Raw genomic sequence first — 57,671 nt, 5'->3', positions numbered from 1 at the left:
GATAGCCCGCCAATCCGCGGTCGAGCGGAATACCGGGGGCCGCGACGTCTTCCATGTCCGCCAGGTTATGTGCGGGCACGGCAATCGGTCGACCGCGGGAATCAGATCACCGGGAGTGGCGCCGGGGCGGGATGGTCACGTCACCGGAGAAACGGACGCCGGGCATGTGCCGGGCCGGGTCGCGGCGAACTGGTCGGGCGGTGGATTCCTCCGCGGCCGGGTGGCTGAAAACGAGTGCGGCGACGGTGGTGCCGCGGGTCGGATAACAGGTGATGGTGATGAAAACTCCTTGGAAAGTGATGGGCCGCGCCGCGCCGATCTCCGGGAAACCCTTGAGGCAAGGGGGAAAGGCGTCGTGTCGCGGTCGGAGCAGGGGATCCGGGTGCCGGTCTTCGGCATCGTCCGCGCTGCTCGTCGCCGCCCACTGTACGCCACCCGGACCCGGTCCGTGGTTTTCGCCTCGCTTGACGGAATTTTCGGGACGTGCTCTACTGGTTTTGGTTGAAGGTTTTTGTGTCGTCATTCCCTGGCGCTCGCAAGGATTTTTGAGCGAGCGTGTCAGGATGTCTTGGGTTCACCGAATTCCTGGTCTGCGCGCTTGCCGCCCGGCCCGCTCGATCGAGCGCCGCCGCAAGTTTGACGCGATGGGATTTACCAGCATGGCTGAAGGCACCGTGAAGTGGTTCAACGCCGACAAGGGTTTCGGGTTCATCACCCCGGACGACGGCGGCGCTGACGTGTTCGTCCACTTCTCCGAGATCAACGCCGGTGGCTACCGCAGCCTCGACGAGAACGCCCGGGTGAAGTTCGACATCACCCAGGGCAACCGCGGCCCGCAGGCCGCCGCGGTCAACCTGATCTGACGGCGCGCCCTTCCGAGGGCGCGGCACTTTCGAGGGCACAGCCCCTCGAAGGACACAGCACTTCCGCGAAGGGCGCCCGCCACCGGTGGGCGCCCTTCGCCGTGCCCGAGGTACGCCGGTCTTCAAGTACCGCGAACCCCGGCCCCAGCGACCGCTAACCGCAGCAAACCCCCGGCGCAACCGGCCGGTGTCCGGGGTGGTTGGTGACTCCGGGGAGGCGGGTTCGCTGTGCTTGAAGACCGCCCGACCACCTCAGCCCAGGGATTGCTGCGCGATCACTGGCGTGTGGCGGCTGGTGAAGGGGTCAGGTAGGCCATGGCCATCTCGGTGGTCTCGTCGGCCCATTCGGCCCAGCTCAACCCATCCGGCCAGGACCGGCAGGTGGCGGCCCGGTGCACGCACGAGCTGATGATGGTGCGGGCGGCCATCCGCAGGGCACGCCCGCGGTCCGCCCCGCGGATGTCGTCCCCGTACGGCTCGGCGGCTTCGACGAGTGCCTCCTGGATGACCGCGAGTGCCCGCAGGCCGCGCTCGACCCCCTCCGCGCGCTGACCGCTGAGCAGGTCGGGGAAGACCCGGTCGTGCTGGGAGAACGTGTGCGCCATCGCGTGGGTGAACGCGCCGACCACGCCGTCCAGGCCGGGTTCCGCTGAACCGAGTGCCTCCGCGACACCGGTTTCCAGCTGGCCGAGCAGCTGGTCCTTGACCGCGTGGAGCAGCTGTTCCTTGCCGGTGAACCGCCGGTAGATCGCGCCGACGGACACGCCGGCCCGCTCGGCGACCGCCGCGACCGTGAACTCCTCGATGCCGCCGGTGGCGAGCACGCGCTCGGCCGCGGTCAGCACCTTGTGCAGGGACTTCCGGCTGCGCGCCTGCTGCGGGGGGCGGAAGGCGGGATCGGCGTGCTGCTGCTGGCTCACCGGTCTGACGGTACTGCTCGCCGGGCGAGGGCGGACCGGCCCCCAGATGCGAATGGTAATCTGCGTTCGCATCTGTCGACACGAAGGGACACCCATGCGAATCGACCGCGACGTGACCGTCACGGCCAGGGACGGCACCTCGATCGTCATCGACGTCTTCCGGCCGGACGGCGAGCAGCCGGTTCCGGTGATCGCGTCGATGAGCCCCTACGGCAAGGACGTGCACTGGCCCGAGCGCTTCCCCATGTACGAGCTGGTCGACCAGGGCGAGCACATGGTGTGGGAGACGCCGAACCCGGAGTGGTGGACCGAACGCGGCTACGCCGTCGTCCGTGCCGACGCGCGCGGCACCGGCAAGTCCACCGGTCGTCTCGACGTGTTCAGCCGCAAGGACGCCGAAGACTTCTACGACGTCATCGAATGGTGCGGTGTGCAGCCGTGGTCCACCGGCAAGGTCGCCAGCAGCGGCATCTCCTGGTACGCGATGATGGGCTGGCACGTCGCCGCGCTCCGGCCGCCGCACCTGGCCGCGGTCGTCGCCTGGGAGGGCTGCACCGACTTCTACCGTGACTGGGGCCGTCAGGGCGGCATCCACACCAACGCCACCGAGACCTGGTGGCAGCGGCAGATCATCCCGCAGCTCAACGGCGAGGGTCACGCGAGCATGCCCGACGACCTCCGATCACGTGAGCTGCTCGACGACTGGTATCGCGAGCGGACCGTCGACCTCGCCCAGGTGCGGGTGCCCGTGCTGTCGGCGGGGAACTGGGGCTCGATCCACCTGCACCTGCGCGGCAACATCGAAGGGTGGCTCGGCGCGGCCTCCGAGCACAAATGGCTCGTGGTCCACGTCGGCTCCCACATCGACCCGTACTACGCGGACTGGGCCAAGGACCTCCAGTTGCGGTTCTTGCGACGGTTCCTGTGCGGCGACCAGACCGCGATGGACGGCGTCCCACCCGTCCGGCTCGCGATCCGCCGCGGCCACGACGTCGAATGGCGCGACGAACGGGACTGGCCGCTTCCCCGCACCGAATGGCGTCGGCTCTACTTAGGACAGACGGAACTCGTTTGGCACCAACCGGCCGAGGACCGGACGTCGTACCCGGCCACCTTCGACCTCACGGCGACCGAGCGGCTGGAGATCACCGGCCCGCTCGCCCTTCGGCTGTGGGTCTCGCACAGCGCCGAAGATCTCGACGTCTTCGTCCAGCTCGAACAGTACGACGTCGACGGTCAGCGCATCCCCGCGATCGGTCCCGGCGGGGTGGCCACGCCCGTGCCGATGGGCATCGGCTGGTTGCGCGCCTCCCATCGCGAGCTCGACCCCGAGCGGACCCTTCCGCACCGCCCGTGGCACAGCCACGACGAGATCCAGCCCCTCGAACCCGGCGTGCCGACCCTGCTCGAAGTGGAGATCTGGCCCACCTCCATCACGCTCGAACCCGGGCAGCGCCTCGAACTCCGCGTCCAAGCCGACGACGACGACATGGGGCAGCTCGCCCACAACGATCCGGCCGACCGCAAGAGCGGCGACGGGGCCACCATCCACCTCGGCGGCGCCCACGCCTCGCACCTCTTCGTCCCGGTCATCCCGGCTTAGGCCCTGTCCTGTAAGTCCTCAAGCACTCCGCACGCCACGTAAACTGAACCCATGCACCCCACGCGCCCGGCCACCCCATCCCCCGCGCGCGCCGTCTAGAGAACCCCGTTTCGTACTCATAACGGGAAAAAGAGCGCTCCCATAGCCCGTTTTGAGTACGAAACGGGAATTTGGGCTGCGGTGGTGATGTTTGGGACGGCGAGCACGGGGGCGTCACGGTTGCTGGGGACCACTTGCAGGACACGGCCTAGCCGAGGGGTTTGCTGCGGTTAGCGACTTCTGGGAGGGGGGTTCGTTGTACTTGAAGACCGCCCGACCACCTCAGCCGAGGGGGGTGCTGCGCCAGGTCCACGAGGTGCGGCGGGGGTGGCCGGGGAGGTCGCCGCGGCCGGTGGCCCAGAGGAGGGTGGGCCAGGGGATGGTCGTGGTGGGGGCTTCGGGGAAGAGGCGGGCCAGGGCGCGCGTGCACAGGCCGCTGGGCGGACTCCAGCGCAGGCCAAGACCTTCGGCCAGGTCGTGGGTGTGCACGAGGGTCTCGACGATGCCCATCGCGGTGAAGCCCTCGGGGTCGGAGACGCCGTTGCTGTGGTAGGCGCGGGTCCCGGACGCGGCGGTGCGGACCATCGCGACGAGCAGCGCGCCGCTCGCTTCCAGGACCTGCAACAACCCCGAAGGTCCTGCCGAGCGGTCGGCGTGCACGGCGTTGCGCGGGCCGCCGGTCCTGCGCGCCTCCCACACGAACGGCACGTTGCCGGTGAGCGGCGGAGACTTCGGTCCCAGTTGGACGGCGTAGGCGAAGAGGTCGTCGCTGAGGTGCTCAACGGTCTCCCAGCAGTCCCACTCCAGCGCACCCGCCTTGGCGTCCCACGCGTCGGCGGGTGCCTCGCGCAGCGTCCGGACGGCGAGGTCGACGGCCTGGGCCAGGTGCTCGGGCAGCACGGGAGGCCGTTCGCTGACGGTGTTCAGGTACGTGGTGATCGCGTCGCGGTTCCTGGCGAGGCAGGCGACGCGGGCGTCCAGCTGGTCGCGCTCGTGGCGCAGGGTCGTGAGCAGCTCGGCGGAGGCGTCGGTGACCTGGATGGAACAGGGCGTGTCCAGGCACGGCAGGATGTCTTTGATGATCTTCGTGGGCACTCCGGCGTCGAGCAGCCCGCGGATCTGGATGACGCGTTCGACCAACGCCTCGGGGTAGTCGCGGTAGCCGTTGGCCTCGCGCTGCGGGGCGAGCAGTCCCTGCTCCTCGTAGTAGCGCAGCAGGCGCGCGGGCACGTGGGTGCGGTCGGCGAGCTCTCCGATGCGCACGGCACACCACCTCTCGATCAGGGCTTTCCTTCACACTAGTGTGAGGGTTCGAGCATGGGCGGCATGACCCTCGCACTGCTGTCCCTGGCCCAGTTCCTCATCGCGCTGGACTACTCGATCATCTTCATCGCGCTGCCCAGCATCGCGGGCGAACTGGCACTGGCTCCCGCGACCGCGCAGTGGATCGTCAGCGCCTACGCGGTGCTGTTCGCGGGCTTCCTCGTGGTCGGCGGGCGGCTCACCGACCGGGTCGGCGCCAAGCCCTTGTTCGTCCTCGCCATCGCCGGGTTCGGCCTGGCGAGCCTCGCGGGCGGGCTCGCGGAGGACGGCGCGGTGCTGCTCGCCGCGCGCGCCGCGCAGGGGCTCGGCGCGGCGCTGCTGCAACCCGCGGTGCTCGGCCTGATCGGGACGACGTTCCCGGCCGGGCCCGCGCGGAGCCGGGCGCTGGTGGTGTGGGGCTCGGTCGGCGCGTCCGGCCTGGCCGCGGGCGCGATCCTGGGCGGCCTGCTCACCGTCGTGTCGTGGCGGCTCACCTTCATGATCAACGTGCCGCTGACGCTGCTGTGCGCGCTGGGTGCGCTGGTGTGGTTCGCCCCGGCGACAGCGCGCAGCGCCCAGCGCATCCCGGTCGGCGCCTCGATCCTGGGCACCGGAGCGGTGCTGTCCCTGGTGCTCGGGCTGACGCTCGCCGCGGAGCAGGGCTGGAGCTCCACGCCCACGGTGATCAGCCTCGGACTCGGCGCGGTGCTCCTGGCAGCCTTCATCCGCAACGAGCGGACGTCGAGCGCCGTGCTGATCGAGCCGCTGCTGCGCCGCACGTCCTCGCTGAGGGCCGGCGCGCTGGCGACCGCGCTCTACATGGCCAGCGTCGGCGCCGAGTTCTACCTGCTGACCTTGTTGCTGCAGAAGATGAAGGGCTACACGCCGTTGGAGGCGGGCCTCGCGTTCCTCCCGTTGGCGATCATGGTGACGGCGGGCAACGCCGCCGCCGGACGCGCGGCTCAGCGGTTTGGGGCGCGTGCGGTGCTGGGTGCCGGGTTCGCCTTCGCCACGATCGGTCTTCTGTGGATTTCCCTTGCACTGCAAGGAGATTCCTATGTCATCCACTTGTTGCCGGGCATTCTGCTGAGCGGCTTCGGGCACGGCGTCATCTACACGGCGATGTTCACGATCGGCACCGGTGACGTGCCCGCGGCGCACCAGGGCACGGCGGGCGCGTTGCTGACCACGTCGCAGTACCTGTCGGGGGCGATGACCGTCGCGGTGCTGACCCTCGCGCTCGGCGCGTCGCCGGGGCACGGGAACTTCCAGGTCGCGTTCCTGATCACCACCGCGGCCGCCGCCGGAGGGATCGGGCTGAGCCTGCGCCCATTGACAAAACGAGTTTTTACGTAAAAACTCAGTTTTGCGATGAGAGACGTCCAGTACCTCGACGAGATCGAGCAGGCCGAGACCCTGCTCAAGCCGCAGCGCGTGGACGTGCTGCGGCAGCTGGCCGAGCCCCGGTCCTGCACCGAGGTCGCCCAGGCGCTGGGGCAGACCCCGCAGCGGGTCTACTACCACGTGAAACGCCTGGTGGAAGCGGGTTTGGTGGCCCAGGTGGGGGTGCGGCGGATTCGCGGCATCACCGAGGGGCACTACCAGGCGACCGCCCGCTCCTACTGGCTCTCGCCGCGGCTCGTCGGGCGCATCGGCCCCCGCGCGGCGCGCGACGAGCTGGGCCTGGGCCACCTCCTGGACCTGATGGAGGAGGTCCAGGCGGACGTGGCCGCGCTCGACCCGGACCGCGAGCGGCCCTCGATCGGGGTCTCCGGCGAGATCCGGGTCCCGCCCGAGCGGCGCCAGGAGTTCTTCGAGGACCTCAAGACCACGTTGCAGGAGCTGTTCGCCCGCTACGGCGGGTCCGAGGGGGATGCGTTCAAGCTGGCCCTCGCCTGCTATCCGAAGGGAAGAACCGATGAGTGATCCGATGGTGCACCGGGCCCGGCTGGAGGCCGGAATCGCGGAGGTGCGGCGCGCGCTGACCGAGCCGGAGGCGCTGCGCGTCTGGCTGGCCGAGCACGTCGAGGTGGACCTCCCGCACCGCTTCCAGTTCTGGGGGCGCCACACGCCCGAGGGCGAGGAGCCGCGCCAGCGCCTGCTGCACGCCGACGACTCCGGGATCGGCTTCGTCTGGCCGTTGGCGGGCAAGGACACCACGGTCACGATCGCGCTTGCTGAGGACGAGGACGGCTCGACGATCCTGACGTTGTCGCAGACCGAGCTGCCCGGTTTCCCGGAGATGCTGACCGACGGCACCTCGCTCGGCTTGATGCACACGTTCTGGGCGCTGGCCGTGGCGAACCTGGGCGAGTACCTGGAGGGGCGCGAGCTGACCCCGAAGTGCGACTTCAGCACTCCCGTGATGCGCGAGCAGGTCACCGTCGCGGCGTCACCGCGGACGGTCTACGAGTCGTTGATGGACCCGGCCACCTTCGCGCGCTGGTTCGGGGCGAACATCGAGGTCGAGCCGCACGTGGGCGGCCGGTGGGCGATGGGCAGCTTCGAGATGGACACCGATCCGGCGCGGATCATCGCGTTGGAGCCCGGTGCGCGGATGGCGATGCGCTGGCCGAACGGCATGGTCGCGGACTGGGAGCTGGAAGGCTCCGAGGGGCGCACGCGGCTGACGTTCGTGCAGAGCGGGTTCGACGAGAGCAACCCGCCGTACGACGCGTGGATGGGCTGGCTCAGCGGTGTCGCCGAGCTGCGCCGCTTCCACGAGGTGCCGGACTGGCGGCCGTGCGCGCTCACCGTCGAGGTGGAGGGCATGCCGGAGGGGTTGCTCAGCTCAAGGTGAAACACCCTTGCCGCTCAAGGGTTTCCAGCACGTCGGTGGACTCCACCCCGGTCCACCGCAGGTCCAGCTTCTCCAGCGACGGCAACCGCGTGACCCACTCCGGCAGTGCGCGCACGCGGTTGCCGCGCAGGTCGACGTGACGGAGCCGGGGAAGCCCTTCGAGCTGGCCGGGGAACTCGCTCAGCCCGTTGTCGCGCAGTTCGAGCACCCGGAGCTGGCCGAGGTCCGCGAAGGACTCGGGCAGGCGCGTGATGTTGTTGCCGCCCAACCACAATTCGCGCAGTTCGCGGAGCACTCCGATGTCCTCGGGCAGCGAGGTGAGGCGGTTGTGCTGGGCGCGGAGTTCGAGCAGCCCCGATGGCGCGCTGAGCGTGGTGAGCTGGTTCTCGCCGACGTTGAGGTAGCGGAGATCTTCCATGTGCGCCAACGACTTCGGCAGCTCGGTGAGCCGGTTGTCGTGCAGGTAGAGGAAACCGGTGACCTCCGGGAGATCGGGCACCGCCGTCAACAGGTTGTGCCCGAGGTCCAACGTCCGCAAGCGCCCCAGTTCCGCGATGCGCGGCGACAGTTCCGTGAGGGCGTTGTCGGCGAGGATCACCACGTCCAGATCGCGGTGCTCCCACACCGGCTCCGGCACCGCACCGAGCCGTTGCCGCCACAGGTTCAGTTCAGCCACCGGGGCAACCTACGCCCATAATCACCGGGTGGTGATCGCTGCGGAGATCGTGGCGCTGGTGGTGACCGTTCTCCTGGTCACCTCGGCGGCCCGCAAGTTCGACTGGCCCGCGCCGTTGTGCCTGATCGGCGTGGGGGTGCTGGCCTCCTTCGTGCCCGGGGTGCCCGAGGTGCACCTGCCGCCGGAGGTGGTGCTGGTCGGGCTGCTGCCGCCGTTGCTCTACGCCACGGCGATCTCCACCTCGGTGAGCGACTTCCGGGCCAACCGCGGTCCGATCGCGTTGCTGTCGGTGGGCCTGGTCGTGTTCACCACGTTCGGCGTCGGCCTGGTCGCGTGGCTGGTGGTGCCGGGGTTGCCGCTGGCGGCGGCCATCGCGCTCGGCGCCGTGGTGGCCCCGCCGGACGCGGTCGCGGCGACCGCCGTCGCGCGGCGCGTCGGCCTGCCGCGCGCGATCGTGCGCATCCTGGAGGGCGAGAGCCTGGTCAACGACGCGGCGGCCCTGGTGGCGCTGCGCACGGCCATCGCGGCGATCGCCGGATCGGTGAGCGTGTGGCAGGTCGGGGCGGACTTCCTGCTCGCCGCGGGGGCGGGCGTGCTCGTCGGGCTGCTGGTCGGCCTCGCGGCTTCGATGATCCGGGCCCGGCTGACCGACTCGGTGACCGACACCGCGCTGTCCTTCTCGCTGCCGTTCATCGCCTACCTGCCCGCCGAGGCGGTCCACGGCTCGGGTGTGCTGGCCGTGGTGCTCTGCGGGTTGATCATGGGGCACCGCGGGCCCGCGCTGCTGTCCGGGCCGTCCCGGCTGGCCAGCAGGCTGAACTGGCAGACCGTGCAGTTCCTGCTGGAGAACGTGGTCTTCCTGCTGATCGGGTTGCAGATCCGGCCGATCCTGCGCGATGTGGCCGAGAGCGGGCTGAGCGCGCCCACGCTGACGGTGATCTGCGCGGCCGTGTTCGCCGCGACGATCGTGACGCGCGTGGTGTGGATGGTGGTGATCGCCACCGTGCGGCGGGTGCTGCGGCTGAAGGCGTGGCGGTGGGGCTACACGGCCGTCGTCGCCTGGGCCGGGATGCGCGGCGTGGTCACGCTGGCCGCCGCGTTCGTGCTGCCGCCGGACACCCCGCACCGCCCGGTGCTGCTGCTCGCCGCGTTCGTCGTGGTGGCCGGAACCCTTGTCCTGCAAGGAACAACGCTGCCCGCACTGGTGCGATGGCTGAAGCTGCCCGCTCCCGATCCGGCCGAGGACGCGTTGCAGCGGGCCGCGTTGCTCCAGTCCATGACCGACGCCGCGCTGACCCGGCTCGACGAGGTCACCGGCCCCGACGACCCGCCGGAGATCGTCGAGCGGCTGCGCGATCGCGTGCGGCACCGCGCCGACTCCGCGTGGGAGCGGCTGGGCAGGCAGGGCGCGCTGGCCGAGACGCCGAGCGAGGCGTACCTGCGGCTGCGACTGGAGATGCTCATCGCCGAGCGCGAGGTGTTCCTCGAAGCGCGGGACGCCGGACGGGTCGACGACACGGTGCTGCGCTCGGTGCTGGAGACCCTGGACATCGAGGAGTCGATGCTCGACCAGGCGGCCGACGAGCAGGAGGCCGTCGAGGGCGAGCTGAGAACGCCCACCGCGACCGCGGGCACCTGCAAACACCTCGTGAAGCAACGAAAGCCGGTCCTGCCGAACGCGGACGGCTGCGCCGAGTGCATCGCGGAGGGGCACACCTGGGTGCACCTGCGGATCTGCCTGTCGTGCGGTCACGTCGGCTGCTGCGACTCGTCGGTGGGCAAGCACGCGGCGGCGCACTTCAAGGAGACGCTGCACCCCGTGATGCGCAGCCAGGAACCCGGCGAGACGTGGCGCTGGTGCTTCGTCGACCAACAACTGGGGTAGGAGGTAGGCATGGACCCGGTGTGGGCTCTGCGCCAGATCGCTTTCCACCTGGAACGCGCCGCCGAACCGACCTATCGCGTGCGCGCGTTCCGCCGAGCCGCCGAGGTGGTGGCCGACCTCGCGCCGGATGAGCTGCGCACCAGGGTGCAACGGGGGCGCCTGAAGGATCTGCCCGGCATCGGGGCCACCACCGCGTCGGTGATCAGCGAGGCGGTGAACGGCAAGGAGCCGGAGTACCTGACCAAGCTCCTCGGCCGCGCCGCGCCCGTGGTCGAGGGCGGCGAAGCGCTGCTGGCCGCGCTGCGCGGGGACTGCCACACCCACTCCGACTGGTCCGACGGCGGCAGCCCGCCGCGCGAGATGGCCGAGGCCGCGCGGGACCTCGGGCGGGAGTGGATCGCGCTGACCGACCACTCGCCGCGGCTCAAGATCGCCAACGGGCTGAGCGCGGAGCGGTTGCGGCAGCAGCTGGACGTGGTCGCGGAGATCAACGCGGAGCTGGCGCCGTTCCGGGTGCTGACCGGGATCGAGGTGGACATCCTCGACGACGGCTCCCTCGATCAGGACGAGGAGTTGCTGGCGCGCCTGGACGTGGTGGTCGCCAGTGTCCACTCAGGACTCCGCATGCCGCGTGCCGCGATGACCCGGCGGATGCTCGCGGCGGTGGCCAATCCGCACGTGGACGTGCTCGGGCACTGCACCGGCAGGCTGCGGGTGGGCAAGAAGCGGCCGGAGTCGGAGTTCGACGCCGAGGCCGTCTTCGCCGCGTGCGCGGAGCACGGGACCGCGGTGGAGATCAACTCGCGGCCGGAGCGGCTGGACCCGCCGATGCGGTTGCTGCGGCTGGCGGTGGAGGCGGGCTGCGAGTTCGCCATCGACAGCGACGCGCACGCGCCCGGTCAGCTGGACTGGCTGGGCTACGGCTGCGCCCGCGCGGAGGCCGCAGGAGTCACCGTCGACCGCGTGATCAATGCCCGGGAACACCCCTGAGAAAGCGAAGAGGAGGGGCCACCGGCTCCCTCCATATACAACTTATAGCGCACAGGGGGGCTTGCGGCAAGACCCCGGTCGTGCCGCACACTCACCGTCCTAAACGCATCTACCTGCGGAAATGGGAGTGGCTGAGTGCGCGTGTTGTTGTCGACCTTCGGGTCGCGGGGGGATGTCCAGCCGATGGCGGCGCTGGCGGTGCGGCTGCGGGAGCTCGGCGTGGAGGCCGTGGTGTGCGCGCCGCCCGACGAGGAGTTCGAGGCGCTGCTGGCCGGGCACGGCGTGCGGATGGTGCCCGCCGCCTGGTCGGTGCGCGGGATGGTGACCGGGAAGCCACCGGAGCAGCACGACTTCAACCAGGTCGCGACCAACCTGGTCAACGCCCAGTACGAGGCGGTCGCCACGGCGGCGCGCGAGGGCTGTGACGCGGTGGCGGCGACCGGGCTGTTCCCGGCGGCGGCGGCCGCGCGGGCGGTCGCGGACGAGCTGGGCGTCGGCTACGTGCTGGTGGCTTTCTTCCCGTCCCTGTTCCCCTCGCCGCACCACCGGCCGCACGACTACCCGGGCCAGCCGCTGCCCGCGGACGTGACCGACAACCGGGTGCTGTGGGAGCTGGACGCGCAGCGCATGAACAAGACGTTCGGCGCGGTGGTCAACACCCACCGGGAGTCGGTCGGCCTGGCGCCGGTGGACAACGTCCGGGACCACGTCTTCACGAACAGCCCCTGGGTGGCGGCGGATCCGCTCCTGGCGCCGTGGAAGGAGCCCGCCGACCTCGACGTCGTGCAGACGGGCGCCTGGATCCTGCCCGACGAGCGCCCGCTGCCCGCCGACCTGGAGGAGTTCCTGGACGCGGGTGAACCGCCGGTGTACGTGGGCTTCGGCAGCATGCCCATGCGCGCCGCGGCGGACGCCGCCCAGGTGGCGATCGAGGCGGTCCGCGCGCAGGGCCGTCGCGTGCTGATCGGTCGCGGCTGGGCCGATCTGGCGCTGATCGACGGCCAGGACGACTGCTTCGCCGTCGGCGAGGTCAACCAGCAGGCGCTGTTCCCGAGGGTGGCCGCGGTCGTGCACCACGGTGGCGCGGGCACGACGACGGCGGCCGCCCGCGCCGGAGCGCCCCAGGTGATCGTCCCCCAGTTGGTGGACCAGCCGCTCTGGGCCGCGCGCGTGGCCGAACTGGGCATCGGCGTCGCGCACGACGGTCCGACGCCGACGTACGACTCCTTGACGGCAGCAGTCAAGGAGGTGCTGGAGCCCGAGGTCCGGGTGCGGGCGGTCGAGGTGGCCAGCAAGGTTCGTACCGATGGGGCCGCGGTGGCCGCGAAGCTGCTGATCGAGAAGTTCGCTTGAACCGTAGAGGGGCGCTTGTGGCAGAACAGGGCTATGACGAGGAACTGCGGTCCGAGCGGGGTTACGTGGCCGGGCTGTACTCGCGGCTGGACGCCGAGCGCGCGCGGGTGAAGGGCGCGCTCAAGGAGGCGTTGGGCGGTGAGGGCCGCACCGCGATGGAGCGCGACGACGAGGTGCGCGCCCTGGGCAAGGAGCTGAAGCGGCTGCACGTCGCGGACGGCGGGCTGTGCTTCGGCAGGCTGGACAGCGTCGACGACGAGACCTCCTACATCGGCCGGATCGGCCTGTTCGACGAGAAGGACGACTACCGGCCGGTGCTGCTCGACTGGCGGGCTCCGGCGGCCCGCCCGTTCTACGTCGCGACGGCCGTGACCCCGGAGAACATGCGCCGTCGCCGCCAGTTCCACACGCGCGGGCGGCAGCTGGCCGACTTCACCGACGAGGTGTTCGGCCGCCCGGGCGGGGGAGAGCGCGGGGACGCGGCCCTGCTCGCGGCGGTCAACGCGCCGCGCGGCGAGGGGATGCGCGACATCGTCTCGACGATCCAGGCCGAGCAGGACGAGATCATCCGGCTCGACCACCCCGGCGTGCTGGTGATCGAGGGCGGTCCGGGTACCGGGAAGACCGTGGTGGCGCTGCACCGCGTCGCGTACCTGCTCTACACCCACCGGGAGCGGATGGAGCGGCACGGCGTGCTCGTGGTCGGGCCGAACCCGGCGTTCCTGAACCACATCGGCCGCGTCCTGCCGTCGCTGGGCGAGTCCGACGTGGTGTTCATGACCCCGGGCGACCTGTTGCCCGGCCTGCGCGTCACCGCCGAGGACGCCCCGGAAACCGCGCGGCTCAAGGGATCGCTGAAGATCCTGGACGTGCTCAAGGCGGCGATCGCCGATCGGCAGCGACTGCCGGAGCAGCCCGTGCCCATCCAGCTCGGCGAGGTCACGGCGCGGATCGACGCCGAGACCGCGGAGTGGGCCAGGGAGGAGGCGCGCGCGAGCGGCCTGCCGCACAACGAGGCCCGCGCTGTGTTCACCGAGATCATCACCTACGTGCTCACCGAACGGGCGATCTCGCGGATCAGCCGGGGTTGGCTGAGCCGGAAGGACCGCGACGAGTGGGAGCGACTGCGGACGGGGCTGGTCAAGGATCTCGCCGAGGACGAGAAGTTCACCGGCGCGATCGACGCGCTGTGGCCGATCCTGAAGCCGGAAGAGCTGCTGGCGGAGCTGTACTCATCGCCGGGCGCGGACCCCGAACTGTCCAGAGCGGACGGTGCTGCCTGGACGGTGTCGGACGTGCCGCTGCTCGACGAGCTGATCGAGCTGCTCGGCCGGGACAAGGCGGCCGACAAGGCGGCGGAGCAGGCCGCCGAGCGGGAGCGGAAAGCGAAGGCGGAGTACGCCGCCGGGGTGATGGAGGGCCTCGTCAAGCGCGAGGACTCGATGGACGACGAGGACCACCTCTTCGCCCACGACCTGCTCTACGCCGAGGACCTGGCGGACCGGTTCGTCGAGCTCGACACGAGGGATCTCGCCGAACGCGCCGCGGCGGACCGGGACTGGACCTATCGGCACGTCGTGGTCGACGAGGCCCAGGAACTGTCCGAAATGGACTGGAGGGCGCTGATGCGGCGCTGCCCCAGCCGATCCTTCACGGTCGTCGGTGATCTCGCACAACGCCGCGCGGCGGCTGGGGCGAGGTCGTGGGACGCCATGCTGGAGCCCTACGTGCCCGGTCGCTGGGTCTACCGGTCGTTGTCGGTGAACTACCGCACCCCGGCGGAGATCATGGACGTGGCCGCCGCGCTGCTGGCGGAGTTCGCGCCCGGCGTCAAGCCGCCGGAGTCCGTGCGCGCGTGCGGTGTGCAACCGTGGGCTAGGCGGGTCACCGACGACGAACTGTCCGGCGCCATCGAGGAATTCGTCCGAGACGAAGCCGGTCGCGCCGGTACGAGCGTCGTGATCGGTCCGCCTGGTGTGCCGGGCACGGTGCCCGCGTCGGAGACGAAGGGACTGGAGTTCGACGCCGTCCTCGTGGTCTACCCGGAGCGCATTCTCGCCGACGGCCCGCGCGGTGCGGCCGAGCTGTACGTGGCACTCACCCGCGCCACGCAGCGCCTCGGCGTACTGCACCAGGGCGCGCTGCCGGACGCACTGACCGGCCTTCACTCGGAGTAGAGGACTGCTGCACTCGGCGTCATTTTCGCGGGAGGTGATACGCCGGGTCGCGCGGCGGCGATAGCAGGGCAGAGCGGCCGGGGGGCCGTTCCTGGGGGGAGCACTCATGAAACGTCTCTTCTTCGTTGCTGCCTGTTTGCCGATCGTCGCCGCGCTGACGGCCGTTCCGGCGGGCGCGAAACCGGAAACCGGCACCGTCCACGGGCGGATCACCGACGCGGGCGCCGCGGCCAAAGACGCCCAGGTCTACATCACCAATGTGGACCAGCATTGGTCGACCACGGTCAGGACGGGGGCGGACGGGACCTACTCGTTCACCGGCCTGGCGCCGGACAAGTACCGGCTGTCGGTCAGCTACGGCGACCGTTCGCAGTGGGTGCACCAGAAGTCCAGCTTCTTCGACGCGGACACCTTCGACGTCGCCTCGTCGACCACGGTCGTGGTCGACGAGGCGATGCTTCCCTACGGCGCGGTGAAGTTCGTCGCCGTGGACGAGACCAGCGGTGCGCCGGTTCGCGACGCGTGCGCGTGGATTCACGGGGGAGGGAAGGACGAGCGGGGCTGCACGTCCGGTGACGGCACAGTCTTGATCAAGAACCTGCCCGCCAACGGCTACTACGGCGCTTCAGTGTGGGACGCCGCCGGAACGCACTACACGGTCAGCGACCTGCGCCCGTCGGTGGTCGAGGGGAAGACGGTGGAGCTGCGCGTGGCGTTGAGGCCCGCCGCCGCGTTCCGCACGACCGTTGTGGACTCGCGGACCCAAGCCCCGCTCACGGGTGTTTGCGTTGAACCGCACACGGTTCCCGTCGAGGGCATCGTCGACCGCGACTACTCCTGGTACTGCACCGACGACTCCGGGACGTTGATCATCGGGCCGCTCAACCCCGACACCTACCAGTTCTTCGTCAAGCCCAACGACAAGAACTTCGGCATGCAGTGGGTCGGCGCGCGGGGTGGGACCGGCGACATCCGCCAGGCGCACAAGGGAATCGGGCGGCTTCGGGAAACCACCGTCCTGCCGCGGATCGCGGTCGACCCGGCCGGGGTGATCACCGGAACGGTGAAGGACAACGCCGGTGCCGTGCTCCCCAGCGTCTGCGTGTTCCCGTTCGCGGCCGACCCGCGCAACGGATTCCGGTTCCTGGAGAACTGCACGAACAGCAACGGCCAGTACCGGATCAAGGGGCTTGGCCCGTACGCGTGGCCGCTGGAGTTCTTGCACAACACCGGGAAGTACGCCACGCAGTGGTCGGGCGGCGCCGCGGACCGGTTCGGCGCGACCCCGGTCACGGTGTGGGCCGGTGGGACTACGGTCTCCGATGCGAGCCTCGTGCCCGCTGGGCGGATCACCGGGCGCACCTTGGACCGCAACGGGAAACCGGCGTTTGGTTACGTCTACGCGTTTAGCGCTCGCACCGGGGACATCATCACCTGGGGCACCTCGGACAACGATGAGAACTTCGAGGTGGACGGTCTGGGTACGCAGGACGTCAGGATCAAGTACGTGATCAACGACAAGGCCTGCTGGTATCCGAAGCCGATCTCGGTGGTGGCGGGCGAAGTCGTGAAGGGCATCGACCTGGTTGAGTGTTAGGGGGTTCCAGCTCGCGCGGCTGGTTTCCGGCTTGCGCGGGCTGGGGTTCCAGCGTTCGCGGGCTGGACTTCCAGCGGTGGGGACGGCTGGGCTTCCAGCCCGCGTCGGTACCAGCGTGGGGTCGGCTTGACCTGGGGCCCCTTGCGCGTGCCCTTGGGCCTCTCAGGGGCACGGGGATGAAACCCCGGCCCTCGCGATGAGCGTATGGCACGCGCACCCCAGGTAAAGCCGACCGGTTTCGTTCGCGGCTTTCTGTTGCTGGGAGGCGCTTTTCTTGGCGCCTGGGTGCTGAAACTGTTGGTGTGCTTGGGAAATTCACTCCGTAGGGACATGATCCACTATTTTCCGTTGGTAGAATGGGGGCATGTCCCTCGATGAACTCCTTGCTGATGTCGAGGATAAGCACCGCTTGTTCTGCCGGGCGAAAGCGGAACTCGCGGAATCCTTGACGAACTTCCAGGACCACAACGCCGACCGTGATTATCGGTACGTGCAGAACGAGATCGCGGCCGCCCTGCACATCTCGCGGCGGGGCGCGGATCGGTTGCTGTCGCAGTCCAGCGAGCTGACCGAACGTCCTGCCGTGCTGAAAGCCTTGGCGCAAGGGCTGATCGACGAGAGCAAGGCGTTGCTGATCGTCGACCAGGTGCGCCTCCTGAAGGAACCCCAGGCATCCGTCGCCGAAGCGGATCTCCTGGAGTACGCGCCGACCCGGACCTACACCTCGGTGCGCAGGCACGCGCAGACGTTGATCCACAAGCTGGACCCGAAGGCGGCCGAGGCGCGCCACGAGGAGAAGCGCAAGGCCCGCATGGTCGAGAAGGTCAACCTCGACGACGGCATGTGTCAGCTGAACCTGATGATGACCGCGTTCCAGGGATCGCTGGCCTACGCCCGCATCGACCAGATCGCCCGCGCCCTGCCCAAGGACGGCCGCACCCTCGACCAGAAGCGCGCCGACGTCACCCTGGACTTGTTGCTGGGCAAGGAGACCGATGCTCCAGCGGGACAGGTCCTGGTGTACCTCACCATGCCCATCACGTCGCTGATGGGCATGAACGACGACCCTGCCGTCCTCGCCGGATACGGGCCCATCCCCGCCCCGATCGCGAGGGAGGTCGCCGCCGGTGGCATCTGGAAGCGCATCCTCACCGACCCCGTCACCGGGATGGCCGAAGAAGTCAGCAATGTCTACCGGCCCACGGCCAAGCAACGGGAACTGATCCACGCCCGCTACCCCAGGTGCACCGCGATCGGGTGCCAGCAGCCCGCGCACCGCTGCGACCTCGATCACTGCTGCCCGTTCGACGGCGCCAACACCACGATCAAGAACCTGCGGCCGAAATGCCGTCACCACCACCGGATGAAGCACGAGTCCAACTGGGCCTGCAAGAACCTGCCGGACGGGCGGCACGTGTGGAACACACCGGCCGGACGCGTCTACGAAACCGAACCGGAGCCGATCGCCGAACCGGCCCCGATCCCTGAGCCAGCACCGTTCTGATCGGCCACCTGCTTCAGGAACGCGATTCCGTCGGTGTCGCGCAGGTGCTCCGGGTCGAACGGGAAGTAGCTCGCGGTGCCCTTGCGCAGAGCCAAGATCTTCCCATCGAGAACATCCGCGAGGCGGCGCGAATCGAAGAAGTACGCGTCGCCCGGCAGGGTGGACAACACGCCCTCGAAGGTGTCCTCGGCCGGTGCGGCGACACCGTGGCGGGGTGCGGAACCCACTGCCAGAGCCACGAAAGCGTACTCGTCGCCGATCTGCGCGGACATGATCGCCCCGGCACTCCACCACTCCAGGCGCTGCCCCGCCAACTCCCAGACACTCAGCCTCCGCTGGAGGTGGCTGTTATGGGCGAAAACGAGCGTGCGGTACGGGAGAGCGGCTAGGTTCTCGGCCATCATCGCGTCCCGCAAACCCATGAGCCGGGGGATGCGCCGCGGCGACGTGTCGGCCAGGCCCGCGTGGTAGCGCAGAAGGCCCGCGGCGGTGCGCGCGTGCAAAGCGGCCCGGTGCCACAGTTCCCGCGAGGTCGCGGAGATCAAACGCGGCGACTCGGCCAAGAGCAGTGCCCGCATGTCGTCGGCGATCAAGCGCAGCCGCGCCACTTCTGCGGAACCACCGAGGGACTTCGCCGGGTCCATCATCGCCTCGGTGGCGGTCCACAGCGCGTCATCGCCGATGAGCCGGTCGATTTCCTCGATGGGGCAAGGAAGAACAGCCGCGTCGAGGTGGGCGGCGAGGTATCGGTGCAACTCGGTCAGCGTTTCCCGGGGGCTCGCGGCGGAGATCATCTCCAGCGGCGCGTCGAAACCCGCGAAGCGCACCCGGTCGGCGAAGGGGTGATTCCGGTTGAAGTCCCGCAACCAGATGAGGAGTTCACGGGTCGCCTCGTACTCGCCCACGCGGTGGCTGAAGCCGCGCCGGAGCACATCGTCCAGCGACCCCGCGCCGCCGGTCACGTAGTCATCGACCAGCAGCCCGGCCACGCAGTCGCTCTCGATCGCCACACACCGATAGCCCTCGTGCTCCACGAGATACCGGAGCATCCTGTTGCGCAGACGCGGGAACGCCTCCTCCAGGTGCGTCGGCTCACCGAGCGCGAGCAAACGGGGCCGCGAGGGCAGCGAGTCGAGGAGATTCGCGAGCGCGCTGTCGAAGTCGTCGAACGGCCAGCCAGCGTCTTCAAGTCCCATGCTTCAACCGTATCGTTGAAGTACCTGTTGGCAGTTCGGCGCAAATTGCCCAGAAGCAAGCCGGAAAACCCTCAAACAGAGGTGTCACGCCGGGGGAGCAGCAGCGGCGTGGCGAGCAGGAGAAGACCGGCGACGATGATCGCGGCGCGCGCACCCACGAACCCGGCCAGCACGCCCCACAACGCGGTCAGCGCGGCGGTTGTGGCCTTGCCGCTGATCGACCACGCGGACAGCACCCGGACGACGCGGTCCTTCGGGACCCGGTCGAGCCGGTAGGTGGCGAACACGGGGTTGAACACGCCCGCGCACAGGATCAGCATCAGCTCGACGCCGATGACGAGAACGAGGCCGCCCGCGCCTGGCTGGACGAAGGCGAGCCCGACCGACCAACACGCGCGCAGCGCACCTGCGGTGACCATGACCTGGTGCCGCCCGAAGCGTGCGACGAGCGGGTGGGCCAGGCGCGAACCGATCAGGCCGCCGAGGCACGCCACCCCGAACGCGAGGCCGTACTGCCACGGGGCGAAGCCGAGCTCTCCGAGCATCAGGACGGCGAACGGCGGCGACATCGCCATGATCAAGCCGTTCACCAGGAGCGTGTTGCAGAACAGCGGGCGCAGCACGGGATCGGCCAGCACGAACCGCCACCCCTCGACCAGGTCCGCGAAGCGGAACCGCGCGGCCCCGGAGCGCACGGGAGCCGGTTCGGAGCGGACCATCCGCAGCGCGAACGCGGAGAGCGCAAAGCTGATCCCGTTGGTCACCACGGTGATCACCGGGCCGAACACGCCGAGCGCCGCCGTGCCCAACGGTGGCCCGAGCGCGGACGCGGTCCAGGTCGTCGCCTCGAACCGCCCGTTCACCCGGAGCAGCTCCTCCGGCCGCGCGAGCGCCTTCACCAGAGCACCACTGGCCGCGCCGAAGGTGATGTCGGCCGCCACGACGACCACCGACACCACCAGCAGCTGGGCGAAACCGAGCAGGCCGAACGCGAACGCGACTGGCACGCTCAGCACCGCGGCGAAGCGGATCAGGTCCATCGCGATCATCACCGGCCGCTTGCGGCGCACCTCGACCCAGGGGCCGAGCGGAACCGCCAGCACCGCGCCCACCGCCAGACCCGCCGCCGCCAACGCGGACACCTGAGCCGGGCCCGCGTCGAGCACCAGGATCGCGATCATGGGGAACGCGTCGAACGCGAGCCACGTGCCCGCCGTGCTCACCGCGTACGCCGTCCAGAGCCACCACACAGCGAGAGATCAAAGCCAGCGAACGACGCCCGGGGCAAACAACCACCGCACAACCACCGGTTGTGAAGGGCTCAACCGAGCCCGGCCTCGTGCGCCAGGATCGCCGCCTGCACGCGGTTGGCGCACTCCAGCTTGCCGAGCACCTTCGTCATGTAGCTCTTCACCGTGGCCTCGCTGGTGAACAACCGTCCCGCGATGTCCGCATTGGACAGGCCCTGGGCCAGCAGCTCCAGCACCTCCCGCTCGCGATCGCTCAACGCCGCCACCCGGCGCTGGGCCTCGCTCGCGCGGGAGCCCGCGCTCGCGCCCCCGCTGCGGCCGATCACCCACTTCGTCACCGAGGGGGACAGGAACGCCTCGCCCGCCGCGATCGCCCGCACCGCACTGATCAGCTCCTCCGCGGCACGGTCCTTGAGCAGGAAGCCGACCGCGCCCGCGTCGAGGGCCCGCTCGATGTTGCCGCTCTCGCCGAAGGTGGTGAGCATGACCACCCTCGTCCTCGGCGAGAGCCTGCGGATCTCGGCAAGCGCGTCCAGGCCGTCGAGACCCGGCATCCTGATGTCCAGCAGCACCACGTCCACCACGTGCGCCACCACCGCGGTGACCGCGGCCCGCCCGTCCGCGGCCTCGGCGACCACCTCGATGTCCGGCGCGGACGAGAGCACGAGCTTGATGCCCGCGCGGACCAGCTGTTCGTCGTCGGCGACGATCACCCGGATCATGTTGCCTCCAGTCAGAAAGGTCGCCCGACCACGACGCGCCTCTTGTCGCTGAGCTTCCCGTCGGCGAAGCAGAACCGGAACGCCTCGGCCCCGCTGTCGGCGAAGAGGTCGCCGTAGTAGTAGACACAGCGCGAGTTCGGCGGCTCGGCACCGACCTGCGTCGCCAGGATCGGCTGCACCCGGGGGTGCGGCACCTGCAAGCCGTTCACGACCTCCTGTTCGGACTGTCCGATGTGGACCCTGTCGAACTCGGTGGCACCGATCAGCGGTCCCTGCCTGAACACCACGAAGAACACGGTCACCACCAGCGCGGCGAGCGCGGTGACCAGGACACCGGTCACCATGAGGCCGAGGACCACCGGTCGCCCGCGCAGCCGCTCGAAGATGGTGTTCGTCCCTTCGGCGGCCAACGGGTGCACCGGCTCGGCGGGCAGGGGTTCCTCCTCGGTTTCCTCGGCCGCGACGGCGTTGTGCGGTAGCACCGCGGCCAACCGGAACCCATTGTCCTCTGTGGACGCGTAGTGCAGCACTCCGCCGGCCAGCCGGACGCGCTCCCGCAGCCCGGTCAGCCCCTGGCCGCCGCCGAGCCCGGTCTCCGGTTCCCCCTCGGCCGGGCCGTTGACCACCTCGACGATCACGCCGTCCGGTTCGTGGTTCAGCCGCACCGAGACCTCGGCGCCCGGGGCGTGCCGCGCCGCGTTGGTCAGCCCCTCCTGCACCACGCGGTAGATCGCGTTCTCCGTGACACGGGCCACCGGCACCGCCGTGCCGGTCTCGACGTGGTCGATCACCGCGCCGCTCGCCCGCGCCGACCCCAGCAGCTCCGGCAGGTGTTCGAGCACGCGCGCGTGCTCCGGCTGGCCGCCCAGCACGCCGATGATGTCGCGCAGCTCCTCCATGGCGCGCTGCGCGGTGCCGGAGACCAACGCGGCCGACTCCGCCTGTGCCGTTCCTGGCGGCGAGGTCAGCTTCATTCCGCCGGCCTGCAAGGAGATCAGCGTCAGCTGGTGCCCGAGGTTGTCGTGCATGTCCACCGCGATGCGGGAGCGTTCGCGGACCCTGGCCTGCTCCGCGACCGAACGGCGTTCGCGTTCCAGGTGCACGGCTCGGTCGCGCAGCGCGTCGACCAGCAGCGCGCGCCGCGCGGCGTTCCTGCCGATCAGCATCGGCACGATCACCTGGATCAGTTCGCCGGTCGCCACGATCATCAGGCTGGTGGGCAGGGAGGTCCACTCGCCGAACAGCAGTGGCAGGGCCACGCTGACCGCCACGTCCCCGGCGACGGCGGCGCAGAGCGTGGACAGCCTGGTGATCCGGCGGCCCGCGTTGTAGGCGAGCACGATCGCGGCGAACCACACCGTGAACCCGCCGATCACCAGTGCCACGGCCGGATGCCGGTGCCGCAGCGCCACCGCGGTGACGGCCAGTACCAGGGAGGTGAGCAGGAGCCAGATCGACTCCGCGCTCATCAGGGAGGCGAAGAGGACGGTTCCCACGTAGATCCAGACTTCGCGGGACTTCTTGGGGCGCTGCGGCACCGGGGGAGAGTAGGCCGGGTTCTCGGTCATGGGGCCACGCTAGGAATTTTCCTTATGTCGAAACGACCGTCCAAAGTCGAAACACTTTTCGACGAAGGTCTAAAGTCACCCCCAGGGAATCTGTTCCGATCGGTAGAAGTTGATGCCTGTCTTCGAAGGACCTGAGGTGCTCTGACCACAGTGGAGCCTCGACACCGAGCACGGACTCCTCCGGCACGCCCTGGAGACAGCTCCCCGGGTCCCAGTCGTAGACGTCGCGGACGTCGAGGTACCCGGCCCACTTGAAGCCGATCGGACTGTCCACTGTGTACTTCATGTCGAGGTAGACCTTGTTGGCGGGAGACAACAGGATCTTGTGTCCCCGCGCCGCCGCGGCCGCCACGAGGGCTCGGTGTCACTGGTTCCCCAGAACTGCGGCACGGCGGAGACCGGCGGTTCGGCTCGGCGCAGCTCGTGCCAGCCGATCGGTCGCCGTGCCGACCCTGGTGAACATGGGCGGGGCGGTGCCGTCGCGGTTGAGCTCCGAGTAGGACGACAGCGCGGCGTTGCTGTGGCCGGGCCGTCGATCTCCGGGATGTCCGTCACGTGCCGCGCGGCGGCGTACTCGACGATCTCGGTGAACTCGCGGTGGGTGTAGAACCCGCCGGGACCGCCGCCGACCTGGGTGCTGCCGCCGTGCGAGGTGAGCAGGGGCCAGCCGTCGATCTCCAGCCGCCAGCCCTGGTGGTCCGCGCCCGCAGGAGGACGCGTCGCGCGGGCACATCCAGCCGGTAGCCGGAGCCGCCGACGGACGGATCGGGGTCGAGCCGCAGCTCGACCCCGTTGTCGCCGTCGTCGCCGGGTCTCGGCAGGACGCGCACGGGCACGGGCACAACACTGATCATGTCCAGAGGTATTGACCTCCGGACATGATCGGCGTAAGCGCGAAACCTTAATCCGGGGTGTAGTCCAGGTTCGGCCGCAGCCAGCGCTCGATCTCCGCCAGCTCCACGCCGCGCCGCCGCGCGTAGTCGGCGACCTGGTCCCGGCCCAGCCTGCCCACGGTGAAGTACCGCGAGTCCGGGTGGGCGAAGATCAGCCCGCTGACCGCGGCCGCCGGGGTCATCGCGAAGGACTCGGTCAGCCCGATCCCGAGCGCGTCCGCGTCCAGCAGCTCGAAGAGCTCTCGCTTCTCGCTGTGGTCCGGGCTGGCCGGATAGCCCAGCGCGGGCCGGATGCCGCGGAAGCGCTCCGCGTGCAGGTCCGCCAGCACCGGCTGCGCGTCCGGCTCGAACCAGTCCCGCCGCGCCTTCAGGTGGATGTACTCGGCGAACGCCTCGGCGAGCCGGTCGGCCAGCGCCTTCACCATGATCGCGCGGTAGTCGTCGTGGACGGCCTCGTACTTGGCCGCCAGGTCCTCCGCGCCCTGGATGGCCACCGCGAACCCGCCGAGGTGGTCGCCCTCGGGCGCGATGTAGTCGGTGAGGCAGCGGTTCGGCCTGCCCTCCGGCTTCTTGGTCTGCTGGCGCAGCATGGGGAAGCTGGTGCCGTTGTCGAGCACGATGTCATCGCCCTCGGAGCGCGCGGGCCAGAACCCGTAAGCGCCCTTCGCCCGGAACGACCCCTCGGCGATGATCTGGTCCAGCAACGTGTTCGCGTCGTCGAAGAGCTCCCGCGCCACCGGCTGCTCCAGGATCGCCGGGTACTTGCCCTTCAGCTCCCAGGCCAGGAACAGGAACTGCCAGTCGATCATCTCGCGCAGTTCGGGGATGCTCGGCTCGATCACCCGCACGCCGGTGAACACGGGGGTGGGCAGCCCGTCGAAGGACACCTTCTCCGCGTTGGCGCGGGCGTCCGCGACCGTCAGCAACGGCAGGCGCTGCTTGGCCGCGTGCTGCTCGCGCAGCCGCTCCTGCTCGGCGCGGTTGGCCGCGTCCAGCTCCTCCGCGCGGTCGGCGTCGAGCAGGTCCGACACCACGCCGACCACCCGCGACGCGTCGAGCACGTGCACGGTGCTGTGGTCGTAGGCGGGGGCGATGCGCACGGCGGTGTGCTGCCGCGAGGTCGTCGCGCCGCCGACCAGCAGCGGCAGCTTCAGGCCCCGGCGCTCCATCTCCGCGGCCACCGAGACCATCTCGTCCAGCGACGGGGTGATCAGCCCGGACAGCCCGACCACGTCGGCGCCCTCGGCCACCGCGGTGTCCAGGATGCGCGCGGCGGGCACCATCACGCCGAGGTCGATCACCTCGTAGTTGTTGCAGCCCAGCACGACCCCGACGATGTTCTTGCCGATGTCGTGCACATCGCCCTTGACCGTGGCGAGCACGACCTTGCCCTGGCCGCGCTCGACCTCGACCCGGCCCTCCAGCCGCGCCTTCTCCTTCTCCGCCTCCATGAACGGCTCCAGGTAGGCCACCGAGCGCTTCATCACCCGCGCGCTCTTGACCACCTGCGGCAGGAACATCTTGCCGGAGCCGAACAGGTCGCCGACGATCTTCATGCCGTCCATCAGCGGGCCCTCGATGACGTTGAGCGGCCGGTCGAACTGCTGCCGGGCCTCCTCGGTGTCGGCCTCGATGAAGTCCACGATCCCGTGCACCAGCGCGTGCGAGAGCCGCTCGGCGACCGTGCCCTCGCGCCAGGACAGGTCCACCGTGCGCTTGGTGCCCTTGCCGCTGACCGTCTCGGCGAAGGCCACCAGGCGGTCGGTGGCGTCCTCGCGGCGGTCGAAGATCACGTCCTCGACCAGCTCCAGCAGGTCGGCCGGGATGTCGGCGTAGACCGCGAGCTGACCGGCGTTGACGATGCCCATGTCCAGTCCCGCGCGCACCGCGTGCAGCAGGAACGCCGAGTGCATCGCCTCGCGCACCACGTCGTTGCCGCGGAAGGAGAACGACAGGTTCGAGATGCCGCCGCTGGTCCGCACGCCCGGGCAGCGCCGCTTGATCAGCGGCAGCGCGTCGATGAACGCCTTGCCGTAGCCGTTGTGCTCGGGGATGCCGGTGGCCACCGCGAGCACGTTGGGGTCGAAGATGATGTCCTCGGCAGGGAACCCGGCCCGCTGCGTGAGCAGGTCGTAGGCCCGCCCGCAGATCTCCACCTTGCGCTCGGTGGTGTCGGCCTGGCCCTGCTCGTCGAAGGCCATCACCACCACGCCCGCGCCGTAGTCGCGGATGCGGCGGGCCTGCTCCAGGAACTGCTCCTCACCCTCCTTGAGGCTGATGGAGTTGACGACCCCCTTGCCCTGCACGCACTTCAGGCCCGCCTCCAGCACGCTCCACCGGGAGCTGTCGATCATGACGGGGATGCGGGCGACCTCGGGCTCGGTCGCGATCAGGTTCAGGAAGGTGGTCATCGCCCGCTCGCTGTCGAGCAGGTCGGCGTCCATGTTGACGTCCAGCAGGTTCGCCCCGCCGCGCACCTGCTCCAGCGCCACGTCGACCGCGGCCTGGTGGTTGTCGCCCTCGATCAGCCTGCGGAAGCGCGCCGAGCCGGTCACGTTGGTCCGCTCGCCGACCATGATGAAGCCGGTGTCCGGCCCGATCTCGAACGGCTCCAACCCGCTGAACCGGCTGCTGTGGCGGGGCTTCGCGACCGGGCGCGGCGCGAGGTCCTTGACGGAGGAGGCGATCTTCGCGATGTGCGCGGGGGAGGTGCCGCAGCAGCCGCCGACGATGTTGACCATGCCCTCGGTGGCGAAGTCGCGCAGCAGCGCCGCGGTCTGCTCCGGCGTCTCGTCGTAGCCGCCGAAGGCGTTGGGCAGGCCCGCGTTGGGGTGGCAGGCGGTGTAGGTGTCGGCGAAGCGCGCCAGCTCGGCGACGTGCGGGCGCATCTCCTCGGCGCCCAGCGAGCAGTTCACGCCCACGACCAGCGGCCTCGCGTGCTCGATCGCGGTCCAGAACGCCTCGACGGTCTGCCCCGACAGCGTCCGCCCGCTCAGGTCCACGATGGTCACCGAGATCCACAGCGGCAGCTGCGGGGCCACCTCGCGCGCGGCGGCGATCGCGGCCTTGCAGTTGAGCGTGTCGAAGATCGTCTCGATCAGCAGCAGGTCCACCCCGCCCTCGGCCAGCGCCTGGATCTGCTCCGCGTAGGAGGCCTTGACCTGGTCGAAGGTCACCGCCCGGTACGCGGGGTCCTCGACCCTGGGGGAGAGCGAGAGCGTGACGTTGAGCGGGCCGATCGAGCCCGCCACGAAGCGCCCGCCCACCTCGTCGGCCGCCTGCCGGGCCAGTTCCGCGCCGCGCAGGTTCATCTCGCGCACGCGGGACTCCAGGCCGTAGTCGGCCTGCCCGATGCTCGTGGCGGTGAAGGTGTTGGTGGTGGTGATGTCCGCGCCCGCGGCCAGGTACTGCCGGTGCACGTCGAGGACGACGTCCGGGCGGGTCAGGTTCAGCAGGTCCGGGTCGCCGGTGACGTCGTGGGTGTGGCCGGCGAGCCAGTCGGCCAGGTAGTCCTCGGGGGCGAGCTTGGCGTTCTGCAGCATGGTGCCCCACGCGCCGTCCAGCACGGCCACGCGGCGGTCGAAGAGCTCACGAAGGTCCTGGATCCTGCTCACGGCCTACCTCCCTTGATGGGAGGCGCCCTTGCTGCGGATCGACGGAACCGGTCGAGCGTGGCGGGCCGGGTGTCGTCCCCGTCGCCCGTTGCAGCGCCTCTCGACCTGATCATCAACTCTACCGGAGTCACCCGGGCGCACCGAGCGAAACTCTTCGATGTCGACGGGACGGATGACCCCCTCGGCCGCCGCCGTGGCCCCCGTCACTGTTAGCCGGATTACGCGCCCTTGCCTCGGATCGCACCGCTTCCAGCTTTCTTTCGGGGATTGTTCTTGGCATCCTCTTGATCGAGTCAGCTCCCGCCGCCGTCGCTGGGCTTAGATGTTGATTCGTGATTGCTTCCCACGGGGTTGAGCAACCGTTGATAAACATGCGGCCACGCTGGTCGGCGTTTGTCTTCCACGAGCTTCAAGGTCGACCGGAAGAGCAAGGGCAAGGTGAAGATCGAGGAGCGCGCCGCCAAGGTCGCCGGGGGTAGGACCCAGCGCTCCTGCTAGGCCGTTCATTCCTTCCGGGAATCCGCGCGCGAGTCTTTGGCGCAGGACGAAGTAATTGCCTTCGGTGACGATCTGTGTACGGTTGCGCACAGATCGGCTATCGGATTCGCCGAGGCCGTTCTTCTTTTCCTGAGAGGGACTCATGATCAAGCGTTTCGTGCTGGCCGCCGTCGTCGCGGCCGGTGTCGCCCCGGCCCTCGCCGGTTCCGCCTCCGCCGCCGCGCCGGAGGGCTGCGGTGAGTGGACTCCCGGCGGCCTCCGGGTGTGCCTGGAGCACAAGAAGGGGCAACTCGTCGCGACCGCCTTCGCCCGCAACGGCGCGGGTAGCGGCGCGAAGGTCCAGATCTGCCGCGTGGGTCAGAACAAGTGCACCAGGATGGTCGACGGCCTGAAGACCACCGGCTGGCCGGACGATTCCCACTTCGGCAACTTCGTCGCGGTCGTGTCCAACGGCAGGAGCTCCGCGAAGAGCCTGCTCCTCTCGATCCCGTTCAGGACGCCCGCCTGACGAGCCCGGCGACCAGGGCGGCGAGCGCCGTGTGGGACTCCAGTTCCAGGTGCCCGCCGTCCGGTCCCGGTCCGGCCACCGCCCCCGCCTCACCGAAGATCACCCCGCGCTCCGCCGCCAGGTCCCGCAGCGCCCCGGCCAGCCCGCGAGCGCGCTCCACCAGTGTTGTCGCGTCGAAGCCCCCGCCCATGATGTCGGCGAACAGCGGCTTGCCCGGATCGGGCACCACCGGCGACAACAGGACAGCCCGCGCCTTGAAGCGGTCGATGACGTCGAGCAGCCCGCCGATCGCCGCCGCGACCTCGGCTGGGCCGCGACCGAACACCGTCTTGAGATCATTGAGCCCGAGCATCAGCACGACCACGTCCACCGGTAGGTGGCTTTCCAGGCACGGCACCAGGTAGGCGAGCCCGTTCCGCCCCGGCCGCCCTGGCTCGTCGAGGTCGGTCGTCCGCCCGTTGAGGCCCTCCTCGATCACGTCGTGGTCCGCGCCCAGTGCCTCCTGGAGCCTGCCCGTCCACCGCACGTCAGCGGGCCACCGCCCCTCGTCCGGCGCGTCCGAGCGCACTCCGAACGTGTTCGAGTCACCGAAGCACAGCACGCGCACCGCTTCCGGATTCGTGTTCATCGCGTCCCCACCGTTGTCCAGACCCCAAGCATGCCCATGCGTCTGGCGCCGCAACGCCGCTCCTGCCCCAAAGGGCGCTCAGGCCGCACGCGCACCCCAGGTAAAGCCTCGGTCCCGTTGCGCCCCTTGCCTTCCGGCTACATTCTCAGTTGTGGGTCGAGTCTGATGTTGCGCATGGGTTGTTGGTCGGGGTCGACCCAGCGTGGCGGGATGAACGTCGGGATGCCGTGTTCGAAGATGATCTCCCAGTCTCCTTGGTGCACAACGTGATGGTGATGTGAGCAGAGCAGGACGAGGTTGCCGAGGTCGGTCGGTCCGCCGTCGATCCAATGCACCACGTGATGAGCTTCCGTCCACGCGGGTGGCCGATCACACCCGGGGAAGGCGCATCCCTTGTCCCGCACCGCTAACGCCCTGCGCTGCGTCACCGTCGCCAGCCGTCGACTCCTCCCTACGTCCAGGGGTTGGCTTTCGTCGCCGAGGACGACGGGCATGACCTCGGCATCGCAGGCCACCAGCCGCAACGACCCCGCTGAGACTGGGTCGTCCCATTGGGTGTATCCGGCGCCGGTCCACTCGTGCAGGTTGTCCCAGGACATCGTGACCACCACCCGGGGCCGCTCCTCACCACAGGTCGGCAGATCCTGGGAGGCCATCGCGATCGCGATCACCTCCGCGAAGGCGTCGGCATACCGCTGCTCGGTGGTGCGCGGGTCTTTCTCCCCACCCACCGGGCGGGGCTTGGCGAGGGCGTGCAACACGGTCTTGATCTTCGCGCCGGTGATCGGGTCGAACGCCGCTTTGATCATCAGGTAGCCGTGTTCGTTGGTGCCCATCCGCAGATACCGCCGCGTATACCCTTCCTGCTCGTCGCGGTGCACACCTTCGGGGTCGATCCGCGACCGCAACACCTTGCCCGCATAGGTCAGCTGACGCGGATTCAACCGGGGTGCGTGCTGGCAGAGCACATCTTCGGCTTTCCCGGCCTTCTCCGCCGGGACCTTGCCCACCGTCCCAGAGATGATCAACGCACGACGGCCACTGATCTTCCCCTCCCGCAACAACGCCTGCGTCCTCGGCAGAGACGGGAGTTCGCGCACCAGACGAGCACGCTGACCGGCCTCACCGGAGTCCAACTTCAACTTCACCCGCAACAGCACCGCGAGATCCTTACACCCGTAATCGGAGTGCATACCCTGCGACTCGGCCTCTGCCGCACCATCGGTGGCGGCGGCGGTGACCATGTTGGTCAGGGTCTCCATGTCCTGCATCCACTCCAGCAACGCCTCACCCGTCAACCTGTAGGTATCCGACGCCACGAAGTGCGCCTTCAGGGACGCGATGGCTTCCTTGGGATCAAACACAATTCACCTCCTTCGACTCCTTCAATTATCTCAGCAGTCAAGATCGAAATCGAAGTACCAGCGGGTGAACTCCAGCAATACCAACAACTTCAGCGCGTGACCGCACTATGTGCACATATCGTGAAAATCCATTGTGGACAATCAGAACGCCAGGCGCCCCAACAGAACCCCGCCGCGTCCGAAGCCAAGAAACGCAAGCAAAGGCCAACCGCAGCCCGCGAGCGGGACGAAGGCACTGCCTGACAAGCGCGAAACAAAAGTCCACAATGGACTGGATGGCGGCGCCGACGCTGACGCCACGCGGCAAGTGGATCGAGGAGGGCCTGCGCGCCCTCGCCGCGGGCGGCCCGGAGACCGTCAGGGTCGACCCGCTGGCGAAAGCGCTCGGGGTGACCCGCGGCGGTTTCTACTGGCACTTCACCAACCGGCAGGCGCTGCTGGAGGAGATGCTCGACGCCTGGGAGCGGATGGGCACCGACGAGGTGATCGAGCGGGTGGAGACCGAGGGCGGCGACCCCAGGGGCAAGGTGGTGCGGGCGGGCGCGCTCACCTTCTCGGCGGCGCTGCTGCCGGTGGACCTGGCCGTGCGCGACTGGGCCAGGCGAGATCCGGAGCGTGCTGGCCTTCTCGCTCGTGGTCGGCAACCACTTCCTGGCCGCCGACCACGGCGCGAGGAGCCGTCAGGACGTGCTGGACCTGGCGATGAGGCGCCTGCTCATCTGACGGTCGCCCAGAACGAGCACTTGTGCCCGGATGCGACGTCGACCGGCTTCACCGCGCCCGGCGCCAACTGCATGGCCTGCTCGCCGTCGGTGGTCTTCGGCCAGGCCGGAGTGCCTTCGTGGTTCGGATTTCCGGTGTGCGCGAACGCGGTCCAGTAACCGATCATCGTCTTGGCCAGGTCGCGCTGCGGGCCCTGGGGGAGCAGGTCGACACCGTTGAGCTCGAACAGCGAAGGCAGTTCGCTCGCGTGGGTCGGTCCCATGGGCAGGCCGGGGACGTTGATCTGGTTGACATTGGGCGCGGCCTCGTCGGCGAACTCGTAGGAGTACACGGTGGTGTGCCTCGCGAGCAGGCGGTTGGCCTGCTGGGTCTGGCACGCCCAGGACTGGTCGCCCACCACTGTCGCCCACGCCAGCCCGGCTGAGCCGTACCTGGTGATCGGGTACTCGCGTGCCACCGCGTCGGCGTGGCGGCCGTAGGCCTTCGACAGCAGCGCCGGGTAGGTCTTCTCGGTGATCAGCTCCGGCTTGTACAGGATGGCGCCACCGACGAAGGACCTCGCCTCGTCCCTGGTGCCACCGGAGATCACCGGGATCTTGGCGACATCGCCGTCGCGCAGAGCGGCCTTGGGATCTTTGGGAAGCAGGTCGGTGCCGAACGCCACGTGATCGGCGAAGGACCGCATCACCGGCATGAGTTCCTTGACCGGCTTGCCGCGCATGCACTCCAGCCGCCGCGCCGGTCCGCAGCCGAGCCCGTCCGCCGCGGTGACGCCGTCCGCGATGCCCTGCTGCACCGGCAGGTAGGGGCTGTGCGCGCGGTCGCCGGGGAAGAGCCCGCCGTGGGGCCAGGCGAGTTCGCAGGAGCCGGAGGACACGATCGCCTTGTCGATGAGGCCGCGGGCCTTGGGTGAGGTGATCATGGCGCAGGTCGACATCCCTCCTGCCGACTGGCCGAACACGGTGACGTTGTCCGGGTCCCCGCCGAAGGCGGCCGCGTTGCGGTCGGCCCACTCCACCGCCGCGAACTGGTCGGCGAGCCCGAAGTTGCCGGAGCCCGCCAGCCCGGGAAGACCGAGGTAGCCGAGGACGCCCAGCCGGTAGTTCGCCGTCACGACGATGACCTGGCCCTGGTCGGCCATCCGTTCGGCGTTGTACAGGTTCCCGCTGTCGATGGTGAACCCGCCGCCGTGCAACCAGACCATCACCGGCAGCTTCCGGCCAGGACGCTGCTCGCGAGGGGTCGTCACGTTGACGAACAGGCAGTCCTCGGTCAGCACGGGCGCGCCGCCGGGGCGGGTCTGCGGGCACATGTTGCCGAGGCGGGTGGCCTCGCGCACCCCCGTCCAGGTGCCGGGCGGCCGGGGGAGTTGCCAGCGGAGCTCACCCACGGGTGGTTCGGCGTACGGAACGCCCAGGAACTGGCGGCTTTTCGTGGTGGCGGTTCCGCGCAGTTCTCCGGACTCCACCCGCACGGTCAACGGTGCCGCCCCCTGGGCCTGGCCCTGGGGCGAACACCCGGCCAGCAGGGCGACGGCCAGCGTCGCCGCCACCCCCAGTGCCATCAGACGGGATTTCGTGGAACGCATGTCCTGCTCACTTCGGTCGACGACTGTCGTGTCGGTTCAAAAGTTAGCAGGGCTGTTTAACTTCTGGCAAAGCTGCGCGAACATAGGCCTTGAGCTGCTGTTATTCCTGGCCGGACGTGGTTGCGGCGTCGAAGATCGCCAGGAGTTCGGCGGTGTACGGTTCGACCTCGCCGCCGTCTAGGACGTGGCTCAGCGCTCCGTCCAACGCGCCCCGGATGGTGCGGCACATGACGTCGACGTCGAACGCGCGGAACTGTCCCAGCTCCTGGCCAGCGCGCAGAATCCGCGCGAGGTCCGAGATCTCCCGCTGGTGGCGACTGTCGTCGGAGCGGTTGCCCGCGAAGATCTCGGTGAGCGCCAGCATGTGCCGCGGATGGTCGGCGTAGAGCTCGACGCTGCCCCGGATGAACGTCAGCAACGACTCGCGCGGCGACCGGGCGAGCACCATCTTCGGGCCGATGGTCTCCGCGCCGAGCGCGTACACCTGCTGGACGACCTGCTCGATCAGCTCCGCGCGGTCGCGGAAGTGGTAGGTGAGCACCCCACGACTCACGCCGGCTCGCTCGGCGATCCGCACCGTCGAGGCGTTGGCGAGCCCGTGCTCGGCGATCACCTCGATCGCACAGCCGACCAGCTGCTTGCGGCGTGCCACGTGGATGAACGTGTCGTCAGCGGTTCTTGTCATGGTGAGTCAGAAAGTAGTAGCGCTGGTCAAACCCGTGCAAGAAGACGGCCCGGCGCCGCCCGTGATCGACGGGGCGGCGCCGGGACGGGCTCAGCGGCTGGGCGTCAGCTCGGTGCCCAGCGCCTGCCAGTCCAGCTGACGTCCGGCGAAGTCGCGGATCGACGCGAGCAGGCCCAGCCGCGCGGCGCGCACGTCCGGGTCCTCGGCCATCACCATGACGTCGTCGAAGAACGTGTTGATCGGCGTGGTGAGCACCTCGGCCACGTCGACGAACACGCTCAGCGGGGCCTCGGCGGGCAGCGCGTCGCGGGCGTCGCCGAGCGCGTCGAGCACGGCGACCTCCGCGGGCTCTTTGAGATGCGCGCGGTCGAAGGAGGACGAGGTGCCCGCGGGCACGATGCGCCGCACCCGCTGCAACGCCGCGACCAGCTCGCCGAACGACGCGTCACCCGCGCGCCGCGTCAGCTCGGCCAGCGACCGGTCCGCCGCGGCGGGGCAGTCGGCCAGCGGGAGCACTGCGGCGACGAACTGGTGCGGGTTGCCCGCGTCGATCAGGTGCAGCTCGTAGCGCCGGAGCACGAACTCGCGCGCGTCGGTCAGCGCCGACTCGCCGATCTCCACGCCCTGCGCCCGGAACTGCTCCGCCGCCAGCTCCAACGCCGCGCTGAGCTTGATGTCGCGCAGCGCGGGAACAGCGCGGAGCACACCGATCGCCCCGAGCGCGGCGCGGCGCAGGCCGAACGGGTCGGAGCTGCCGGTGGGGTTGGCGCCGACGCCGAACAGGCCGACGAGCAGGTCGAGCCGGTCGGCGAGCGAGAGCACCGCGCCGGGGACCGTCGAGGGGAGCGTGCCGCCCGCGGTCCTGGGCAGCTCCATCTCGAACAGCGCCGTCGCGACCGCGGCGGGCTCGCCCGCGCGCACCGCGTACTCGCGCGCCATCACGCCCGCGAGGCTGGTCAGCTCGACGACCATCTGCGAAGCGAGGTCGAACTTCGCCAAGGCGGACGCGCGTTCCAGCGTTGCACTGTCCTCAGTGGACAGTTCGATGCCCAGAGCCCTTGCGATGCCCGCGATCCGCTTCGCGCGGTCGGCCATCGACCCGAGCCGCTCCTCGAAGGCGAGCTTGTCCAGACCGGCCTTCATCGTCTCCGGGCTGACCTGGAGGTCGGCGCGCCAGAAGAACGCGGCGTCCTCGTAGCGGGCCCGCAGCACCGCCTCGTTGCCCGCGCGCACCACGTCCGCGTCGCAGTCGCCGTTCGCGACCGCGACGAACCGCGGCCGCAGCGAGCCGTCCGCGGCGCGCACCGGCAGGTACCGCTGGTGCTTGCGCATCACCGTGGTCAGGATCTCCGCGGGCAGCTCCAGGTAGCTCTCCTCGAACGAGCCCAGGATCGCGTTCGGCCGCTCGACCAGGTTGGTGATCTCGTCGAGCAGCGCGTCCTCGCCCTCGACCACGCCGTCCACCGACGCCGCCAGCTCGGCCGCCGCGGCGACGATCTGCGAGCGACGCGCGACGGGATCGGCCACGATTCCGTGCTGTGCAAGGAAATCCAGGTAACCGTCCGCGCTCGGGACGGGCACGGTCGGCGATGCGGCGGTGCGGTGCACGCGCGTCTCACGACCGCTGGACAGCGACGAGACGGCGACCGGCACCTCCACGTCGCCGAGCAGCGCGACGAGCCAGCGGACGGGGCGGGTGAACGACAGCTTCGGGTCGTTCCACCGCATGTTCTTGTCCGCGCGCAGCTCGCCGACCACCTGCGCGAGCTGGTCGCTGAGCACCTCGACCGCGGTCCGGCCGACCTCGGTCTTGACCACGCCGACGTGCTCGACGCCGTTGACGTCGATCTTCTGGAGCGCGCCGGGGTCGATGCCCTGACCGCGTGCGAAGCCCTGCGCGGCCTTGGTGGGGTTGCCGTCCGCGTCGAAGGCCGCGGAGGCGCGCGGCCCCTTGACCGTCCGCTCCGCGTCGGCCTCGCGCGGCGCGACAGCGTCCACGGTGATCACGACGCGGCGCGGCGTCGCGTAGGCCCGGACCTCCCCGTGCTCCAACCGCGTCGCGGCGAGCCGGGTGGTGATCGACTGGCGGACCGCGTCGGCCGTCCGCGCGACCTCGGCCGCGGGCAGCTCCTCGGTGCCGATCTCGAACAGCAGCGTCGCGGGCTCGGTGACCTCCGGCAGCGTCGCGGGCAGCGCGGCGGCGGCCGGGGCGTCGGCGAGGCCGAGCGGGTGCCCCAGCTCCTCGCGGCGCTCGGCCCACAGCTTCGCCACGCGCCGCGCCAGGCCGCGCATCCGCCCGAACGCCTTGGCGCGCTCCGTTGTGGACACCGCGCCGCGCGAGTCGAGCACGTTGAAGGTGTGCGAGCACTTGAGCACGTAGTAGTGCGCGGGCACCGGGAGCCGCTGTTCGAGCTGGCGCTCCGCCTCGGCCGCGTAGTCCTCGAACAGCCTGCGGTTGGTCGCCACGTCGGCGTCGTCGAGGTAGTAGCGGCTCATCTCGTACTCGGCCTGCCCGAACGCCTCGCCGTAGGAGATGCCGGGCGCGTAGGCGATGTCCTTGAAGTGGTCCACCCCCTGGAGCGCCATCATGATCCGCTCCATCCCGTAGGTGATCTCCACCGAGACGGGGGCCAGCGTCATCCCACCGGCCTGCTGGAAGTAGGTGAACTGGGTGATCTCCAGCCCGTTCAGCCACACCTCCCAGCCCAGACCCCAGGCGCCGAGCGCGGGGGAGGCCCAGTTGTCCTCGACGAAGCGCACGTCGTTGGCGTCCACGTCGATGCCCAGCGCCTTCAGGCTGCCCAGGTACAGCTCCTGCGGGTTGCCCGGGTCCGGCTTGAGGATCACCTGGAACTGGGTGTGGGTCTGCAACCGGTTCGGGTTCTGGCCGTAGCGCGCGTCGTCGGGCCGCACGCTGGGCTCGACGTAGGCCACCCGCCACGGCTCGGGGCCCAGCACCCGCAGCACCGTCGCCGGGTTCAGCGTGCCCGCCCCGACCTCGGTGTTGAACGGCTGCACCATCATGCAGCCGCGGTCGGTCCAGTACTTCGTCAGCGCGAGCAACGCTTCCTGCATCGTGAGCACGGTGTGTTTCCTCGATCGGTCCGGTCGGGTCGTGGTGAACGCTGTTGTGAACGCTACGGTGGTCCCATGATTGACTTCCAGAAGGCGTCGGTTTTCAAGCTGTCCCCGTGTCGGGTGGAAGACGTCCTCGGGTCGATCGGCCCCCTGATCATCCCTGGTGAGGAGGTCGTGGCCGCGTTCAAGTCGGTCCGCGACTTCGTGGCCTTCACCACCAAACGGTTGATCGCGGTCAACGTCCAGGGGATCACCGGCAAGAAGCGCGACTTCACCTCGTTGCCGTACGGCAAGATCCAGGCGTTCTCGGTGGAGACCGCGGGCACCTTCGACCTCGACGCCGAGCTGGAGCTGTGGTTCAGCGGCCTCGGCAAGGTCCGGCTGGAGTTCAAGGGCAGCTCCGACATCACCGAGCTGAGCCGGATGATCGCCCACTACGCGCTGTAGAGCGCCCAGTCGGCGCAGGACACCACCTCGAAGCCCCGGCTGGGGAAGACGGCGTCCACGAAGAAGTCGTGCATCGCCTGGTCGCCGTCGGCGCACCCGTCGCGGAGCACGGTCACCCGGTATCCGCGGTCCGCCGCGTCGTAGGCCGTCGCGGCCACCATCGCGCTGGTCGCGACCCCGGCGATCGCGAGGGTGTCGACGCCGCGGGCGCGGAGCACCAGGTCGAGATCGGTACCGGCGAACGCGCTGGCCCGGCGTTTCAGCACGACGACGTCCTCATCGGCGACCGGCAGGTCCAGTTCCGTCCCGCCCGATCCCTCGTGGAAGGCGTCCCCGGCCTCGTAGAACGACCGCAGCAGCTCGCTGTCCGGCGGCAGGACCTGCCTGGTGAACGGGTAGTTGCCCGTGATGCCCCGCTGGAGGTCCCCGATGATCAGCGCGGTGCTCAAATTCGCCTCCCCGTGTGTGTCGATTTGCGTCCCCGGCGTTCGTGTAGAGGGTGGAACTGCCCGAACGAGCCGTTGGAGGCACGCAGTGAAGCAGTACATGCTCAGCATCTACCAGCCCGATGGTCCCGCTCCCGCCCCCGAGGTGCTGGAGCCGATCATGCGCCAGCTGGACGCGCTCAACGAGGAGATGCGGGCCAAGGGCGCCTGGGTCTTCGCCGGTGGCATGCACGAGCCGGGCACCGCGACCGTGCTGCGCTCCAAGGGGGACGAGGTGCTGGTCACCGACGGGCCCTTCACCGAGGGCCGCGAGCACCTGGGCGGGTTCACCATCATCCGCGCCGCCGACCTGGACGAGGCGTTGGAGTGGGGCAGGCGGCTGGCGAAGGTGATCACGCTGCCCATCGAGGTGCGGCCGATGCAGCACGGGTCCTGCTGAACCCGTGCTGTTGAGCACAGACATCGCGCTCATCTTCTCTCAGGAGTACGGGCGCGCGGTGTCGGTCCTGGTCCGTGTCTTCGGCGATATCGACATCGCCGAGGAGGCGGTCCAGGACGCCTTCGCCGTGGCGCTGCGGAAGTGGCCGGAGGACGGCCTGCCGCCGAGCCCGGCCGGATGGATCATCACCACCGCCCGCAACCGCGCCCTCGACCGGCTGCGGCGGGAGGCCACGCGGGACCAACGGCACGCCGAGGCCGCGCTGCTGCACGCGGGGAGCGAGCCTCCGGAGGAGGGACCCGTGCGCGACGAACGGCTCCGGCTGATCTTCACCTGCTGCCATCCCGCGCTGGCCCCGGCCGCCCGGGTCGCGTTGACGCTGCGGCTGCTCGGCGGGCTGTCCACGGCGGAGATCGCCCGCGCGTTCCTGGTGCCCGAGGCGACGATGGCGCAGCGGCTGGTCCGGGCCAAGGGCAAGATCCGGGACGCGCGCATCCCGTACCGGGTGCCCCGCGACGCCGACCTGCCCGACCGGCTGCGCGCGGTGCTGGCCGTGGTCTACCTGATCTTCACCGAGGGGTACGCGGCGGGCCGGGAACCGTTGTGCGGTGAGGCGATCCGGCTCGGCAGGCAGCTCGCCGGGCTGATGCCGGACGAGCCCGAGGTGACCGGGCTGCTGGCGCTGATGCTGCTGGTCGAGTCGCGCCGGGCCGCGCGCGCCACGGGCGCGGGGGAGCTGGTCCTGCTGGCCGACCAGGACCGTGAGCTGTGGGACTCCGGGCTCATCGCCGAGGGGCAGGCGCTGGTGCGGATGTGCTTGCGCCGCAACCAACCCGGGCCCTACCAGATCCAGGCCGCGATCAACGCGGTGCACAGTGACGCGCCGACCGACTGGCACCAGGTGGTGCTGCTCTACGACCAGCTGCTCGCGGTCACCCCGAGCCCCGTCGTCGCTTTGAACCGAGCCGTCGCCGTCGCCGAGGTCGAGGGGCCCGCGGCTGGACTGGAGCTGGTCGACGCGCTCGATCTCGACCGCTACCACCTGTTCCACGCCGTCCGGGCCGACCTGCTGCACCGCCTCGGCCGGGACGCGGAGGCGGTGCGCGCCTACGACACGGCGATCGAGCTGGCCGAGCACGTGGCCGACCGGGACCTGTTGCGGCGGAAGCGGCCCACGTAGTTGCAAACCCGGCTTTGCAAAGGCTAGTTTGTAACTATGGCCGAGCCGAGGGAGATCACCGATCCGGACGCGCTGCGGACGCTCGCGCACCCGCTGCGCCAGAGCATCCTGCGGATGCTGTCCGAGCGCGGGCCCGCGACCTCGACCTCGCTGGCCAAGGCGCTCGGCGAGAACACCGGGGCGACCAGCTACCACCTGCGGCAGCTGGCCGAGCACGGGTTCATCGAGGAGGCACCCGAGCTGGCCAAGGGGCGGGAGCGGTGGTGGCGCTCGCCGCCCAAGGACCTGCGGTTCCCCAGGCGCAGCGCGCAGACCCCGGAGATGAGCGCGCTGCTCGACGAGATGAACCAGCAGCAGTTCGCCGCCGACCTGGAGCTGTTCGCGCGGTTCCAGGCGCAGCGGGACTCCCTCGGCGAGTGGGGCGACGCGGTGCCGTACTCGCGCGGCTCCATCCGCGTCACCGGTGAGCAGCTGATGGAGTTCTTCGAGGAGTACATCGCGCTGATGAAGCGCTTCCAACCGTCCGAAGAGGACGCTCCGCCGGGTGCGCGCCGCATCCTCACCAGGTTCATCGCCTTCCCGGCGCCGCTGCCCGAGGAGGACTGAGAAAAAGGGTCCGGGACACCGAGTTGCCGCTCGGTGTCCCGGAGAGGAAATCCGCACGATCACGCCTGAGGTACGCACTTCCACGGAAAGGAGAGCACTTCGTGCTGCTCCAACGCAAACGCGCAGCCCTGATCGGGTTGGTCGCGCTGTTCGTCTTCCCCGCCGCGGCCCACGCCGCCGACCTGACCCTCGACCTGGGCGACGTCAAGACGCCCGCGTCGCTCTTCGTCCCGCCCGGCGCGGGCCCGCATCCCGGTGTCGTGCTCGTGCACGGATCAGGGCCCGGCAAGCGCGCGCAGTACCAGCACGTCGCCGAGGCGTTCGCGCGGCAGGGCATCGTCGCGCTGCTCTACGACAAGCGCACAGTCGGCTATTCCCAGTCGCAGCGCGACTATTCGCAGCTCGCCAATGACGCGTTGACCGCGTTCCGTGTGCTTCGCGCGCGGCCCGAGGTCGATCCCGCGCGGGTCGGGTTGTGGGGCTTGTCGGAGGGCGGGTGGACTGCGCCGCTGGCCGCCTCGCGCTCCGACGACGTGGCCTTCCTGATCACCGTGGGCGCCAACGGTGGTACTCCTAGCCACCAGCAGGCTTGGGCGGTGCGGGAACGCCTCGTGCGCATGGGGGTGTCCGGCTCCATGGTGGACGCCATCGCGGACAAGGGAATGCGCCAGATCGTCCACAATGGACTGTTTCCGGAGGCGGCCTACGACCCGGTTCCGGTGCTGCGGCGGCTGAAGCAGCCCACGCTCGGGATCTGGGGTGCCAAGGATCGGCTCACCCCGCCCGGCGAGAGCCTGCGGGTCTTCCAGGAGAACGTGCGGCGGCACACGCTGCGCGTGTTCCCCGACGGCGAGCACGCCGCGCACCGGACGATCACCGGCTTCGAACGCCTTCCCGAACTCGTGCCGGGTTACGCCGAGCTCGTCGGCTCCTGGGTGCGCGATCTGCCCACGTCCAGCAGCGCCGATCCCGCGCCGCACCAGGACGTGACGACCAGGCCGCTCGAACCGCTCGCGGAGTGGGAGACCGGCAAGGTCCAGATCACCGTGTTCGCGGTGCTCGTGCTGGCGTTCCTCGGCTACGTGCTGAGCGGTTTCGTGCGGCGGTGGCGGCCCGGTCCGGGGAGCCTCGCGCCCTGGCTCGCCTCGGCCGCCCTCGCCGTGGTGGGCGGGTGGATGGTGTACGTGTTCTTGTTGCTCACCAACGGGAAACTGCCGTTGGGCCCGCTGGTGTTCGGGCGCACGCTCCCGTGGCTCGGCATGCAGCTGCTCTCCGCTGGTGTCGTGGTGCTACTCGTGCTGACCGTGCTGCGCACCGGGCGTGAGCTGGCCGAGGCCGGAATGGGCGCTCGCATCCGTCGCACCATCTTGCTGACCGGCGGCGCATTGTTCGTACCCTGGGCCTTCTACTGGGGACTGCTCTTGCCTTAACGCCAGAACCGTGGCTGCCCATCACGTAAACTGAACCCATGCATCCCAACCGCCCCCAGACCCAACGCGAGGCGGCCTCAACCTAGAGATCTCCCGTTTCGTACTCATAGCGGGGAAGAGAGCGCTCCCAAAACCCGGCAAGAGTACGAAACGGGAGATCTTGGCGGCCTCAGCGCGGGATGAGGGGTGGGGGCTACCGCGTGTCCTGTAAGTGGTTGAGCTGAGGTTCTGGTGACGGTGCCGCCCGGGGTTGGGGTGTCTTCAAGTACCCCCAACCCCCCCGCTCGATCATCGTTAACCACCACCAACCCCGAACACCGCCTGGGGGTTTGTCGTCGTTGAAGACTGTTGGGGCGGGGGTTGGGGGTACTTGAAGACCGGCGTACCCGAGGGCTTGCAGGACGGGGGCTAGTGGTCCTGGGCCCATGCGGCGACGGGGAGTGACAGGTAGACGCCGAAGTCGCTGAGCCCGGTCGCGGTGGCGATGGCCTCGTGCAGTCCGTCGACGCGGTCCTGGCGGTCGGCGGCGCGGCTCGCGAACCACTTCGAGCGGACCTCGATCACCACGGGCAGGCCGCAGCGGTCGAAGGGGCCGTGCGCGCGGAAGCGGATCTCCACGTCGCCGGGCTGGAGATCACCGTCGTACGGCTCCTCCGGGCACTCCACGGCCACCGACACCAGGTGCGGCAGCACGGACCCGAGATCACGGAGCGTGCGCTCGGGGACGCTGGGAGCATGAGTGACTTCCACGAGGGGCACTCGATCAGCCTAGCCGCGGTCACACAAGTGTTACCCCAGGCGCGTGCGCGACGCTTATGCTGTGCGCGCGGGCCGGGGGCCCGCCACCGCGGCTGGCTGCTCGACCACGTCCCAGGGAGGCGTGCTCGGTGAGTGAGAAGAAGCTGCGGGACTACCTGCGCCGCGTGACGGTGGACCTGCACCGCGCCCGCCAGGAGCTGCGGCGGACCAGGGAGCCGATCGCCATCGTGGCGATGAGCTGCCGCTATCCCGGCGGGGCGAGCTCACCGGAGCAGCTGTGGCGGCTGGTGGCCGAGGGCCGGGACGCGATCTCCGGGTTCCCCGACGACCGCGGCTGGGACCTGGACCGGCTGATCCACCCGGACGCCGGTCGCCCCGGGACGACCTACGTCGCCGAAGGTGGTTTCGTCGACGGCGTCGCGGAGTTCGACGCGGCGTTCTTCGGGATCTCCCCGCGCGAGGCCCTGGCCATGGACCCGCAGCAGCGGCTGCTGCTGGAGACGGCGTGGGAGGCGATCGAGCGCGCGGGGATCGACCCGGCCACGCTGCGCGGCACCCGGACCGGGGTGTTCGCCGGGGTGATGTACCAGGACTACCGGTCGCGGCTGCGGCAGGAGCCGGAGGACGTCCAGGGCTACCTCGGCGCGGGCAGCTCCGGAAGCATCGCCTCCGGCCGCATCGCCTACGCGCTGGGGCTGTGCGGGCCCGCGATCACGGTGGACACCGCGTGTTCGTCGTCGCTGGTGGCGCTGCACCTCGCGGCCCAGGCGCTGCGGCGCGGGGAGTGCGAGATGGCGCTGGTCGGCGGGGCGATGCTGATGTCCTCGCCGGTGGCCTTCGTCGACTTCGCCCGCCAGCGCGGGCTGGCCCCGGACGGCCGGTGCAAGGCGTACTCCGACCAGGCGGACGGCACCGCGTGGGGCGAGGGCGTCGGCATGCTGCTCGTGGAGCGGTTGTCCGAGGCCGAGCGCCTCGGGCATCCCGTGCTCGCGGTGCTCCGGGGCTCTGCGGTGAACTCCGACGGGGCCACCAGCGGGCTCACGGCGCCGAACGGGCCCGCTCAGCAGCGCGTGATCACCGACGCCCTCGCGGACGCCTCGCTGGAACCGTCCGATGTGGACATGGTGGAGGGGCACGGCACCGGGACCGCGCTCGGCGACCCGGTCGAGGCGCAGGCACTGCTGGCGACCTATGGCCAGGATCGCGATCGGCCGTTGTGGCTGGGCACGCTGAAGTCCAACATCGGTCACACCCAGGGCGCGGCGGGGATCGGCGGCGTGATCAAGGCGATCATGGCGCTGCGCAACGAGATCATGCCGAAGACGCTGCACGCCGACGTGCCTTCGTCCCATGTGGACTGGTCGGCCGGGAACGTGCGGCTGCTGACCGACGCGCGGCCCTGGCCCGCGGGGGAGCGGCCGCGGCGCGCGGCGGTATCGGCTTTCGGCTTCAGCGGCACCAACGCGCACGTCATCCTCGAAGAGGCGACCGCTCCGCCCGTCGAGGAGCGCGTGCTCGACGACCGCGTGGTGCCGTTGCTGGTGTCGGGAACGACCCCGGAGGCGGTGCGAGCGCAGGCCGAGCGCCTGTCGACAGTCTCCGCGCATCCCATCGACGTCGGGTACACCCTCGCGACCGCTCGCACCTCCTTCGCCTACCGCGCGGTGGTCCTGGGCGATGAAACCCTGGAGATCGCCGAGGCGGTTCGCACGCCGAAGATCGCGGTGATCTTCCCCGGCCAGGGAGCACAGCGCGTCGGGATGGGGCGCGAGCTGGCGAAGCGCTTCCCAGTCTTCGAGGTTGCCCTGACGCAGGTGTGCGCCGAGCTGGACAGGCACCTCGATCGGCCGCTCCTGGAAGTGATGTGGGGCGACGACGCGCTCAACCGCACCGAGTACGCGCAGCCAGCTCTGTTCGCGGTCGGGGTCGCATTGTTCCGGCTGGTCGAATCCCTTGGTGTACGGCCGGATTTCCTGATCGGGCACTCACTCGGAGAGATCACCGCCGCACATGTGGCCGGGGTGCTCTCGCTCGCCGACGCGTGCACCTTCGTGGCCGCGCGTGGCCGGTTGATGCAGCGGCTGCCCGAGGGTGGGGCGATGGTGTTCGTTCCCGCATCGGAGGCGGAGGTCCTGCCGACGCTGCGACCGGGCGTGTTCCTCGCGGCGGTCAACGGCGACCGGGCGGTGGTGATCTCCGGGGAAACCGAAGCCGTGGCGGAGATCGGCGCGCGGTGGCCTCGCGCGAAGCGTCTGCGGGTGAGCCACGCCTTCCACTCCGCGCGCATGGACCCGATGCTCGACGAGTTGCGGGAGGTGGTCGCGGGGCTGACCTTCGCCGAGCCGCGCATTCCCCTTGTGTCCAATGTGTCCGGTGACGTGCTCGGCGCCGAGATCGCCTCGCCGGACTACTGGGTCCGGCATGCGCGCGAGTGCGTTCGGTTCGCCGACGGCACAAGGACATTGCGGGAGTTGGGCGCGACGGCGTTCGTCCAGCTGGGGCCCGGAGCGGTGGGCACGTTGGTCGACGCGTACCTGGCGATGGGGCGCTCCGAAGAGCTGTCCGTGGTGCGGGCGCTCGGCAAGCTGCACGCGCACGGGTCCACAGTGGACTGGGCGGCGTTCTTCGCTGGCAGCGGGGCGAGGCGGGTCGACCTGCCGACCTACCCCTTCCAGCGGAGCAGGTACTGGCTCGACCCAGGCCACGATACCGCTGACGCCTCGGCGCTCGGGCTCGACCCGGTCGATCACCCTTTGCTCGGCGCCGCCATCGCCAACGACGGCGGAGTGGTGCTCACCGGCAGCCTGTCGGTCGCCACGCGTCCGTGGCTGGGGCAGCACGCCGTTGACGGCACGATCATCCTGCCCGGAACCGCTTTCCTGGAACTGGCCGTAGAGGCCGGGCGGCACGTCGGACGCGACCGGGTTGCCGAGCTGATCATCCAGAAGCCCTTGGTGCTGCCCGGTTCTGGATCGGTTCCGATCCGGATCACCGTGGACGACGAGGGCACCTTCACGATCGGAGACCACGCGAGCGGACTCCTCGCCTCCTCGCCTGCCGTGTCGGCGGTGATCGAGAAGTGGCCTCCCGCCAATGTGGAAAGCGTTGCGGCGGAAGAGGTGTACGAGAAGTTCGCTGAGCACGGGTTCGACTACGGCCCGCTCTTCCGAGGACTGCGGCGGGTCTGGGTGCGGGGCGAGGAGATCTTCGTCGAGGTCGAGCTGCCCGAGGCCGCGGATGTCCACGGCTACCACCTGCATCCGGCCTTGCTGGACGGAGCCTTGCACGCCAAGGGCTTGGTGACGCTGTCTGCCGCGCCTGCGCGGTTGCCGTTCTCGTGGCGTGACGTCACCGTGCACGCCCGCGGCGCGACACAGCTGCGAGTGCGGATCACGCCGACTGCCTCGGGGATCGCGCTCGACGCGACAGACTTCGCTGGTCAGCCGGTGATCACCGTGGGGGAGTTGACATTCCGCTCGCGCACGCAGGTCGCGGGTTGCCTGTACGAACTCCAGTGGGACCGCGTCGACCTGCCCGCTTCGGGAGCGGAGGCATCGATCCTGCGTCCGGCCGACGTTCAGGAAGCGTTGGTGGAAGTCCAAACCGCGCTGGCCGAAGATCGCGCGCGGACCGTGATCGTGACGCCCGGCGGGACCGGAACCGACGTGGCGCAGGCGGCCGTGTGGGGCCTGGTGCGGTCGGCGCAGGCCGAGCACCCCGGCCGGTTCGTCCTGGTGGACACCGAGGCGCCGGACGACGTGGTGCTCCGCGCCGCCGCACTCGGCGAGGACGAGATCGCCATCCGCGACGGAGTCGCCTACCGCCCGCGTCTCGCCGCCTACTCGGGACCGATCGGGTCGGCATGGCGCGTCGACGTCACCGAGCGCGGCACCCTGGACGATGTGTCCTTTGTGGACGTGGCGCCGAAGTCGCTGGCGCCGGGTGAGGTGCGGATCGAGGTCCGTGCGGCGGGGCTCAACTTCCGCGACGTGCTCACGGCCCTGGGCGCCTACCCCGGTGAGTCCGTTCTCGGCAGCGAGGCGGCGGGAACCATCGTGGAGCTCGGCCCTGGTGTCACCGGGTTCGCGGTGGGGGACCGGGTGATGGGGATCGTGCCCGCGTCGTTCGGCCCTGCCGCTGTGGCTGATCACCGCATGCTCGTGAAGATTCCGCGCGGGTGGGACTTCACGCAGGCCGCGTCGATGCCGTTGGCGTTCCTCACCGCGTACTACGGCCTTGTCGACCTCGCCAGTGTGCGGCCCGGTGAGGCTGTGCTCGTGCACGCCGCCGCTGGTGGAGTGGGGATGGCGGCGGTGCAGCTCGCGCGCCACCTCGGCTGCACCGTGTACGGCACGGCGAGCCCGGCGAAGTGGGACGTCGTCGACCTGCCCGCATCGCAGCTGGCCTCATCGCGCGATCTTGGCTTCGCAGAGCGGTTTCCCCAGGTCGACGTGGTGCTGAGCGCGCTGGCCGGTGAGTTCGTCGACGCCTCGCTCTCGTTGCTGCGCCCCGGTGGGCGGTTCGTCGAGATGGGCAAGACCGACCTGCGAGCCCCGGCGGACGGCTACTTCCCGTTCGATCTGTTCGAGACGGCGGGGCCCGCGCGCATCGGGGAGATGCTTCGGGAGCTCGTCGAGCTGTTCGAGCGCGGTGAGCTGGTGCTGTCGCCGATCACCACGTGGGACATGCGACGAGCCGCCGACGCACTGCGATTCATGCGCGACGCCAAGCACATCGGCAAGATCGTGCTTACCCTGCCCGCGCCCGTCGACCCCGATGGCACGGTCTTGATCACCGGCGGGACGGGCGCCTTGGGCACGCTCGTCGCCCGGCATCTTGTGGAGCGGCAGGGTAGGCGGAAACTGGTCCTGCTCAGCCGCAGCGGTGGCACAGCGCCGGAAATCGGCGGTGCCTCGGTACGCGTGGTCGCGTGCGACGTCAGTGATCGGGACGCGGTCGCCGCGGTACTGGCCGAGATTCCGGACCTCACCACGGTGATTCACACCGCAGGCGTGCTCGACGACGGTGTGGTGACCTCGTTGACGCCGTCGCGGCTCTCGGAAGTCCTACGTGCCAAGGTCGACGCCGCGTGGCACCTCCACGAACTGACGGACGGGCTCGCCGAGTTCGTCCTGTTCTCCTCGGCGGCCGGGATCGTCGGGGGAGCGGGACAGGCCAACTACGCTGCCGCGAACGCCGCCCTGGACGCCCTTGCCCGGCACCGGCAGACCCTCGGGCTCCCCGCGATTTCGCTCGCCTGGGGCCTCTGGGAAACCGGCATGGGCAGCGGTGTCAGCGGCTCGGACATCCAGCCGTTGACGGTCCAGCAAGGTCTTGAGCTGTTCGACGCCGCACTGACCACGGGCGCGGCAATGCTCGTGCCGATGCGTCGGCGTGCACGACAAGCCTTGGTGCGCAAGCAGTCTGACGATCCGCTCAGCCTGGTGCGCGCGCACGCCGCCGCGGTGCTCGGGCACGCGTCGCCCTCGTCGATCGGTGTCGATCAGGCATTCAGCGACGCCGGGTTCGACTCGTTGACCGCCGTCGAGCTGCGCAACCGGCTGAGCGCGGCGACCGGAGTGCGGCTGCCCGCGACGCTGGTGTTCGACTACCCGACGCCCGCCGCCCTGGCCGCGCACCTGGCTCAGGAGACGGTGACGCCGCAGGTCGTGACCCCGGAGGAGAGCGGCGATCCGATCGTGATCGTCGGAATGAGCTGCCGTTTCCCCGGTGGTGTCAGCTCGCCGGGGGAGTTCTGGGACCTGCTGCGCTCCGGCGGCGACGCGATCACCGAGCCACCCGCGGACCGGGGCTGGGCGATCTCGGCGACGGGCGGATTCCTCGATGGCGCTTACGATTTCGACGCCGCGTTCTTCGGGATCTCGCCGCGCGAGGCGCTGGCGATGGACCCTCAGCAGCGCGTGTTCCTGGAGTTGTGCTGGGAGGCGGTGGAGCGAGCGGGGATCGACGTGGCCGCGCTGCGCGGATCACGCACGGGCGTCTTCGTGGGCACGAGCGGCCAGGACTACACGCGCCTGCTGATGTCCAGTTCGGACAGTGCGGACCTGGAAGGGCTCATCGCCACCGGGAGCACGGTCAGCGTGATCTCCGGCCGGGTCGCCTACGCGATGGGGCTGGAAGGTCCCGCCGTCACGCTCGACACGGCCTGCTCGTCTTCGCTGGTGGCCCTGCACCTCGCCGCGCGGTCAGTGCGCGACGGTGAGTGCTCGATGGCTTTGGCCGGTGGTGTGACGATCATGTCGGACCCGGCGGTGTTCACCGAGTTCGGCAGGCAGGGCGGAGTCGCGTCGGACGGCCGTTGCAAGGCGTTCGCCTCCGGGGCCGATGGGACCGGCTTCGCCGAAGGAGCCGGGGTCGTCGTCATCGAGCGCCTGTCCGACGCGCGCAGGCTGGGACACGACGTGCTTGCCGTGGTGCGCGGCTCTGCGATGAACTCGGACGGCGCTTCCAACGGTCTCACCGCGCCGAACGGCCCTTCACAGCAACGAGTCATTCGCGCGGCGCTGTCGGCTGCCGGCCTCTCTCCGTCCGATGTGGACGTTGTCGAAGCGCACGGCACCGGGACCGCGCTGGGCGACCCGATCGAGGCTCAGGCGATCCTCGCGACCTACGGCCAGGACCGCGATCAGCCGGTGCTGCTGGGTTCGGTGAAGTCGAACATCGGTCACACCCAGGCCGCCGCCGGGATCGCCGGAGTGATCAAGACGGTGCTCGCGTTGCGGCACGGCGAGCTGCCGAGCACCTTGCACGTCACCGAGCCGACGTCGCAGGTCGACTGGTCCTCCGGCGCGGTTGCCCTGCTGACCGAGACCCGGGAGTGGCCCGAGCGCGGACGGCCGAAGCGGGCGGGTGTGTCGTCGTTCGGCGTCAGCGGGACCAATGCGCACGTGATCATCGAGCAGGCGCCGTCTCCTCCGGCCCCGGCGACGGCGGCCGAGGACGTGCCGTGGCCGCTGAGTGCGCGCACGCCGAAAGCATTGCGGGCAATGGCGAGCCGTCTGTCTACTGTGGATGGATTGCGGAGTGCCGACGTCGGTCTGACGCTGACGCGGCGGCGGGCCTTCGAGCAGCGGGCCGTGGTGTTCGAGCGCTCCGCCCTCGACGCGCTCGCCGAGGGGGGCGAGCATCCCGCGTTGGTGCGCGGTGCCGCGTCGGCTACGGGCAAGATCGTCTTCGTTTTTCCCGGCCAGGGGGGTCAGTTCCCCGGCATGGCCAAGGAGTTGCTGGAGCGCTCGCCGCGTTTCGCTTCCCTGCTCGCCGAGTGCGACGCGGCGCTGCGCCCGCACGTCGAGTGGTCGCTGTTGGATGTGCTGCACGACGGGGCCGAGCTCAATCGGGTCGACGTCGTCCAACCGGTGCTGTTCTCAATCATGGTCAGCCTCGCGGCGCTCTGGCGGGACCACGGAGTCCGTCCGGATGCCGTGGTGGGGCACAGCCAGGGGGAGATCGCGGCGGCGTGTGTGGCCGGTGTGCTGCCACTCACGGAGGCCGCTCGTCTTGTCGCGCTGCGTTCGCGCCTCTACCGGAGGTTGAGCGGCCACGGTGCGATGGCGGTGATTAGCTTGCCGCGCGCGGAAGTCGAAGCCCGGATCGGAGGCCGTCTCGACATCGCCGCCATCAACGACCCCGCTTCGGTCACGGTCTCCGGTGAACCATCCACTGTGGACGGACTGGTCGCTGAGTGCGAGGCCGAAGGCATCCGGGCCAAGCGCGTTCCCGGCGTGCACGTCGCCGGGCATTCGCGGCAGACCGAGCGCGTCCGCGAAGAACTCCTTGCCGGGCTGGCGAATCTGCGGCATTCAGCGGGAGAACTACCGTTCTACTCCACGGTCACCGGTGACGTGCTCGACGGAGCGCGGCTCGACGCGGAGTACTGGTACCGCAATCTTCGTCAGCCCGTGCTCTTCGCCGACGCCATCGCTTCGCTTGCCCGAGACGGCCACGACGTCTTCATCGAGTCCTCACCGCATCCGATGCTGACGTCATCCGTGCAGGTCGTGGCGCCGGACGCGGTCACTTTGAGCACCCTGCGCCGCGATGACGGCGCGCGATTCCCGAAGGCGCTCGCCGAAGCGTTCGTCAGCGGGGTCGCCGTCGACTGGTCCGCGGAGTTCACTGGCGCGCGCGTGGTCGAGCTGCCGCCGTATCCGTTCGAGCACGTCCGCTATCGGCCTTCGGGCGTGATCCACCAGGAACAGTCCGTTGTGGACTCGTGGCGCTATCGCGTGCGGTGGAAGCCGTTGGTGAGCAAGCAGGATCGACCTTCTGGACGATGGCTCGTCGTTGCTCCTGATGTGAACCACCCGTGGATCGACGCCGCTGCGCAGGCGCTGGGCGAGCAGGCGGTCGTCGTGTCACTCGCCGAGGTCAGCGCGATGAGCGACTACAGCGGAGTGCTGTCGTTGCTGGCGTTGGACGAAGACACGGGGCTCGCCTCGACGCTCGAGCTGATCTCGGTGGTCACCGCGCCGCTGTGGATCGCCACTTGCGGTGCGGTTTCGGTCGGGCGCTCGGATCAGGACGTTCGGCCGACGCAGGCGCAGTTGTGGGGGCTGGGCCGGGTGTTCGGCCTGGAACGCGTTGAGGTCTACGGCGGCCTGATCGACCTGCCCGCAGACACGGGGGAGCGCGCCCGAGCCAGGCTGCTCGCGGCCCTTGCCGGTGCTGAGGACCAGGTGGCGGTGCGGTCGAGCGCCACCTACGCCCGGCGGCTCGCGCGCGCCCCGCTCGGAAAAGCCAAGCGGTCGTGGACGCTCCGCGGTACGACGCTGATCACCGGTGGCACCGGGGCGATCGGGCAGATGATCACCGAATGGGCCCTTCGCGAGGGCGCTTCGCGGGTCGTGGTGCTCAGCCGCTCCGCTTCTCCTGAGCTGTCTCGCGACGGCGTCACCGCGGTGCGGTGCGACGTCACGGATCGGGATGCGCTCGCGGCGGTGCTGGCGGCGATCCCGGACCTGACCACGGTGATCCACGCCGCTGGTGTCATCGAGCCGACTCTTCTGCCCGAAATGGACAGTGCTGCCCTCGAGCGCCAGCTGGCGGCGAAAGTCTTGGGGGCGAAGCACCTCGACTCGTTGGTGGGCGAGCTGGACGCGTTCGTGTTGTTCTCCTCCAACTCGGGTGTCTGGGGTGGTACCGGCCAGGCTGCCTACGCGGCGGCGAATGCCCACCTCGACGCGCTCGCGGAGAACCGGCGAGCCCGCGGGCTGACCGCGACATCGGTGGCGTGGGGCGCCTGGGCTGGCGGAGGCATGGCGGCAGGCGAGCAGGCGAAGCGGTACCTGGGCCGGATCGGCATGCGCGCCATGCCCGCCTCCCTCGCGCTGACCGCGCTGCGCCAGGCCGTTGAGCACGACGACGTCACGGTGTCCGTGGCCGACATGGACTGGAAGCGCTTCGTCCCCAGCTATTCGGCTGGTAGGCACCGACCCTTCCTCGAAGAGTTCACCGATGTGGAGCCCTCCGCGGAGCCGGTCGCTCGCTCCCGTAGCGAACTCCTGGAGCTGGTCCGTGCCAATGCGGCCACTGTGCTCGGGCTGGCTTCGAGTGAGGAGATCCCGCCCGGCAGGGCGTTCCGCGAAGTCGGGTTCGACTCCGTAACCGCCGTCGATCTCCGCGACCGGCTGAGCACGGCGCTCGGCACCCGGTTGCCCGTCACCGTGGTGTTCGACCACCCGTCTCCGGCCGCGCTCGCCGATCACCTCGTCGGCTCGGTGCCCGCGCCGGAGCCAGTGCTGTCCGCGACCACCGAGCCCATCGCGATCGTGGCGATGAGCTGCCGCCTGCCCGGAGGCGTTCGCGGGCCGGAAGACCTGTGGGAGTTGCTGTCCAGGGAGACCGACGCGATGACGGGTTTCCCGGCCGATCGCGGTTGGGATCTCAGCTCCACGAGCACACCCCGAGTCGGTGGCTTCCTCGATGACGTGGCGGGGTTCGACGCGGCGTTCTTCGGGATCTCGCCGCGCGAGGCCCTGGCGATGGACCCGCAGCAACGCCTGCTGTTGGAGACCGCGTGGGAGTGCGTCGAGCGAGCGGGCATCGACCCGAACTCGTTGAAGGGAAGCCGAACCGGCGTGTTCGTCGGCGGGGCCTCCCAGGGTTACGCGGGCTTGGTGACGGAGGCGGCCAAAGGATACTTGACCACCGCCGACGTCGGCAGCGTGATGTCCGGTCGGATCGCCTACCAGTTCGGTTTGGAGGGACCGGCGCTCACGGTCGACACGGCGTGCTCCTCGTCGTTGGTGGCGCTGCACCTCGCGATCAAGGCTCTGCGCAACGGGGAATGCTCCTTGGCGCTGGCCGCCGGAGTGGCCGTGTTGCTGACGCCCACGGTGTTCGAGGAGTTCGACAGGCAGGGCGGGCTCGCGGCGGACGGCCGGTGCAAGGCGTTCTCCGACTCGGCGGACGGGACGAACTTCGCCGAGGGCGTGGCCGTGCTCCTCGTGGAGCGCCTGTCCGACGCGGAGCGCAACGGGCACGAGATCTTGGCTGTGCTCAGGGGTTCCGCGATGAACTCCGATGGCGCTTCGAATGGTTTGACCTCGCCCAACGGGCCCTCGCAGCAGCGGGTGATCATGGCTGCGCTGGCCGATGCCGGGCTTCGTCCGTCCGAAGTGGACCACGTGGAGGCGCACGGGACCGGCACGCGCCTTGGTGATCCCATCGAGGCGCAAGCGCTTCTGGCGACCTACGGCCGCGATCGAGGGCGACCGTTGTGGCTCGGATCGGTGAAGTCGGTCCTTGGCCACACCCAGGCGGTGTCCGGCCTGGCCGGGGTGATCAAGGCGGTGCTGGCGATCCGCAACGGCACGCTGCCCGCCACCCTGCACGTCACCGATCCTGCGTCCACTGTGGACTGGTCGGTCGGAGATGTGCGGCTGCTGACCGAGTCCAGGCCGTGGCCGGGGCCGAGACGGGCCGGGGTCTCCTCGTTCGGGGTGAGCGGGACGAACGCGCATGTGATCGTCGAACAGGCTCCGTCCGTGCCTCGGCCTCCCGCGACGCCTCCGCCCCGCGCACTTCCCTGGGTGTTCTCGGCCCGCACCGAAACCGCGCTCCGGCAGCAGATCGAGCGCATCACCGCGGCGGCTGACGGGCTGGACCCCGCTGACGTCGGACTTGCCTTGAGCAGGCGGGCGAGCATGCCGCACCGGGCCGCGGTCGTGGGCGCCGACGTGCTCGCCGGAGTGGCCCGCGGGGAACCCGGCCTGGCGATCATGTTCTCCGGCCAGGGCAGTCAGCGAATCGGGATGGGACAGGGGCTGTACGAGGCGTATCCGCGGTTCGCGGAGGCGTTCGACGCGGTTGCCGCGCACCTCGACCGGCACCTTGATCGTCCGCTGCACGATGTCCTGCACGACCCGGTGATCAACGAAACCGGCTATGCGCAGCCCGCGATCTTCGCGGTGGAAGTCGCGCTGTTCCGGCTCGTCGAAAGCCTTGGCGTGCGGCCGAGTCAGCTGATCGGCCACTCGGTCGGCGAGGTCGCGGCAGCGCACGTCGGCGGTGTGCTCTCGCTGGCCGACGCGTGCGAGCTGATCGCCGCGCGCGGCCGGTTGATGCAGCGGCTTCCCGTCGGGGGAGCCATGCTCGCCGTGCGGGCCAGCGAATCCGAGGTCGAGGGCGTCGCGATCGCGGCGGTCAACGGCCCGACGTCGGTCGTGCTCTCCGGTACTGCCGATGTGATTGCCTCGCAGGAGCGTCTGTGGAGTGCCCGTGGGCGCAGGACGAAACGGCTCAACGTCAGTCATGCGTTCCACTCCGAGCTGATGGAGCCGATGCTGGCCGACTTCTGCGCCGTCGTGTCGGGCCTGACCTACCGCGAGCCGTCCACCCCCATCGTGTCCACTGTGGATGGAGAGATCGCCAGTCCGGAGTACTGGGTGCGCCAGGTCCGGAGAACGGTGCGGTTCCACGACGGGATGACCCGGCTCGTTGCCCAGGGTGCGACGGTCTTCCTGGAGCTCGGGCCGGACGACGTGCTCAGCTCGACGGACGTGGACGGCGTGCTTCTCCCCGTGCTGCGCCGGGACCAGCCCGAGGACGTGACCTTCGCCCGAGCCATGGCCGAGCTTTTCGTGAACGGGGTCCCGATCTCGCTCGACGCGTTGTTCCCGGGCGCGCGGCTGGCGTCGTTGCCGACCTACGCTTTCCAGCACGAGCGGTACTGGCCCGGGTCCTCGTTGTCGGTGACGCTCTCGCCCGAGCACGATCCGTGGCTTGCCGATCACCGTGTCGGCGACCGTTTGTTGTTCCCCGCCACTGGCTTCCTCGACTTGGCTTTCCAGGCTGGCAAGGGCATTCGGGTGGCGGAGATGACCCTCGAATCCCCGCTCGTGCTGCCGGAGAGCGGCGAGGTGGAGCTGCGGGTGGAGGCGTCGGAGCACTCACTGGTCGTCGAGGCGCGCGGTGAGCAGGGGTGGGTCCGGCATGCGACCGCTCGCCTGGAGCCCATGTCGGGACCCCCGCCCGTCGAGTGGACGACCTGGCCGCCGGAGGGCGCTGAGCCGGTGTCGCTCGACGGCTTCTACGATCGGCTGGCTGACGCGGGATTCCATTACGGTCCAACGTTCCGCGGCCTCCGGACAGTGTGGCGACGCGGGCCGGAGGTCTTCGCTGAGGTCTCTGTCGCGCCCTCTGGCCACCGGTTGCACCCCGCCCTGGCCGATGCGGCGCTGCATGCGATGAGCTTGGCCGAAGGCGCCTCTGACGTCGCTGGTCTGCCGTTCGTGTGGCGTGGGGCGTCCTTGTACGCGGAGGGAGTCTCCGAAGCTCGGGTGCGGTTGTCCTTTGCGGACGGTGCAGTCTCGATGTTGCTCACCGACATGTCGAATCGCCCCGTGTCCACTGTGGATGGACTGGTGCTACGCCCCCTTGGGCCGCGTTCCGACTCGCTGTATCAAGTGGACTGGGTGGAAGTCCCTAACGGCTGCGGAGGCGCACTGCCGGAGACGCGCTTGGTCCGCGATGTCTACGAGGCGCTCGATCTGCTCCGATCGTGGTCTGGCTCGCGACTCGTCGTGCTCATCGAGGGCGCGAACCTGGAGGCAGCGCCGGTGCGGGGCTTGGTGCGCTCGGCGATGGCTGAGCACCCCGGCCGGTTCGCTTTGCTGGACATCGATTGCGCGCCGGACGAGATCCCGGCGCACGCGTTCACGGCCACTGAGCCGGAAGTCGCGCTGAGAGCGGGTCGCTTGCTGGCTCCGCGCCTGGTCCGGGCAGCTCCCGAGGGTGAGGCGAAGTGGGAGGCGGAGAGCACCGTCCTGATCACTGGAGGCGGTGGCGAGCTCGGCCGCACAGTGGCCCGCCACCTCGCCGAAGCCCACGGTGTGCGCCACGTGGTGTTGCTCGGCCGGGCCGAACCGGAGGCTCTTGATCTCGGGAGCACTCGTGTGTCCACTGTGGCTTGTGACGTCGCTGATCGCGCGGCGCTGTCCGCAGTGCTGGAGGCGATTCCGGACCTCACCGCTGTCGTCCACGCGGCGGGTGTCGTGGATGACGGTGCCCTGGAGATGATCACACCCGACCGCCTCGCCGCCGTGCTCGCGCCGAAGGTCGACGGTGCCCGCAATCTGCATGAGCTGACGCGGGATCGCGACCTGTCGGCATTCGTGCTGTTCTCGTCTTTCGCCGGAGTCGCGGGCAGCGCGGGTCAGGCCGCTTATGCCGCTGCCAACACCTACCTGGACGCCCTCGCCCAGCACCGGCATGCGACCGGACTCGCGGCGACCTCCGTGGCGTGGGGAATGTGGGACGGCGAAGGCGGAATGACCGATCGCCTCGGCGAGGTCGAGCGATCACGGTTGGCGCGCAACGGCATCATCGCTCTGTCCACTGTGGAAGCATTGGAGCTGTTCGACGCCGCGTGCGCCGGAACTCGCCCGTTCGTCGTAGCGGCCAAGCTCGGCGCTGTTCGGCGTGAGCCAGACCCCACGACCACGTTGGAGTTGGTGCAGACCCACATCGCGGACGTGCTCGGTTATCGGGGCCCCGTGGACCCGGCGGCTCCGCTGGCCGAGCTCGGGTTCGACTCGATGACGGGGGTGGAGCTGCGCAACCGGCTCAGCCGTGCCACGGGTGTGAAACTCCCGGCCACCATGGTGTTCGACCACCCTACGCCCGCCGCGCTCGCCGAGCACATTGAGCGCCCTGAGTCTGAAGAAGATCCGATTCGGACGCAGTACCGGCGCTCCCACGAACTCGGGCGCGTCGATGAGTATGTGGAGTTGCTGGAGGGGATGTCGCAGTTCGCCCCACGCTTCACCACGTTCCTGGCTTCGCCGCCGGTTCGCCTCGCCGCCGGCCCGACCGCGCTCAAGCTCGTCTGCGTCCCGTCCCTCGTGCCGCCGGTGGGCACGCAGCAGTTCGCCGGGTTCGCCTCGGCCTTCCGCGGCCGACATGAGGTGTGGGCGTTGAATTCGCCCGGCTACCGCGCGGGAGAACCCTTGCCTGCCACCGTGTCTGCTCTCGCCGAGCATCACGCGTCCGCTCTACAGCGTCAGTTCGGCGATGCCCGGCTGCTCCTGATCGCGCATTCATCGGGCGGTTGGACAGCGCACGCGGTCGCCGAACACCTCGAACGCATCGGCCGCCCCGCGCTCGGCGTGGTGTTGATCGACACTTTCGCACCCGATCAGGAGCTCGACCGCCGGTTCCGCGTCGCCATGTACGGCAGGCAGATCTCCGGTTTCGACAGCATGGCGGTCGACGGCCCGCAGCTCGTCGCGATGGGCGGCTACCTGCGGATCTTCCGCAACTGGCGGCCGGGGGAGTTGTCCACTCCCGTCCTGTTCGCGCAGGCGACCGAGTGCATGCCCGAGGTCTCCGACCTGGTCGCGGAGGGTGTGGCGTGGCGCGCTGTCTGGCCCGGCCCGCAGACCACGATTGCCGTTCCTGGCAACCACTTCACCGTGGTCACCGAGCACGCTGAGCGAACCGCCGACGTGATCTCCGACTGGATCGGCGGGCGTTCCGGCGTTGGGTGATCAGAAGGGTGCGGGTTCGGCGATGGGTTGGATCTCGGTTTCGTAGGTCTTGCCTCTGGGCGTGGTCCACATGTGTCGTCCGTCGTCCAGGTTCTCGCACGTCCAGTTGGATTCGTGCTTCATGCGGTGGTGGTGGCGGCATTTCGGCCGGAGGTTGTCGATCGTGGTGTTGGTCCCGTCGAAGGGACAGCAGTGGTCGATGTCGCAGCGGTGCGACGGCTGGTTGCAGCCGATAGCCGTGCAGGTGGGATACCTCGCCTGGAGCAGTTCGCGCATCTGTGCGGTGGGGCGGTAGGTGGTCTTGCCGATCTGTTCGGCCATCCCGGTCATCGGGTCGGTCTTGATCCATTTCCAGACACCGTTGGCGGCGGCGGTGCGTGCGAGTTCGGCGGGGATGGGGCCGTATCCGGCGAGTTCAGCGGGGTCGTCGGTGAGGCCGAGGGCTGTGGTGAGGGGCATGGTGATGTGGACACGCACCTCGCCTTGCGGTGTAGCGGTTTCCTTGCCCAGAAACAGGTCCGTCGCTACGTCGGCGCGTTTCTGGTCCAGGGTGCGGTCGTCTTTCGGGAGGGCGCGGGCGATCCTGTCGATGCGGTCGAAGGCCAACGCTGCGTCAACGGCGGACATGACCAGACGCAGTGAGCACATGCCGTCATCCAGGACGAACTTCTCCACCAACCGTTGCTTGCGCTTCTCCTGGTGTCGGCGCAGAGCGGCCTCGGCGTCGAGTTTGTGGATGAAGCGCTTGGCATATCGTTGGGTGGCGGGGTGGTTGTTGGCGGCGGCGTGGGTGATCAGGGCGGGTTCGGCGGTGGTGGCGTCGACTGCCGAGAGGACGCTGAGTTGGTCGACGATCATCAACGCCTTGCCCTCATCAATCCGACCATCCGCCAGGGCTTCCAGCACACCCGGGCGCGCGACGAGGTCAAGGGCCCGACCCAGCAACCGGTTGCCCTTCACCTGCGTGACGCGCAGCAGGGGCATGAGGATGTCGGCCGCGTACTGCTGATCATGCGGACTGAGTTGGTGGAAGAAGGCGGCCACGATTTCGTCGAATTTCGCGATCGCGGCGCCGATCCCGATGTAGGAGTCGAGGATTTGGTCTTCGATGTCGACAGGGGGCATGTCTCTATTTTAGCTGGTCAGGATAGGTGATCATGGCTCTACAGAGTGAACTTCCCAGACGTGCCAATGGTTTCACTAACGACGAACAGCGAAAAGCAAGCCCCAGCAACAGAAAGCCGCCAACGAAACCGTCGGCCCTGTTGCCTCATGTCAAGATGCCCGCGTGGGGTGTTCGTTGCCTCGTTTCGGGATGCCCGCGGGTGGGGT

General features: G+C 69.7%; 37 protein-coding genes and 2 pseudogenes (1 of these 39 running past the window's edge). 19 read left to right on the top strand and 20 right to left on the bottom strand.

Annotated features, from left to right (window positions below; all coding sequences use genetic code 11):
• A protein-coding gene (locus NLX83_RS31330) for a DUF6292 family protein (protein ID WP_254238831.1) crosses the window boundary here: on the bottom strand, positions 1 to 55 show its start. 362 nt of this gene lie to the left of the window's left edge; only the first 55 of its 417 coding nucleotides appear in the window; it begins with the start codon at positions 53 to 55; the stop codon falls past the left edge of the window.
• Between the two features lie 604 nt (positions 56 to 659).
• Here NLX83_RS31330 and NLX83_RS31325 point away from each other — a divergent pair.
• On the top strand, positions 660 to 863 hold the full coding sequence (locus tag NLX83_RS31325) for a cold-shock protein (protein ID WP_254238830.1): 204 nt from the start codon (positions 660 to 662) through the stop codon (positions 861 to 863).
• A 275-nt stretch (positions 864 to 1,138) separates the two neighbouring features.
• On the opposite strand, the gene NLX83_RS31320 is transcribed toward NLX83_RS31325, so the two are convergent.
• On the bottom strand, positions 1,139 to 1,783 hold the full coding sequence (locus tag NLX83_RS31320; RefSeq protein WP_254238829.1) for a TetR/AcrR family transcriptional regulator: 645 nt from the start codon (positions 1,781 to 1,783) through the stop codon (positions 1,139 to 1,141).
• Positions 1,784 to 1,877: 94 nt separating this feature from the next.
• On the opposite strand from NLX83_RS31320, the gene NLX83_RS31315 reads away from it, so the two are divergent.
• Positions 1,878 to 3,386 (top strand): CocE/NonD family hydrolase, encoded by a 1,509-nt coding sequence (locus NLX83_RS31315; protein WP_254238828.1) that lies wholly within the window; start codon positions 1,878 to 1,880, stop codon positions 3,384 to 3,386.
• 945 nt (positions 3,387 to 4,331) lie between these two features.
• On the opposite strand, the pseudogene NLX83_RS31310 reads toward NLX83_RS31315, so the two are convergent.
• Positions 4,332 to 4,688 (bottom strand): annotated as a pseudogene (locus NLX83_RS31310) (MerR family transcriptional regulator); the annotation flags it as partial.
• Between the two features lie 63 nt (positions 4,689 to 4,751).
• On the opposite strand from NLX83_RS31310, the gene NLX83_RS31305 reads away from it, so the two are divergent.
• Genes NLX83_RS31305 through NLX83_RS31295 form a run of 3 tightly spaced genes read left to right on the top strand, consistent with a single transcriptional unit; the run spans position 4,752 to position 7,527 of the window.
• A complete protein-coding gene (locus NLX83_RS31305) occupies positions 4,752 to 6,083 on the top strand; it encodes an MFS transporter (protein ID WP_254238827.1) in 1,332 nt (443 codons plus the stop codon).
• A gap of 15 nt (positions 6,084 to 6,098) precedes the next feature.
• Positions 6,099 to 6,653 (top strand): winged helix-turn-helix domain-containing protein, encoded by a 555-nt coding sequence (locus tag NLX83_RS31300; protein WP_254238826.1) that lies wholly within the window; start codon positions 6,099 to 6,101, stop codon positions 6,651 to 6,653.
• Positions 6,646 to 7,527: an SRPBCC family protein gene (locus NLX83_RS31295; protein ID WP_254238825.1), complete on the top strand. Its 882-nt coding sequence runs from the start codon at positions 6,646 to 6,648 to the stop codon at positions 7,525 to 7,527. Before NLX83_RS31300 ends, NLX83_RS31295 begins: the two co-directional genes overlap by 8 nt.
• Here NLX83_RS31295 and NLX83_RS31290 read toward each other — a convergent pair.
• A complete protein-coding gene (locus tag NLX83_RS31290; protein ID WP_254238824.1) occupies positions 7,514 to 8,203 on the bottom strand; it encodes a leucine-rich repeat domain-containing protein in 690 nt (229 codons plus the stop codon). The two genes, NLX83_RS31295 and NLX83_RS31290, sit on opposite strands and share 14 nt — an antisense overlap.
• A 28-nt stretch (positions 8,204 to 8,231) precedes the next feature.
• Here NLX83_RS31290 and NLX83_RS31285 point away from each other — a divergent pair, with 28 nt between their 5' ends.
• The 6 genes from NLX83_RS31285 to NLX83_RS31260 all read left to right on the top strand — a co-directional run bounded on the left by NLX83_RS31285 (position 8,232) and on the right by NLX83_RS31260 (position 17,709).
• Entirely contained in the window at positions 8,232 to 10,088 is a 1,857-nt protein-coding gene (locus NLX83_RS31285; protein ID WP_254238823.1) for a Na+/H+ antiporter, read from the top strand.
• A gap of 9 nt (positions 10,089 to 10,097) precedes the next feature.
• Positions 10,098 to 11,078 (top strand): PHP domain-containing protein, encoded by a 981-nt coding sequence (locus NLX83_RS31280; protein ID WP_254238822.1) that lies wholly within the window; start codon positions 10,098 to 10,100, stop codon positions 11,076 to 11,078.
• Between the two features lie 135 nt (positions 11,079 to 11,213).
• Positions 11,214 to 12,431, top strand: coding sequence for a glycosyltransferase (locus tag NLX83_RS31275; protein ID WP_254238821.1), 1,218 nt, complete (start codon positions 11,214 to 11,216; stop codon positions 12,429 to 12,431).
• 17 nt (positions 12,432 to 12,448) lie between these two features.
• Positions 12,449 to 14,608, top strand: a complete 2,160-nt coding sequence (gene helR, locus NLX83_RS31270) for an RNA polymerase recycling motor ATPase HelR (protein ID WP_254238820.1) — start codon at positions 12,449 to 12,451, stop codon at positions 14,606 to 14,608.
• 106 nt (positions 14,609 to 14,714) lie between these two features.
• A complete protein-coding gene (locus tag NLX83_RS31265; RefSeq protein WP_254238819.1) occupies positions 14,715 to 16,205 on the top strand; it encodes a carboxypeptidase regulatory-like domain-containing protein in 1,491 nt (496 codons plus the stop codon).
• Between the two features lie 364 nt (positions 16,206 to 16,569).
• Complete coding sequence (locus NLX83_RS31260; protein WP_254238818.1) at positions 16,570 to 17,709, top strand: HNH endonuclease signature motif containing protein; 1,140 nt, start codon at positions 16,570 to 16,572, stop codon at positions 17,707 to 17,709.
• On the opposite strand, the gene NLX83_RS31255 is transcribed toward NLX83_RS31260, so the two are convergent.
• From NLX83_RS31255 to metH, 8 genes are all read right to left on the bottom strand, one after another.
• Positions 17,646 to 18,905 (bottom strand): erythromycin esterase family protein, encoded by a 1,260-nt coding sequence (locus NLX83_RS31255; protein WP_254238817.1) that lies wholly within the window; start codon positions 18,903 to 18,905, stop codon positions 17,646 to 17,648. The two genes, NLX83_RS31260 and NLX83_RS31255, sit on opposite strands and share 64 nt — an antisense overlap.
• A 71-nt stretch (positions 18,906 to 18,976) precedes the next feature.
• A complete protein-coding gene (locus tag NLX83_RS31250) occupies positions 18,977 to 20,155 on the bottom strand; it encodes an MFS transporter (protein WP_254238816.1) in 1,179 nt (392 codons plus the stop codon).
• 71 nt (positions 20,156 to 20,226) lie between these two features.
• On the bottom strand, positions 20,227 to 20,877 hold the full coding sequence (locus NLX83_RS31245) for a response regulator (protein ID WP_254238815.1): 651 nt from the start codon (positions 20,875 to 20,877) through the stop codon (positions 20,227 to 20,229).
• Positions 20,878 to 20,888: 11 nt separating this feature from the next.
• The gene (locus tag NLX83_RS31240; RefSeq protein WP_254238814.1) at positions 20,889 to 22,445 is read right to left on the bottom strand and encodes a sensor histidine kinase; all 1,557 of its coding nucleotides are present in this window, start codon (positions 22,443 to 22,445) and stop codon (positions 20,889 to 20,891) included.
• A gap of 22 nt (positions 22,446 to 22,467) precedes the next feature.
• Positions 22,468 to 22,797, bottom strand: a complete 330-nt coding sequence (locus NLX83_RS41655; RefSeq protein WP_308209411.1) for a family 20 glycosylhydrolase — start codon at positions 22,795 to 22,797, stop codon at positions 22,468 to 22,470.
• A complete protein-coding gene (locus tag NLX83_RS31235; RefSeq protein ID WP_305884212.1) occupies positions 22,728 to 23,105 on the bottom strand; it encodes a family 20 glycosylhydrolase in 378 nt (125 codons plus the stop codon). Before NLX83_RS31235 ends, NLX83_RS41655 begins: the two co-directional genes overlap by 70 nt.
• Complete coding sequence (locus NLX83_RS41650) at positions 22,997 to 23,299, bottom strand: hypothetical protein (protein WP_305884211.1); 303 nt, start codon at positions 23,297 to 23,299, stop codon at positions 22,997 to 22,999. Before NLX83_RS41650 ends, NLX83_RS31235 begins: the two co-directional genes overlap by 109 nt.
• Positions 23,300 to 23,346: 47 nt before the next feature.
• Entirely contained in the window at positions 23,347 to 26,952 is a 3,606-nt protein-coding gene (metH, locus tag NLX83_RS31230; protein WP_254238813.1) for a methionine synthase, read from the bottom strand.
• Positions 26,953 to 27,592: 640 nt separating this feature from the next.
• Between metH and NLX83_RS31225 the strand changes: the two genes are divergently transcribed.
• Entirely contained in the window at positions 27,593 to 27,958 is a 366-nt protein-coding gene (locus NLX83_RS31225) for a hypothetical protein (RefSeq protein WP_254238812.1), read from the top strand.
• Here the strand turns inward: NLX83_RS31225 and NLX83_RS31220 are convergent.
• Together NLX83_RS31220 and NLX83_RS31215 are read right to left on the bottom strand one after the other, a co-directional pair.
• On the bottom strand, positions 27,942 to 28,586 hold the full coding sequence (locus NLX83_RS31220) for a GDSL-type esterase/lipase family protein (RefSeq protein ID WP_254238811.1): 645 nt from the start codon (positions 28,584 to 28,586) through the stop codon (positions 27,942 to 27,944). The genes NLX83_RS31225 and NLX83_RS31220 overlap by 17 nt on opposite strands.
• A 137-nt stretch (positions 28,587 to 28,723) precedes the next feature.
• Entirely contained in the window at positions 28,724 to 29,950 is a 1,227-nt protein-coding gene (locus NLX83_RS31215) for an HNH endonuclease signature motif containing protein (protein ID WP_254238810.1), read from the bottom strand.
• Between the two features lie 275 nt (positions 29,951 to 30,225).
• Here NLX83_RS31215 and NLX83_RS42330 point away from each other — a divergent pair, with 275 nt between their 5' ends.
• Positions 30,226 to 30,831, top strand: coding sequence for a TetR/AcrR family transcriptional regulator (locus tag NLX83_RS42330; RefSeq protein WP_374118832.1), 606 nt, complete (start codon positions 30,226 to 30,228; stop codon positions 30,829 to 30,831).
• Here NLX83_RS42330 and NLX83_RS31205 read toward each other — a convergent pair.
• The 3 genes and pseudogenes from NLX83_RS31205 to NLX83_RS31195 form a co-directional block, all read right to left on the bottom strand.
• Positions 30,741 to 32,237: pseudogene (locus NLX83_RS31205) on the bottom strand (carboxylesterase/lipase family protein); the annotation flags it as partial. The gene NLX83_RS42330 and the pseudogene NLX83_RS31205 overlap by 91 nt on opposite strands.
• 124 nt (positions 32,238 to 32,361) lie before the next feature.
• A complete protein-coding gene (locus tag NLX83_RS31200) occupies positions 32,362 to 32,946 on the bottom strand; it encodes a TetR/AcrR family transcriptional regulator (RefSeq protein WP_254238808.1) in 585 nt (194 codons plus the stop codon).
• Between the two features lie 90 nt (positions 32,947 to 33,036).
• Positions 33,037 to 36,021 carry a glycine--tRNA ligase gene (locus NLX83_RS31195; RefSeq protein ID WP_254238976.1) on the bottom strand — a complete coding sequence of 995 codons (2,985 nt, stop codon included), beginning with the start codon at positions 36,019 to 36,021 and terminating at the stop codon, positions 33,037 to 33,039.
• Positions 36,022 to 36,096: 75 nt separating this feature from the next.
• Here NLX83_RS31195 and NLX83_RS31190 point away from each other — a divergent pair, with 75 nt between their 5' ends.
• Positions 36,097 to 36,471 (top strand): PH domain-containing protein, encoded by a 375-nt coding sequence (locus NLX83_RS31190; RefSeq protein ID WP_030433209.1) that lies wholly within the window; start codon positions 36,097 to 36,099, stop codon positions 36,469 to 36,471.
• Here the strand turns inward: NLX83_RS31190 and NLX83_RS31185 are convergent.
• Positions 36,459 to 36,920 carry a cysteine hydrolase family protein gene (locus NLX83_RS31185; protein WP_254238807.1) on the bottom strand — a complete coding sequence of 154 codons (462 nt, stop codon included), beginning with the start codon at positions 36,918 to 36,920 and terminating at the stop codon, positions 36,459 to 36,461. The two genes, NLX83_RS31190 and NLX83_RS31185, sit on opposite strands and share 13 nt — an antisense overlap.
• An 85-nt stretch (positions 36,921 to 37,005) precedes the next feature.
• Between NLX83_RS31185 and NLX83_RS31180 the strand changes: the two genes are divergently transcribed.
• The 4 genes from NLX83_RS31180 (at position 37,006) to NLX83_RS31165 (ending at position 40,572) form a co-directional block, all read left to right on the top strand.
• Positions 37,006 to 37,356, top strand: coding sequence for a YciI family protein (locus NLX83_RS31180; RefSeq protein WP_254238806.1), 351 nt, complete (start codon positions 37,006 to 37,008; stop codon positions 37,354 to 37,356).
• Between the two features lie 4 nt (positions 37,357 to 37,360).
• The gene (locus NLX83_RS31175; protein ID WP_374118831.1) at positions 37,361 to 38,536 is read left to right on the top strand and encodes an RNA polymerase sigma factor; all 1,176 of its coding nucleotides are present in this window, start codon (positions 37,361 to 37,363) and stop codon (positions 38,534 to 38,536) included.
• Between the two features lie 36 nt (positions 38,537 to 38,572).
• Positions 38,573 to 39,142 (top strand): ArsR/SmtB family transcription factor, encoded by a 570-nt coding sequence (locus NLX83_RS31170; protein WP_254238805.1) that lies wholly within the window; start codon positions 38,573 to 38,575, stop codon positions 39,140 to 39,142.
• A gap of 101 nt (positions 39,143 to 39,243) precedes the next feature.
• Positions 39,244 to 40,572, top strand: coding sequence for an alpha/beta hydrolase family protein (locus NLX83_RS31165; RefSeq protein ID WP_254238804.1), 1,329 nt, complete (start codon positions 39,244 to 39,246; stop codon positions 40,570 to 40,572).
• Positions 40,573 to 40,980: 408 nt separating this feature from the next.
• On the opposite strand, the gene NLX83_RS31160 is transcribed toward NLX83_RS31165, so the two are convergent.
• Positions 40,981 to 41,331 (bottom strand): hypothetical protein, encoded by a 351-nt coding sequence (locus NLX83_RS31160; protein WP_254238803.1) that lies wholly within the window; start codon positions 41,329 to 41,331, stop codon positions 40,981 to 40,983.
• Positions 41,332 to 41,459: 128 nt separating this feature from the next.
• Here NLX83_RS31160 and NLX83_RS31155 point away from each other — a divergent pair, with 128 nt between their 5' ends.
• Positions 41,460 to 56,339: a type I polyketide synthase gene (locus NLX83_RS31155; protein WP_254238802.1), complete on the top strand. Its 14,880-nt coding sequence runs from the start codon at positions 41,460 to 41,462 to the stop codon at positions 56,337 to 56,339.
• Here NLX83_RS31155 and NLX83_RS31150 read toward each other — a convergent pair whose 3' ends face one another.
• Positions 56,340 to 57,464 carry an HNH endonuclease signature motif containing protein gene (locus NLX83_RS31150; protein WP_254238801.1) on the bottom strand — a complete coding sequence of 375 codons (1,125 nt, stop codon included), beginning with the start codon at positions 57,462 to 57,464 and terminating at the stop codon, positions 56,340 to 56,342.
• Positions 57,465 to 57,671: the final 207 nt, after the last annotated feature.

It is taken from the genome of Allokutzneria sp. A3M-2-11 16 (assembly GCF_024213555.1).
Classification (GTDB): Bacteria; Actinomycetota; Actinomycetes; order Mycobacteriales; family Pseudonocardiaceae; genus Allokutzneria.
The sequence above is the reverse complement of the archived record's forward strand: the minus strand, read 5'-3'. Positions and strand labels throughout refer to the sequence as shown.

Bases quoted from the DNA above. Each gene is read 5' to 3' on its own strand.
- NLX83_RS31190 (WP_030433209.1), top strand. From the start codon at position 36,097: ATGATTGACTTCCAGAAGGCGTCGGTTTTCAAGCTGTCCCCGTGTCGG.
- NLX83_RS31300 (WP_254238826.1), top strand. From the start codon at position 6,099: ATGAGAGACGTCCAGTACCTCGACGAGATCGAGCAGGCCGAGACCCTG.
- NLX83_RS31150 (WP_254238801.1), bottom strand. From the start codon at position 57,464: ATGCCCCCTGTCGACATCGAAGACCAAATCCTCGACTCCTACATCGGG.
- NLX83_RS31240 (WP_254238814.1), bottom strand. From the start codon at position 22,445: ATGACCGAGAACCCGGCCTACTCTCCCCCGGTGCCGCAGCGCCCCAAG.
- NLX83_RS31170 (WP_254238805.1), top strand. From the start codon at position 38,573: ATGGCCGAGCCGAGGGAGATCACCGATCCGGACGCGCTGCGGACGCTC.
- NLX83_RS31295 (WP_254238825.1), top strand. From the start codon at position 6,646: ATGAGTGATCCGATGGTGCACCGGGCCCGGCTGGAGGCCGGAATCGCG.
- NLX83_RS31225 (WP_254238812.1), top strand. From the start codon at position 27,593: ATGATCAAGCGTTTCGTGCTGGCCGCCGTCGTCGCGGCCGGTGTCGCC.
- NLX83_RS31315 (WP_254238828.1), top strand. From the start codon at position 1,878: ATGCGAATCGACCGCGACGTGACCGTCACGGCCAGGGACGGCACCTCG.
- NLX83_RS31305 (WP_254238827.1), top strand. From the start codon at position 4,752: ATGACCCTCGCACTGCTGTCCCTGGCCCAGTTCCTCATCGCGCTGGAC.
- NLX83_RS31200 (WP_254238808.1), bottom strand. From the start codon at position 32,946: ATGACAAGAACCGCTGACGACACGTTCATCCACGTGGCACGCCGCAAG.
- NLX83_RS31265 (WP_254238819.1), top strand. From the start codon at position 14,715: ATGAAACGTCTCTTCTTCGTTGCTGCCTGTTTGCCGATCGTCGCCGCG.
- NLX83_RS31280 (WP_254238822.1), top strand. From the start codon at position 10,098: ATGGACCCGGTGTGGGCTCTGCGCCAGATCGCTTTCCACCTGGAACGC.
- NLX83_RS31260 (WP_254238818.1), top strand. From the start codon at position 16,570: ATGTCCCTCGATGAACTCCTTGCTGATGTCGAGGATAAGCACCGCTTG.
- NLX83_RS31220 (WP_254238811.1), bottom strand. From the start codon at position 28,586: ATGAACACGAATCCGGAAGCGGTGCGCGTGCTGTGCTTCGGTGACTCG.
- NLX83_RS31245 (WP_254238815.1), bottom strand. From the start codon at position 20,877: ATGATCCGGGTGATCGTCGCCGACGACGAACAGCTGGTCCGCGCGGGC.
- NLX83_RS31325 (WP_254238830.1), top strand. From the start codon at position 660: ATGGCTGAAGGCACCGTGAAGTGGTTCAACGCCGACAAGGGTTTCGGG.
- NLX83_RS42330 (WP_374118832.1), top strand. From the start codon at position 30,226: ATGGCGGCGCCGACGCTGACGCCACGCGGCAAGTGGATCGAGGAGGGC.
- NLX83_RS41650 (WP_305884211.1), bottom strand. From the start codon at position 23,299: ATGATCAGTGTTGTGCCCGTGCCCGTGCGCGTCCTGCCGAGACCCGGC.
- NLX83_RS31195 (WP_254238976.1), bottom strand. From the start codon at position 36,021: ATGCAGGAAGCGTTGCTCGCGCTGACGAAGTACTGGACCGACCGCGGC.
- NLX83_RS31255 (WP_254238817.1), bottom strand. From the start codon at position 18,905: ATGGGACTTGAAGACGCTGGCTGGCCGTTCGACGACTTCGACAGCGCG.